This is a genomic window from Streptodolium elevatio (genome assembly GCF_053592165.1).
The window spans coordinates 1-53,300 of the sequence record NZ_JBSFVE010000037.1 but is presented as its reverse complement, the minus strand read 5'-3'; the positions used below and the strand labels follow the sequence as shown (position 1 = coordinate 53,300).

The 53,300-nt window shown below is 71.9% G+C and carries 45 protein-coding genes, 2 pseudogenes and 3 riboswitches; of the genes and pseudogenes, 22 read left to right on the top strand and 25 right to left on the bottom strand.

Going from position 1 to position 53,300, the window contains the following annotated elements; all coding sequences use genetic code 11:
• Positions 1–177: 177 nt before the first annotated feature.
• Complete coding sequence (locus tag ACWD12_RS38485; protein WP_450103523.1) at positions 178–1,380, bottom strand: NAD(P)/FAD-dependent oxidoreductase; 1,203 nt, start codon at positions 1,378–1,380, stop codon at positions 178–180.
• Between the two features lie 160 nt (positions 1,381–1,540).
• A riboswitch (TPP riboswitch) is annotated at positions 1,541–1,653 on the top strand.
• On the opposite strand from ACWD12_RS38485, the gene thiO reads away from it, so the two are divergent.
• From thiO to pknB, 4 genes are all read left to right on the top strand, one after another.
• Positions 1,650–2,906 (top strand): glycine oxidase ThiO, encoded by a 1,257-nt coding sequence (gene thiO, locus ACWD12_RS38480; protein ID WP_450103522.1) that lies wholly within the window; start codon positions 1,650–1,652, stop codon positions 2,904–2,906. Its footprint overlaps the riboswitch before it by 4 nt.
• Positions 2,903–3,121, top strand: coding sequence for a sulfur carrier protein ThiS (gene thiS / locus ACWD12_RS38475; RefSeq protein ID WP_358350718.1), 219 nt, complete (start codon positions 2,903–2,905; stop codon positions 3,119–3,121). Before thiO ends, thiS begins: the two co-directional genes overlap by 4 nt.
• Positions 3,122–3,134: 13 nt before the next feature.
• Positions 3,135–3,926: a thiazole synthase gene (locus tag ACWD12_RS38470; RefSeq protein ID WP_450103526.1), complete on the top strand. Its 792-nt coding sequence runs from the start codon at positions 3,135–3,137 to the stop codon at positions 3,924–3,926.
• A gap of 166 nt (positions 3,927–4,092) precedes the next feature.
• Complete coding sequence (pknB, locus tag ACWD12_RS38465; protein WP_450103525.1) at positions 4,093–6,129, top strand: Stk1 family PASTA domain-containing Ser/Thr kinase; 2,037 nt, start codon at positions 4,093–4,095, stop codon at positions 6,127–6,129.
• 92 nt (positions 6,130–6,221) lie between these two features.
• Here the strand turns inward: pknB and ACWD12_RS38460 are convergent, their stop codons facing one another.
• Complete coding sequence (locus tag ACWD12_RS38460; protein ID WP_450103521.1) at positions 6,222–6,917, bottom strand: sulfite oxidase-like oxidoreductase; 696 nt, start codon at positions 6,915–6,917, stop codon at positions 6,222–6,224.
• Between the two features lie 243 nt (positions 6,918–7,160).
• Between ACWD12_RS38460 and bfr the strand changes: the two genes are divergently transcribed.
• Positions 7,161–7,640, top strand: a complete 480-nt coding sequence (gene bfr / locus ACWD12_RS38455; protein ID WP_358350723.1) for a bacterioferritin — start codon at positions 7,161–7,163, stop codon at positions 7,638–7,640.
• Between the two features lie 219 nt (positions 7,641–7,859).
• A complete protein-coding gene (locus ACWD12_RS38450) occupies positions 7,860–8,225 on the top strand; it encodes a (2Fe-2S)-binding protein (protein WP_450103520.1) in 366 nt (121 codons plus the stop codon).
• A 67-nt stretch (positions 8,226–8,292) separates the two neighbouring features.
• Here ACWD12_RS38450 and ACWD12_RS38445 read toward each other — a convergent pair whose 3' ends face one another.
• Positions 8,293–9,312, bottom strand: coding sequence for a threonine aldolase family protein (locus ACWD12_RS38445; RefSeq protein WP_450103519.1), 1,020 nt, complete (start codon positions 9,310–9,312; stop codon positions 8,293–8,295).
• A gap of 115 nt (positions 9,313–9,427) precedes the next feature.
• Positions 9,428–10,762, bottom strand: coding sequence for a class II 3-deoxy-7-phosphoheptulonate synthase (locus ACWD12_RS38440; RefSeq protein WP_358350728.1), 1,335 nt, complete (start codon positions 10,760–10,762; stop codon positions 9,428–9,430).
• 459 nt (positions 10,763–11,221) lie between these two features.
• Between ACWD12_RS38440 and ACWD12_RS38435 the strand changes: the two genes are divergently transcribed.
• From ACWD12_RS38435 to ACWD12_RS38425, 3 genes are all read left to right on the top strand, one after another.
• Complete coding sequence (locus ACWD12_RS38435; protein ID WP_450103518.1) at positions 11,222–13,153, top strand: anthranilate synthase family protein; 1,932 nt, start codon at positions 11,222–11,224, stop codon at positions 13,151–13,153.
• A 254-nt stretch (positions 13,154–13,407) separates the two neighbouring features.
• Positions 13,408–14,145, top strand: a complete 738-nt coding sequence (locus ACWD12_RS38430) for a hypothetical protein (RefSeq protein WP_450103517.1) — start codon at positions 13,408–13,410, stop codon at positions 14,143–14,145.
• A 179-nt stretch (positions 14,146–14,324) separates the two neighbouring features.
• The gene (locus ACWD12_RS38425; protein WP_450103516.1) at positions 14,325–14,768 is read left to right on the top strand and encodes an SRPBCC family protein; all 444 of its coding nucleotides are present in this window, start codon (positions 14,325–14,327) and stop codon (positions 14,766–14,768) included.
• 207 nt (positions 14,769–14,975) lie between these two features.
• Here ACWD12_RS38425 and ACWD12_RS38420 read toward each other — a convergent pair whose 3' ends face one another.
• Positions 14,976–16,001, bottom strand: coding sequence for a 6-phosphofructokinase (locus tag ACWD12_RS38420; RefSeq protein ID WP_358350737.1), 1,026 nt, complete (start codon positions 15,999–16,001; stop codon positions 14,976–14,978).
• A gap of 389 nt (positions 16,002–16,390) precedes the next feature.
• Here ACWD12_RS38420 and ACWD12_RS38415 point away from each other — a divergent pair, with 389 nt between their 5' ends.
• Entirely contained in the window at positions 16,391–17,881 is a 1,491-nt protein-coding gene (locus tag ACWD12_RS38415; protein WP_450103515.1) for a hypothetical protein, read from the top strand.
• A 135-nt stretch (positions 17,882–18,016) separates the two neighbouring features.
• Positions 18,017–19,498, top strand: a complete 1,482-nt coding sequence (gene glpK / locus ACWD12_RS38410) for a glycerol kinase GlpK (RefSeq protein ID WP_450103514.1) — start codon at positions 18,017–18,019, stop codon at positions 19,496–19,498.
• A 10-nt stretch (positions 19,499–19,508) separates the two neighbouring features.
• Here glpK and ACWD12_RS38405 read toward each other — a convergent pair whose 3' ends face one another.
• From ACWD12_RS38405 to ACWD12_RS38395, 3 genes are all read right to left on the bottom strand, one after another.
• Positions 19,509–20,189, bottom strand: a complete 681-nt coding sequence (locus ACWD12_RS38405; RefSeq protein ID WP_450103513.1) for a response regulator — start codon at positions 20,187–20,189, stop codon at positions 19,509–19,511.
• 142 nt (positions 20,190–20,331) lie between these two features.
• Positions 20,332–21,495, bottom strand: coding sequence for a MacS family sensor histidine kinase (gene macS / locus ACWD12_RS38400; protein WP_450103512.1), 1,164 nt, complete (start codon positions 21,493–21,495; stop codon positions 20,332–20,334).
• Positions 21,496–21,604: 109 nt separating this feature from the next.
• Positions 21,605–22,429, bottom strand: a complete 825-nt coding sequence (locus ACWD12_RS38395) for a lysophospholipid acyltransferase family protein (protein WP_450103511.1) — start codon at positions 22,427–22,429, stop codon at positions 21,605–21,607.
• A 206-nt stretch (positions 22,430–22,635) separates the two neighbouring features.
• Here ACWD12_RS38395 and ACWD12_RS38390 point away from each other — a divergent pair, with 206 nt between their 5' ends.
• Together ACWD12_RS38390 and ACWD12_RS38385 are read left to right on the top strand one after the other, a co-directional pair.
• Positions 22,636–23,421, top strand: coding sequence for an alpha/beta hydrolase (locus ACWD12_RS38390; RefSeq protein ID WP_358350752.1), 786 nt, complete (start codon positions 22,636–22,638; stop codon positions 23,419–23,421).
• 2 nt (positions 23,422–23,423) lie between these two features.
• Positions 23,424–24,356, top strand: a complete 933-nt coding sequence (locus ACWD12_RS38385; RefSeq protein ID WP_450103510.1) for a hypothetical protein — start codon at positions 23,424–23,426, stop codon at positions 24,354–24,356.
• A 43-nt stretch (positions 24,357–24,399) separates the two neighbouring features.
• Here ACWD12_RS38385 and ACWD12_RS38380 read toward each other — a convergent pair whose 3' ends face one another.
• The 7 genes from ACWD12_RS38380 to ACWD12_RS38350 all read right to left on the bottom strand — a co-directional run bounded on the left by ACWD12_RS38380 (position 24,400) and on the right by ACWD12_RS38350 (position 30,895).
• On the bottom strand, positions 24,400–25,389 hold the full coding sequence (locus tag ACWD12_RS38380) for a 2-hydroxyacid dehydrogenase (protein ID WP_450103509.1): 990 nt from the start codon (positions 25,387–25,389) through the stop codon (positions 24,400–24,402).
• A 129-nt stretch (positions 25,390–25,518) separates the two neighbouring features.
• A complete protein-coding gene (locus tag ACWD12_RS38375; RefSeq protein ID WP_450103508.1) occupies positions 25,519–26,271 on the bottom strand; it encodes an endonuclease/exonuclease/phosphatase family protein in 753 nt (250 codons plus the stop codon).
• A gap of 136 nt (positions 26,272–26,407) precedes the next feature.
• Positions 26,408–27,346: an ROK family glucokinase gene (locus ACWD12_RS38370; RefSeq protein ID WP_450103507.1), complete on the bottom strand. Its 939-nt coding sequence runs from the start codon at positions 27,344–27,346 to the stop codon at positions 26,408–26,410.
• A 104-nt stretch (positions 27,347–27,450) separates the two neighbouring features.
• Positions 27,451–27,993: a DUF5304 family protein gene (locus ACWD12_RS38365; protein ID WP_450103506.1), complete on the bottom strand. Its 543-nt coding sequence runs from the start codon at positions 27,991–27,993 to the stop codon at positions 27,451–27,453.
• A 111-nt stretch (positions 27,994–28,104) separates the two neighbouring features.
• The gene (locus tag ACWD12_RS38360; protein WP_450103505.1) at positions 28,105–29,415 is read right to left on the bottom strand and encodes an ArsA family ATPase; all 1,311 of its coding nucleotides are present in this window, start codon (positions 29,413–29,415) and stop codon (positions 28,105–28,107) included.
• A gap of 63 nt (positions 29,416–29,478) precedes the next feature.
• Positions 29,479–29,940, bottom strand: a complete 462-nt coding sequence (locus tag ACWD12_RS38355) for an SRPBCC family protein (RefSeq protein ID WP_358350769.1) — start codon at positions 29,938–29,940, stop codon at positions 29,479–29,481.
• A gap of 187 nt (positions 29,941–30,127) precedes the next feature.
• Positions 30,128–30,895, bottom strand: coding sequence for a metallophosphoesterase family protein (locus tag ACWD12_RS38350; protein WP_358350772.1), 768 nt, complete (start codon positions 30,893–30,895; stop codon positions 30,128–30,130).
• Positions 30,896–31,094: 199 nt separating this feature from the next.
• Between ACWD12_RS38350 and ACWD12_RS38345 the strand changes: the two genes are divergently transcribed.
• Positions 31,095–32,924: an AMP-dependent synthetase/ligase gene (locus tag ACWD12_RS38345; RefSeq protein WP_450103504.1), complete on the top strand. Its 1,830-nt coding sequence runs from the start codon at positions 31,095–31,097 to the stop codon at positions 32,922–32,924.
• 94 nt (positions 32,925–33,018) lie between these two features.
• Here ACWD12_RS38345 and ACWD12_RS38340 read toward each other — a convergent pair whose 3' ends face one another.
• On the bottom strand, positions 33,019–34,167 hold the full coding sequence (locus ACWD12_RS38340) for a glycosyltransferase family 4 protein (RefSeq protein WP_450103503.1): 1,149 nt from the start codon (positions 34,165–34,167) through the stop codon (positions 33,019–33,021).
• 59 nt (positions 34,168–34,226) lie between these two features.
• Here ACWD12_RS38340 and ACWD12_RS38335 point away from each other — a divergent pair, with 59 nt between their 5' ends.
• Positions 34,227–35,510: a glycosyltransferase 87 family protein gene (locus ACWD12_RS38335; protein ID WP_450103502.1), complete on the top strand. Its 1,284-nt coding sequence runs from the start codon at positions 34,227–34,229 to the stop codon at positions 35,508–35,510.
• On the opposite strand, the pseudogene ACWD12_RS38330 reads toward ACWD12_RS38335, so the two are convergent.
• The 5 genes and pseudogenes from ACWD12_RS38330 to ACWD12_RS38310 all read right to left on the bottom strand — a co-directional run.
• Positions 35,491–36,468, bottom strand: a pseudogene (locus ACWD12_RS38330) (M48 family metallopeptidase); the annotation flags it as partial. The gene ACWD12_RS38335 and the pseudogene ACWD12_RS38330 overlap by 20 nt on opposite strands.
• Before the next feature lie 264 nt (positions 36,469–36,732).
• Complete coding sequence (locus ACWD12_RS38325; protein WP_450103501.1) at positions 36,733–38,124, bottom strand: hypothetical protein; 1,392 nt, start codon at positions 38,122–38,124, stop codon at positions 36,733–36,735.
• 134 nt (positions 38,125–38,258) lie between these two features.
• Positions 38,259–39,374 carry a C40 family peptidase gene (locus tag ACWD12_RS38320; RefSeq protein ID WP_358350785.1) on the bottom strand — a complete coding sequence of 372 codons (1,116 nt, stop codon included), beginning with the start codon at positions 39,372–39,374 and terminating at the stop codon, positions 38,259–38,261.
• Between the two features lie 10 nt (positions 39,375–39,384).
• Positions 39,385–39,539, bottom strand: a riboswitch (cyclic di-AMP (ydaO/yuaA leader).
• A 713-nt stretch (positions 39,540–40,252) separates the two neighbouring features.
• Complete coding sequence (locus ACWD12_RS38315; RefSeq protein ID WP_450103524.1) at positions 40,253–41,686, bottom strand: NYN domain-containing protein; 1,434 nt, start codon at positions 41,684–41,686, stop codon at positions 40,253–40,255.
• Between the two features lie 1,759 nt (positions 41,687–43,445).
• Positions 43,446–43,703: a hypothetical protein gene (locus ACWD12_RS38310; protein ID WP_358350788.1), complete on the bottom strand. Its 258-nt coding sequence runs from the start codon at positions 43,701–43,703 to the stop codon at positions 43,446–43,448.
• A 240-nt stretch (positions 43,704–43,943) separates the two neighbouring features.
• Here ACWD12_RS38310 and ACWD12_RS38305 point away from each other — a divergent pair, with 240 nt between their 5' ends.
• Genes ACWD12_RS38305 through ACWD12_RS38295 form a run of 3 tightly spaced genes read left to right on the top strand, consistent with a single transcriptional unit; the run spans position 43,944 to position 45,860 of the window.
• Positions 43,944–44,570: an exonuclease domain-containing protein gene (locus tag ACWD12_RS38305; protein WP_450103500.1), complete on the top strand. Its 627-nt coding sequence runs from the start codon at positions 43,944–43,946 to the stop codon at positions 44,568–44,570.
• A gap of 49 nt (positions 44,571–44,619) precedes the next feature.
• Positions 44,620–45,519 (top strand): rhomboid family intramembrane serine protease, encoded by a 900-nt coding sequence (locus ACWD12_RS38300; RefSeq protein WP_450103499.1) that lies wholly within the window; start codon positions 44,620–44,622, stop codon positions 45,517–45,519.
• A gap of 53 nt (positions 45,520–45,572) precedes the next feature.
• Entirely contained in the window at positions 45,573–45,860 is a 288-nt protein-coding gene (locus tag ACWD12_RS38295) for an Lrp/AsnC family transcriptional regulator (protein WP_358350797.1), read from the top strand.
• A gap of 73 nt (positions 45,861–45,933) precedes the next feature.
• Here ACWD12_RS38295 and ACWD12_RS38290 read toward each other — a convergent pair whose 3' ends face one another.
• From ACWD12_RS38290 to ACWD12_RS38275, 4 genes are all read right to left on the bottom strand, one after another.
• A complete protein-coding gene (locus ACWD12_RS38290; RefSeq protein WP_450103498.1) occupies positions 45,934–47,334 on the bottom strand; it encodes an aminotransferase class V-fold PLP-dependent enzyme in 1,401 nt (466 codons plus the stop codon).
• A 46-nt stretch (positions 47,335–47,380) separates the two neighbouring features.
• Positions 47,381–47,495, bottom strand: a riboswitch (SAM riboswitch).
• A 299-nt stretch (positions 47,496–47,794) separates the two neighbouring features.
• Positions 47,795–48,874 carry an anthranilate phosphoribosyltransferase gene (gene trpD, locus ACWD12_RS38285; RefSeq protein WP_450103497.1) on the bottom strand — a complete coding sequence of 360 codons (1,080 nt, stop codon included), beginning with the start codon at positions 48,872–48,874 and terminating at the stop codon, positions 47,795–47,797.
• A gap of 230 nt (positions 48,875–49,104) precedes the next feature.
• Positions 49,105–49,500: a hypothetical protein gene (locus tag ACWD12_RS38280; protein ID WP_450103496.1), complete on the bottom strand. Its 396-nt coding sequence runs from the start codon at positions 49,498–49,500 to the stop codon at positions 49,105–49,107.
• A gap of 217 nt (positions 49,501–49,717) precedes the next feature.
• Positions 49,718–50,125, bottom strand: coding sequence for a hypothetical protein (locus ACWD12_RS38275; RefSeq protein ID WP_450103495.1), 408 nt, complete (start codon positions 50,123–50,125; stop codon positions 49,718–49,720).
• A 235-nt stretch (positions 50,126–50,360) separates the two neighbouring features.
• On the opposite strand from ACWD12_RS38275, the gene ctaE reads away from it, so the two are divergent.
• The 4 genes and pseudogenes from ctaE to ACWD12_RS38255 form a co-directional block, all read left to right on the top strand.
• Entirely contained in the window at positions 50,361–50,978 is a 618-nt protein-coding gene (gene ctaE / locus ACWD12_RS38270) for an aa3-type cytochrome oxidase subunit III (protein WP_358350831.1), read from the top strand.
• A gap of 55 nt (positions 50,979–51,033) precedes the next feature.
• Entirely contained in the window at positions 51,034–51,840 is an 807-nt protein-coding gene (gene qcrC / locus ACWD12_RS38265) for a cytochrome bc1 complex diheme cytochrome c subunit (RefSeq protein ID WP_450103494.1), read from the top strand.
• A gap of 14 nt (positions 51,841–51,854) precedes the next feature.
• Positions 51,855–52,931, top strand: coding sequence for a cytochrome bc1 complex Rieske iron-sulfur subunit (qcrA, locus tag ACWD12_RS38260; RefSeq protein ID WP_358350812.1), 1,077 nt, complete (start codon positions 51,855–51,857; stop codon positions 52,929–52,931).
• Positions 52,931–53,300 (top strand): annotated as a pseudogene (locus ACWD12_RS38255) (ubiquinol-cytochrome c reductase cytochrome b subunit); the annotation flags it as partial. The gene qcrA and the pseudogene ACWD12_RS38255, both read left to right, overlap by 1 nt.

Sequence of the window (53,300 nt, the reverse complement as noted above, 5' to 3'; positions counted from 1 at the left end):
AACAGCCCGCGCAAGTACGTCAGGCCCTTCACCCGCTGATCCGCCCGCCGCAACGGCGCGAACACCTCCGCCGCGAACGACTCCAACCGCCCACGTAACAAAGACAGTTCCCCCGGCGTCATACCAACAGCAAACCGCCGGAAACAACCCTTGCCAAGGCCACATAACAAAGCACTACTAGCGCACGGCGTCCTTGAGGGCGACGCCGATGTCCGCGAACTTCGCCTTGTCCACCGCGGCTCCGTTCTGTACGAGCTTGCGGCCCTGGGCCAGGTCGCGCGGCCGGGCCACGCTCAGCAGCGCCACGAGCGCGTCGCCGGCGAACCAGCCCGCGGTCCATTTGCCGTCCTCGCCGGGCCCGCGCACCAACAGCTCGTCGCCGGCGGTGTGGTGGCCGACGTACTGCACCATGCGCCCGAACTGGTCGGACCAGAAGTACGGCACCGGGTCGTACGCGGCGTCGCCGCCCATCAGGTTCGCCGCCACCGTGCGCGGTGCCTGGAGGGCGTTGTCCCAGTGCTCGACGTGCATGCGCGTGCCGTAGCGCGGCGACTGGAACACCGTGCAGTCGCCCACCGCGTACACGCCCGTCGCCGAGGTGCGCAGGTGGTCGTCGACCACGACCGCGCCGCGCTCGTCGAGGTCCACCCCGGAGTCCGCGAGCCAGCCGGTCTCCGGGGTCACGCCGATGCCGACCACGATCACGTCGGCGGGCAGGCGCGTGCCGTCGGTCAGGTGCACCGCCCCCGGTTCGAGCCGGTCCACGCGCGCGTTGAGGAGCAGTTGCACGCCCGTTTCGCCGTACCACGGCACGAAACGCGCGCCGATCTCGTCGGGGAACGCGCCCGCGAGCGGTACGTGCAGCGCCTCGACGACCGTGGTGCGGCAGCCGAGCGCGGCCGCGGCGGTGGCGACCTCGGCGCCGATCCAGCCCGCGCCGACGATCACCACGTGTGTGTCGGGGACGAGCGCGGCGCGCAGCGAGCGGGCGTCGTCGATGGTGCGCAGCACGTGTACGCCGGGCACTTCGTCGGCACCGGGCAGGTTGACGACGCGCGATCCGGTCGCGATCACGAGCCGGTCGAACCCGATCGTCCCGGCGTCGGTGTCGACCTCGCCGCCCTCGGCCCCGTCGTGCAGCCGCAGTGCGGTGGCCGTGCGGCCGAGCAGGAGTTCGACGCCGAGGGCGTTCCAGTCGGCGTCGAACGAGGTGTCGTCGGTCTTCCCGGCGAGCACTTCCTTGGACAGCGGCGGCCGGTCGTACGGTTTGTGCTCCTCGGCGCCGAGCAGGGTGATCCGGCCGGTGTACCCCTGGTCGCGCAGCCCCACGACAGTCTGCAGGCCGGCCATGCCGGCACCCACGACAAGCACGTTCTCCATGGCCGGAACCTTAGGGGGCGACACGTGTCGTGCCACCGGCCAAGAGTTTGATTGAGGCAAGGATCACGCGGAAGGGGGTTCGCCTCCCCCGCACCGCGCCCGGGCCCCGCACCCGGCACCGGGGATCGCGCCGGGGTTCCCGCGGCGGCCGGAGGTAGGGTTGACATCTCACGGGAGCCCGGTGGGACCGGGCTGAGAGGGGAGCTGTCAGCTCCCGACCGTCCGAACCTGATCCGGGTCATGCCGGCGTAAGGGAGTGTTCAGCAACCATGGCTTTCCCAGGCCCCTCGGCCGACGCCGTCGTCATAGGCGGCGGTGTCATCGGCCTCTCCATCGCGTGGCGCGCGGCGCTGCGCGGCCTTTCCGTCACGGTCCTCGACCCCGCCCCCGGGCGCGGTGCGTCGCACGCCGCCGCCGGGATGCTCACGCCGGTCTCCGAGCTCCAGTACGGCGAGGAGTCCCTGCTCCGCCTCAACATGGCCTCCGCCGACCGCTACCCGGCGTTCGCCGCGGAACTGGCCGACGCCTCGGGCCTGCCGTCCGGGTACCGGGCGTGCGGCACCCTCGCGGTCGCGCTGGACGCCGACGACCGCGCGGTCCTGAAGGACCTGCACGCGTACCAGGAGCGCCTGGGCCTCGCGTCGACCTGGCTGACCAGCCGCGAGTGCCGCCGCCTCGAACCGATGTTGTCCCCGGCCGTCTCGGGCGGCCTGCACGTCGAGGCCGACCACCAGGTCGACAACCGGCGGCTGGTCGCCGCACTGCTCGCGGCCTGCGAGCGCGCCGGCGTCACGCTGGTCCGGGCGCGGGCCGCGGCGCTGCTCACCGACGCCGACCGGGCGACCGGCGTACGCCTGGACGACGGCACCGAACTCGCCGCCGGGCAGGTCGTGCTCGCCGCCGGGTGCTGGTCGAACGCGGTCGAGGGGCTGCCGCCCGGCACGCTGCCGCCGGTGCGCCCGGTGAAGGGCGAGATCCTGCGGCTGCGGGTTCCGGAAATCTTCGCTCCGTTCCTGTCGCGCAACGTCCGCGGCGTCGTCAAGGGCGGCAGCATGTACCTGGTGCCGCGCGAGGACGGCGAACTGGTGGTGGGCGCCACCGAACACGAACTGGGCTACGACACCGAGGTGACCGCGGGCGGCGTGTACGAACTGCTGCGCGACGCGCACGAACTCGTCCCCGGCATCACCGAACTCCCGCTCGTCGAGACCCATGCGGGCCTGCGCCCGGGGACCCCCGACAACGCCCCCGTCATCGGCGCCGCCGAACTGCCCGGCCTGGTCCTGGCAACGGGCCACTACCGCCACGGCGTGCTGCTGACCCCGGTCACCGCGGACGCGGTCGCCGAACTGCTGGCCGAGGGAACCGTCCCCGAGGTCGTACGCCCCTGGGGCCCGGGCCGCTTCACGGCAACGCCGCGGGACGCCGCGACCCGGCCGGGCACACCACCCGGTCCGGGCGACCCGCACCAGGACCGGGGCCAAGGACCGGACCAGGAGCCGCACAAGGAGGTGTCGTACGCATGACCGTCCAGCCGACCGAACCGGTCTCCGTGAACGGCGAGCCGCGCACGCTCGCCCCCGGAACGACGGTGGCCGCCCTCGTCGCCACCATGACGACCGCGGCCAAGGGCGTCGCGGTCGCGGTCAACGAGGACGTCGTGCCGCGCAGCGCGTGGCCCGTGACCGTGCTCGGCGCGGGCGACCGCGTCGAGGTGCTGACCGCAGTCCAGGGAGGATGACGACGTGGCCACGATCCCGAACGGGACCGACGACAAGCTCGAACTGGGCGGCGAGGTCTTCACGTCGCGGCTGATCACCGGCACCGGCGGCGCCCCGAGCCTGGACATTTTGGCAGCCGCGCTGGTGGCCTCCGGGACCGAGATGACCACCGTCGCGATGCGGCGCCTCAACCCCGCCACCTCCGGGTCGGTGCTCGACCTGCTGCGCCGGCTCGGCATCCGGACGCTGCCGAACACCGCCGGGTGCCACACGTCCGGCGAGGCCGTGCTGACCGCGCGCCTCGCCCGTGAGGCGCTGGAGACGAACTGGGTCAAGGTCGAGGTGGTCGCGGACGAGCGCACGCTGCTGCCGGACACCGTCGAACTCCTCGACGCCGCGGAGCGGCTGGTCGACGACGGCTTCACGGTCCTCGCGTACACGAACGACGACCCGGTGGTGGCGCGCCGCCTGGAGCAGGTCGGCTGCGCCGCGGTGATGCCGCTGGGCTCGCCGATCGGCTCGGGCCTGGGCATCCGCAACCCGCACAACATCCGGCTGATCACCGAGCAGGCCGGAGTCCCGGTGATCCTGGACGCGGGCCTCGGCACCGCGTCGGACGCCGCGCTCGCGATGGAGCTGGGGTGCGCGGCGGTCATGCTGGCGTCCGCGGTGACACGGGCCCAGGAGCCCGCGCTCATGGCGGCCGCGATGCGGCACGCGGTGGACGCGGGGCGCCTGGCGTACCGGGCCGGCCGCATCCCGCGGCGGCACTATGCGGAGGCGTCCTCACCCGCCGACGGACTCGCCGAGATCCCCGCCTTCTGAGGTCTTCCGGGCGATTGTCACGGAACCCCTGGAGAACCACGCGTAGCTTTCCCACCAGCGGGAACCAGGGGGAGAAGGTATATGACTGACAGGTCATCAGTTGCCGGAACCGACCGGTGGTGTGACCCGTCCCTGACAGGGTGACCGTAAAATCCCAACCGTGGACATGACTATGGACGACCCCCTCGTCGGGCGACTGCTCGACGGCCGTTACCGGGTGGAGTCCCGGATCGCGGCGGGCGGCATGGCCACCGTCTACCGGGCCCTGGACACCCGTCTGGACCGCACGGTCGCGGTCAAGGTGATGCACCCGGCGATGGCCGCGGACGCCTCCTTCACCGACCGCTTCATCCGTGAGGCCAAGTCGGCGGCACGGCTCTCGCACCCGAACGTCGTCGGCGTCTTCGACCAGGGGCACGACGGCGACGTGGTGTTCCTGGCGATGGAGTACGTCGAGGGCCGCACGCTGCGCGAACTGCTGCAGGACCTCGGCACCCTGACGCCGCGTGAGGCGTTCGGCGTGCTGGAGCCGACACTCGCCGCCCTCGGCGCCGCGCACCGCGCCGGCTTCGTGCACCGCGACGTGAAGCCGGAGAACGTCCTGATCTCGGACGACGGCGGCATCAAGGTCGCCGACTTCGGCCTCGCCCGGGCGACCGCCACGGCGGCCTCCGCGGCCACCGGCAAGGTGCTCGTCGGCACGGTGGCGTATCTGTCGCCCGAGCAGATCGAGCGCGGCGCGGCCTCGCCGATCTCGGACGTGTACGCGGCCGGGATCCTGCTGTACGAGATGCTGACCGGCCGTCAGCCCTACCAGGGCCGCTCCGCCGTCGAGATCATCTACAAGCACGTGCACGAGGATGTGCCGCCGCCGTCGCGCGTCGTGCCGGGGCTGTCCCCCGCGCTCGACCGCCTCGTCGCCCAGGCGACCACGCGCGACCCGGAGCAGCGGCCGGCCGACGCCGAGCAGCTGCTGTCGCTGGTGCGGCAGACCCGGCAGCACGAGATGTCGGACGCGGAGCTGGACTTCGGCGCGGCCGAGCGCGTACTGCCGCCGCCGGCCCCGGCGTACGAGGAGTTCCCGGAGTACGCCTCGGAGTATGCGGGCGCCTCCGCGTACCCGCCGCCCCCCTACGGCAGTTACCCCGAAGACGGCGCGAACCTCACCCGCCAGGTCGAAGTTCCGCTCGACCTCGGCCCGTTGGGGCTCGGCACCGAATCGATCCTGGACGAGCACCCGCACGGCGCGTACGCGCACCAGCACCTCGGCCCCGACGACCCGGACGACCCGTACCCCGGCAAGGGTGCGGCCCGCCGGCGCCGCGGCCCGTCGCGCGGCGTGCTCGCGTTCATCGCGGTCGTCGTGGCGGCCGCGGTGATCGGCGTGGTGGCGTGGCGGCTGGGCGCCAACAGCTCGGCGAAGGTCCCGGCCGTGCTGAACCTGGCGAAGGTCGACGCGGAGAAGCGGGTCAAGGACACCGGCCTGGAGGTGCGGATCACCGAGGCGTTCAGCGAGACGGTCCCGCGCGACCTGGTCATCGGGACCGACCCCATCCCGGGGCGCAACGTCGACAAGGGCACGGTCGTCACGCTCACGGTCTCGCTGGGGCCGGAGCGGCTCGCGGTGCCCGATCTCACCGGTCAGACGACCGACCAGGCCAAGCTGGCGCTGGAGGGGGCCGGCCTGGTGCTGGGCGACACGCGGCAGGAGGACAGCACGCTGGAGCCCGGCCAGATCGTCCGCACCGACCCGGCGACGGGCACCCTGCTGTCCCGCGACACGACGGTCGACATCGTGGTGAGCAAGGGCCGGCCGGTGGAGGTGCCGAGTCTGATCGGCCTGACCGAGGGCGCGGCGCGCGACGCGCTGGAGGACCGCAAGCTCAACCTCGTCGTCGACCCGACGCCGGTCTTCTCCAACGACGCCCCCGCGGGGATGGTCGCCGCGCAGTCGCCGACGGGCGGCACGCTCTACCCGGGGTCGACGGTGTTCGTGGCGATCTCGAAGGGCCCGGACCTGGTCGAGGTGCCGAAGGTCGACGGCAAGAGCGAGGGCGAGGCCAAGAGCATCCTCGAGGCCGCGGGCTTCAAGGTCGACGTGCAGAAGCTGTTCCCGATCGGACCGGGCAACGTGACCAGCATGAACCCGGGTGGCGGCAACATGGCGCCGCGCGGGTCGAAGGTGACCATCAACGTGTTCTGACCGGGGCTCCGTACGACGGGGGCCGGGGCTACCGGAGGTCCCGGCTACCGGAGGTCCCGGCTACCGGAGGTCCCGGCTACTGGAGGTCCCGGCTACTGGAGGTCCGGGCCCTCGCCCTCGCGCTCCTGGTACGAGTAGCGCTGCTCCTGCCATGGGTCGCCGATGTTGTGGTAGCCGCGCTCCTCCCAGAACCCGCGCTTGTCGGCGACCATGTACTCGATGCCGCGGACCCACTTGGGGCCCTTCCAGGCGTACAGGTGCGGCACGATCAGCCGGACCGGGAACCCGTGTTCCGCGGTGAGCGGCTCGCCGTCGTGGTGGGTCGCGAAGAGCGTGCGCTCGGTGGCGAAGTCCAGGATCCGCAGGTTGGAGCTGAAGCCGTACTCGGCCCACACCATCACGTGGGTGACTTCGGGGGCCGGCGGCGCTATCGCGAGGATGGTCTCGGCCGACACGCCGCCCCACTCGTTGTTCAGCATGCTGAACTTCGTGACGCAGTGGAAGTCGGCGACGACCGTGGTCCGCGGCAGCGCCGAGAACTCCTCGTGGTTCCACGCGTGCTTGTCGCCCGACGCGGTGGCGCCGAAGACCCGGAAGTCCCAGGTGTCGGGCTTGAAGCGCGGCACCGGACCGTAGTGCAGGACCGGCCAACCGCGCTGCAGACGCTGCCCCGGGGGCAGTCGGGGGTCGGGACCACCGGTGGCCGCCGCACCGGCAGACCCACCCGCCGTGGCGGCCCTGCCGCCCGCCGGATCGCTGCCCCCCTGCCCCGCTCCGGTATGACCCATGTCCTCTATGGTCCCAGACCCCCGGGGCAGGTCACGACCGCCCCCGGCGCCGCCCGAGGCCTCCGAATACCTCGTCGGGTATACGGCATTTACGGCAAATACCAATTAATAACCCTTGCTAGGCAAGGCTTCCCTTCGTGGAACTTAAGGCGCATGAGGTGACAGCATTCACATAACCGTGATCACGTACGTCCCTGGTACCTCACGGATCCCGCCGCCCACCGAGTCGGAAGGTGCATCGCGATGCACGGCGACCCCCAGATCCTCGAGCTCCTGAACGAACAGCTGACCGCCGAGCTCACGGCAATCAACCAGTACTTCCTGCACGCCAAGCTGCAGGAGCACTGGGGGTACACGAAGCTCGCACATTGGACTCGCCACGAGTCCATCGACGAGATGAAGCACGCGGAGAAGCTGACCGACCGCATTCTCTTCCTGGAGGGCCTGCCCAACTACCAGCGCCTCAACGCGCTGCGCATCGGGCAGACGCTGGAGGAGATGTTCCGCGCCGACCTCGCCGTCGAGATGGAGGCGATCGAGCGCCTGCGTGGCGGAATCCTGCTCATGCGCGAAAAGGGCGACGCGACGTCGGCCAACATCTTCGAGGACATCCTCGCGGACGAGGAAGGGCACGTCGACTACCTGGAGACCCAGCTCGACCTGCTGAAGAAGCTGGGCGAGCCGCTGTACGTCGCCCAGCTCATCGAGCAGCCGGACAGCTGACCCGGGCGCCCCGGGTCCGGAGCCAGGCTCGCCACCCGGTACTGCCGGGGCCCGCGGGGCCCGGCGATCGGCACGGGTGTCCGCCCGACTTCTTCGAGGGATGTCTTCCGGCCACGTGACGGAGACCTCTCTTCACTTCCCACCAGGGGTGAGGTTACCCTTACCTTAGTAACTTCACCCTTGGGGGGACGTTCCGTGTACGTGTGCATCTGCTTTGGCGTGACCGACACACAGGTCACCGCTCAGATAGACGGCGGCGCGCGCAGCATGCGCGAGATCGCCGCCTCGTGCCGCGCCGGAACCGACTGCGGTCGTTGCGTCAAGACGATCTCCGCGATGATCCCCCGCGACGACACCCGCGCATGCGACGGCTGCACGAAGCGCTGCGGCCGGATATGCCGAGCCGACCGCTCCTCCGCCGCCGAGCCGGTCACCGAAACGGCCGCCGTCTGCGGCGACCTGCTCGATCTGCACGGCGTCGTCGACCCGGCCGACCGCACCGCGGCGCCGCAGCCCTCGCCGGTCACGCTGGTCGCGGTACCCCTCGCCGTCGTGCGGACGGACGCCGGCTCCCAGGTCGCCTGACCGCACGCCGCCCGTCAGGTCCCGTCGGCCCTCACCCGGTGCGGCGCCCCCGCGCCGCACTCTTGCGTCACACCGCGGAAACCGCGACGACCTCGGCCGCCTTCGCACACGCCGACGCATCGACGTCCATGTGCGTGACCAAACGGATCAGGCGCGGCCCGAACGCCGATACCAGCACCCCGGACTCGCGGCAGCGCGCCGCCACCTCCGCTGCTTCCGGACGCGGCTCCGGCAGCAGCACCAGCACCACGTTCGTCTCCGGCGCCGCCACGTCGAGCCCGGCCTCGGTCAGGCGGTCGGCGACAAGTGCCGCGTGCGCGTGGTCCTCGGCCAGGCGGTCGATGTGCCGGTCGAGCGCGTACAGTCCGCCTGCCGCGAGGATCCCGGCCTGCCGCATCGCGCCGCCCATGCGGTGCCGCATGCGCCGCGCCTCGGGCATCCGGTCGCCCGGCAGCAGCACCACCGAACCGGCAGGCGCGCCAAGGCCCTTCGAGAGGCACACGGACAGCGTGTCGAAGAGTTCGCCGTACGCCGCCAACGGCGTCCCGGTCGCGACGTGCGCATGCCAGATCCGCGCCCCGTCGCAGTGCAGCGCCACGTCGGCCGCCGACGTCAACTCCCGGATCGCGGCGAGCTGTTCCAGCGGATAGACGGACCCGCCGCCGCGGTTGTGGGTCTGCTCGACGGCCACCGCACGCGTCCCGACCGTGTACGGGTCCCCGCGCCGCAGCAACCGTGCCACGTCCGCGGGCTCCAGAAGCCCGCGCGGGCTCAGCGCCGTCCGGGTCTGCACACCGCCGTGCCACGCCGCCGCGCCGTCCTCGTGGGCCACGATGTGCGCGTCCGCGTCGAGCACCAGTTCCTCGCCGGGGCCGACCGACATCCGCACCGCGATCTGGTTCGCCATGACGCCCGTGGGCGTGAAGAGGCCGACGTGCCGCCCGCCGAACAGTTCCGCGACGCGCTCCTCGAGGGCGCGTACGGTCGGGTCCTCGGCGTAGACGTCGTCACCGACCTCGGCGTCGGCCATCGCGGCCCGCATCGCGGGGGTGGGACGGGTGACGGTGTCGCTGCGGAGATCAATCACGGTTCCAGCCTGCCATCCGGACATGGCGAAGGGGCGTACACATTGCCGCGTACGCCCCTTCGCCGCCGATTCATCGCATCGCCGCCCGCTCGGGCGGCTCCGCGGACCTTGCGGATCAGTGCCCCCGGTACATCTCCGCGACCAGGAACGCGAGGTCGAGCGACTGGCTGCGGTTGAGCCGCGGGTCGCACGCCGTCTCGTAGCGCTGGTGCAGGTCGTCGACGAAGATCTCGTCGCCGCCGCCGACGCACTCGGTCACGTCGTCGCCGGTCAGCTCGACGTGGATGCCGCCCGGGTGGGTGCCCAGCGCGCGGTGCACCTCGAAGAAGCCCTTGACCTCGTCGAGGACGTCGTCGAAGCGACGGGTCTTGTGCCCGCTGGACGCCTCGAACGTGTTGCCGTGCATCGGGTCGCACACCCACGCGACCTGCGCACCGGACGCGGTGACCTTCTCCACCAGGGTCGGCAGCGCGTCGCGCACCTTGCCCGCACCCATGCGGATGATGAAGGTCAGGCGGCCGGCCTCGCGGTTCGGGTCGAGCTTGTCGATCAGCGCGAGCGCGTCCTCGGGGGTCGTGGTCGGGCCGAGCTTGACGCCGATCGGGTTGCGGATGCGGGACGCGAACTCGACGTGCGCGCCGTCCAGCTGACGGGTGCGCTCGCCGATCCAGACCATGTGTCCCGACACGTCGTACAGCTCGCCGGTCCGCGAGTCGACGCGGGTCAGCGCCGACTCGTAGTCCAGGATCAGCGCCTCGTGCGAGGCGAAGAACTCGACCGTGCGGAACTCCTCCGGGTCGACGCCGCACGCGTGCATGAAGCGCAGCGCGCCGTCGATCTCGGAGGCCAGGCGCTCGTAGCGCTCGCCCGAGGGCGAGAGGGCGACGAAGTCCTGGTTCCAGGCGTGCACCTGGCGCAGGTCCGCGTAGCCGCCCGTGGTGAACGCGCGGACCAGGTTGAGCGTCGCGGACGACGAGTGGTACATCCGCTTCAGGCGCTCGGGGTCCGGGATGCGCGCCTCGGGGGTGAACGCGAGGTCGTTGACCGCGTCGCCGCGGTACGTCGGCAGGGTGACGCCGTCGCGCGTCTCGATGCCCGAGGAGCGCGGCTTGGAGTACTGCCCGGCCATGCGGCCGACCTTGACGACCGGTACGGAGGCCGCGTACGTCAGCACCACGGCCATCTGCAGCAGCGTCTTGAGCTTGTTCTTGATCGCGTCGGCGGTGTTGCCTACGAAGGTCTCCGCGCAGTCGCCACCCTGGAGCAGGAACGCCTCGCCCCGGGCCACCGAGGCCAGGCGGCCCCGGAGCTGATCGCACTCGCCGGCGAAGACCAGCGGCGGATAGGACGCGAGGTCCGCGAGCACGTCGCGCAGGGCCTCGGAGTCCGGCCACTCGGGCTGCTGCGCCGCCGGGAGGGATCGCCAGGTGTCGATGTCGTTCGCTGTCACCCCCCAAGGTTAAACAATGCGGCAAGGCATTAAGAGCGGTGACCGAAGAACGAGACGAGGGTCTCCTGCCCGGGAGATCGCGCCTCCGGTTCCGGCCAGTTCGCGCGGCCGTCGCCGAGACGTTCTGGGGGACATTCGGAGCACGGTCGGGCGGCGATCGGAGGGGGACGGTCGGCGAGGGGCGGCGCGGCCGGCGCCGCGGAGTGGGGAACCGACCGGTCCCGGACCGTCGCGCCGCTGTCGTCCGGCGGCCGGCACCGGCTAGAGTGGCCCGCATGATCGCGCGTTCCTGCACTGCGTACTCCTGGTGGTGGCCCCGCTCCGCGGCGGCCCCGCTTCTTCGCGATCTCTAGACCTCTCCAGGACTCCTGATCCCGACGGCCGCCCGATGGGCGGCCGTTTCGCGTCGGGGTCGAGGACGCGGGACCGGGGCCCGTCGGACGGTACGTCCCGACCCGAATGGGACACCCCGTGACGACCGCGCTGACCACGGCCGAACTGCTCGCTCCCCTCTTCTCCGCCGCCCCGCCGCCCTTCGCGCTGATCCGCCGCGAGGGCGCCGACCACCTCGACCTGCTCTTCGGCGAGGTCGTCGAGGTGCCGACGCTCGACGCGGTGCCGCTGCCGGACCTGGACGGGCCCGGTTCCGGAGCCGGCTCCGGAACCGGCGAGGGCGCCCGGCACGACGTGTTGGCCCTGATCCCGTTCCGGCAGATCCGCGAGCGCGGGTTCGAGGCGTTCGACGACGGCACGCCGCTGCTGTGCCTGCGCGTCGCCTCGCAGGCGTCGCTGCCCTTCGCCGAGGTGCTCGCCGCGCTGCCGGACACGGCCGTCACCCTGGCCGGCGGCGGCTTCGACGTCGACGACGAGACGTACGCCGGGATCGTCGAGCGCGTGATCGCCGACGAGATCGGGCGCGGCGAGGGCGCGAACTTCGTCGTCCGCAGGGACTACCGGGACCGGCTCGTCGACTACGCGCCGGCCACCGCGGGGACGCTGCTGCGGCGGCTGCTGACCCGCGAGAGCGGGGCGTACTGGACCTATCTGATCCACACCGGCGACCTGACGCTCGTCGGCGCGAGCCCCGAGCGGCATGTGAGCGCGATCGGCGGCGAGGTGGTGATGAACCCGATCAGCGGGACGTACCGCTATCCGGCGGGCGGGCCGGACCGTGCGGGGCTGCTGCGGTTCCTGCGCGACGGCAAGGAGGTCGACGAGCTGTTCATGGTCGTCGACGAGGAGTTGAAGATGATGAGCGAGGTGTGCGACCTGGGCGGGCGGGTGCTCGGGCCGTACCTCAAGGAGATGGGGCACCTCGCGCACACCGAGTACGTGCTGCGCGGCGAGAGTTCGCTCGACGTGCGGGCGATCCTGCGCGGCACCATGTTCGCCCCGACCGTGACGGGGTCCCCGCTGGAGAACGCCTGCCGCGTCATCCGACGCCACGAGCCGACCGGGCGCGGCTACTACTCGGGTGTCCTGGCGCTGATCGGCCGGGACACGGATAACCGACGGACCCTCGACGCACCGATCCTGATCCGCACCGCCTACATCGAGCCGGACGGCGCACTGCGCGTCCCGGCGGGCGCGACGCTGGTCCGGCACTCCGACCCCGCGAGCGAGGTCGCCGAGACCCACGCCAAGGCGGCCGGGGTGCTGGCCGCGCTCGGCGTCGTGCCGGCCTCGGCCCGGTCCGGCGGCGACTCCCCCGTGCGGCTCGCCGACGACCCGGAGGTGGGTGCCGTACTCGGCGCGCGTAATGCCGGCCTGGCCCCGTTCTGGATGACCGCGCGCGACGACCAAGCCCTGCGTGCACCGGAGTTGGCGGGGCGTCAGGTCCTGGTCGTGGACGGCGAGGACACCTTCACCGCGATGCTTGCCCACCTGCTGCGCACGCTCGGGCTGCGCGTCACGGTCACGCCGTACGACGAGGTCTCCGCGCGCCGGGTCACCGAGGCCGAACTGCTGCTCGTCGGGCCCGGGCCCGGTGACCCCAGGCATGTCCTGGACCGCAAGATCCGCACAATGGGCGCCGCGGTACGCCGGCGCCTGGACTCCGGCGGACCCATGCTCGGCGTCTGCCTCGGGCACCAGCTGATCGCCGCCGAGCTGGGCCTGCGGCTGGCCCGCAAGGACACTCCGTACCAGGGCAAGCAGGTCGACATCGACTTCTTCGGCCGCCCCGAGAAGGTCGGCTTCTACAACACCTTCACCGCCCTGACCCCCGAACGCCCGCTGTACGGCCTGGAGTTCAGCACCGACGAGGACGGCGGCCAGGTCCACGCCCTGCGCGCCAAGGGCAGCCGCCTGGCGGGTCTCCAGTTCCACCCGGAGTCCGTCCTCACCAGGAACGGCCTCGACATCGTGCGGGAGACCCTCGCGGCGCTCTGACCGCGAGCACGTGCGCCGAGCCCCGCGCCAGGTGCGGCCGGCCCGGGATCTGGCGCGGAACGCGATGTGCAGACCGCGCGGTTCGGCTAGATCGGGGATCTCCGGGTGCGGAAGCATCGCGCCTGTCGTGGGGTACGCGGCGGCAGGCCGTCCCGCCGGACCGCACGACCGTCGGGCACCGGCACCATGCCCGCGGTGGGGCGGCGACACTGGGGGCCGGTGTGAGACGTCGTGGCGACGGGACCCTGAGCGGGGTGGCGATCCCGCTCGTGGTGGTGGCGGTGGTCTGCCTATTGGTGACGTCGTGGGCCTGGGTCTTCGACGGCGGTGACGGCAGAGCCTCGTCGACCGCCCCGGTCTCCGCGGAGTCGGCCGTCCCGGCGGGACCGCCCGGCGCGGAGTCGACCGTGTCGGCCGCATCGGCACCGTCCGCCCCGCCGGCCGCGGCGCTGCCGACGAGGAGCGACGCGCCCGCCGACCCGTCCGCCTCCAGCTCCCCCGCCCCGCCCACGGACACCGCACCGCCGTCATCCGCCGCCCCTGCCCCGGGGCCCGGCTCGCCGGCCCAGCCGGCAGGCTCGGCCCCGGCGCCCGGCGGCGCGGGCACTCCGGCGGTGCCGCAGGCAGGCACCCCATCCGCGGCCACACCCCCCGCCGCGTCGTCTCCGGCGAGCACGTCCGCGGGTACGCAGCCGCGCGACATCCTGGTCATCGTCGACCGGTACGCGACCTCCGGCTACATCGACATCGTGAACCCCACCGACCGCCCGCTCGCCTCGTGGAAGCTCACCGTCACCGTCACCGGCTCCGCGTTCCTGGTCTGGCGTACGCACGGCAACGACGGCTTCGTCGCCAACCACACGAGCACCACCGCCACGGCCACCTCCGACCGGCCCCTGCTCGCCCACGAGGAACTGACGGTCTACTTCGAGCTCAAGGACCCCGTCAAAAGCTCCGCGTGCAATCTGAGCGGCGTCCCCTGCCAGTTCTGATCCGGACTGCGACAAGAGTCCGCCGCACCTCGACGAGACCAACAGCCATGATTCGGACGGCCCGCTGGGCATGCTCAGTCCATGGCCCGCCCGTGGCGATCGCGTTGCCGCGGAATCGGGCCCGGGACAAGTGACGTGCACACCCGTCTCGACCGCCTGACACCGTTGGAGGCTCGGCGATGCGCTTTGAGACCCGGATCGATGTGGCCGCGACGCCCGAGGAGGTATGGGCGCAACTCGCCGACGTGGCGGCCTGGCCGGAGTTCATCCCCACGATGAGCACCGTGACGCTTCTGGAGGACGGCCCGATCGGCGTCGGCAGCACCGCGCGGATCAAGCAGCCCGGTATGCCGGCTTTCGTGTGGCGCGTGACCGAGTGGACCCCCGGCACGTCGTTCACCTGGCAGACCGTCAGCCCGGGCGTCACGACGGTCGCGACGCACTCGATCCACCCTGAAGACGGCGATGGTGACGGTACGTCAGTTGTGCTCGGGGTCGTCCAGACGGGTTGGCTGGCGCCGCTGATCGCCTTGACCACCGGCTCACGCACGCGCCGGTACGTCACCACCGAGGCGGCGAGCCTCAAGGAACGCTGCGAAAAGGGCCGCCCGGGCACGGCGTGACCGCCGACCGGCGCGTTCGGGTGCGGCCCGCGTACAGGGGAACTCCGCGCGCGGCCTCGCTTGGCGCCGCCCGGCCGTCGCACACCGCGCACACGCCAGGGCCCGGAGGGTCCACCCAGTCGGAACGCCGAGTGGACTCCTCGGTGACCAGCGTCAGGGCAGTCAAGTGGGCCGCTGATGCCCGGTGTTCGCAGGCGCGGCGGAGACTCAGCCGAACAGCGTCTTCGCCTCGTCGTACAACGACTCCGGCACGGTCTTCAGCTCGCGCGTCGCGTCCTGGAGCGGCACCGTGACGACGTCCGTCCCGCGCAGGGCGACCATCTTGCCCCAGTCGCCGTCGTGCACCGCGTCGATCGCGTGGAAGCCGAACCGCGTGGCGAGCCAGCGGTCGAACGCCGTCGGCGTACCGCCGCGCTGCACGTGGCCGAGCACCGTGGTGCGCGCCTCGTGTCCGGTGCGCCGCTCGATCTCCGCCGCGAGCCAGTCGCCGATGCCGGACAGCTTCACATGCCCGAACGCGTCCAGCGTCTGGTCCTTGGTGACCATCTGGCCCTCCTGCGGGATCGCGCCTTCCGCGACCACGACGATGGGGGCGTAGTTGGTCCGGAAGCGGCTCTCGACCCAGGCGCACACCTGCTCGATGTCGAACTGCTGCTCCGGGATCAGGATGACGTTCGCCCCGCCGGCCATGCCGGAGTGGATCGCGATCCAGCCCGCGTGGCGGCCCATAACCTCCACGATCAGGACGCGGCGGTGCGACTCGGCGGTGGTGTGCAGGCGGTCGATCGCCTCGGTCGCGATGTTGACCGCGGTGTCGAAGCCGAACGTGTAGTCGGTCGCGCCGAGGTCGTTGTCGATCGTCTTGGGTACGCCGACGACCTGCACGCCGTGCTCGTGCAGGCGGGTCGCGACGCCGAGGGTGTCCTCGCCGCCGATCGCCACCAGCGCGTCGACCTCGAGCTTGGCGAGGTTCTCGCGGATGCGCTCCACACCGCCGTCGATCTTCATCGGGTTGGTCCGCGACGACCCGAGGATGGTGCCGCCGCGCGGCAGGATCCCGCGTACCGCCGGGACGTCGAGGGTCTGGGTGTCGGCTTCGAGGGGCCCTCGCCACCCGTCGCGGAACCCGACGAAGTCGTACCCGTACTCCGTGACGCCCTTGCGGACCACGGCCCGGATCACCGCGTTGAGGCCGGGGCAGTCGCCCCCACCGGTCAGGACTCCGACGCGCATCGAGCTTCCCCTTCGCCTGCCGTGGACGGGATCAGTACGTATGGATCTTTGTCCGGTACGCCCACCCGCCACGCTACCGCGTGGCGCGCACCACACCGGGTGTCCGCGCAACCCGTTCGGGCGACCCCGAAAGAGTGGTCGGCAAGCGGCGAACGGCCGGCGACCTCAGCCGGTTCCCGTTGCGCGCAACGGCCTGCGCCTGCGCGCATCGGATATCCCGCAGCGCACCTGCCGCGATTATCTGGCCAGATCACGCCGGTGTCTCGTCCTGCGCCCCGACCGCTGGGACCGTGGCACTTTGCCCGCCCTTCCGATCCGGTACCGCGGGCGCACAGCAGGAACTCCCGTCCGCCGGAAGGACGAAGATGCCACCAGGTACAAGACTGCCCTTGCGGGGGCGAAAGCTCGGGGTCGCGGCAATATCGGGCCTCCTTGTGCTCGGCTCGACCGGGATCGCCGACGCCGCGCCCGCCACGCTCGGCTCCGGCGCTTCGGCGGACCTGCCCCGGGCCGCCGCGGAGACCAACGCGGACAGCGCCCTCACCATCGGGGCGGGGAAGCCGAAGACCAAGAAGGGCAAGGTCTACGCGACGCTGACGTACAAGTTCAGCAACAAGGGGCCGACCGCGACGGCCACCGGCGACCTCAAGACCTCCGCGCTGGAAGGCGTCGCCTTCGACAAGGTCCCGAAGGGCTGCAGCAAGGAATCGAACTCGGCGATCTGCCCCCTCAAGCCGGTGAAGAAGGGCGCCACGAAGAAGTTGGAGTTCACGGTGGTGCTCACCGGCACACACCACAAGGTCGACGCCATCGCCCTCGGTGGCCAGGACCCCGATATCCGGAACAACACGGTCGCTTTCGCATGGGACACCCCGAAGCCGGCGCCCAAGCCGAAGCCCAGCTCGAAGCCGTCGGGTTCGTCCTCCTCGAAGCCGTCCAAGCCCGCCAAGTGCCCCGCCACCAGGATCGAGTGGTCCTCGGACGGCGGACGCACGTGGAAGCGCTCAGGGCTCCTCAACGGGTTCCACCCGAAGCTGAACGTACGGCTGGCGGACAAGGTCGAGGACAGGTGCAAGTACACGGTGTCGTACGCCTCGTACAGCGCCGAGGGCCCGACCTGGAAGACCTCCGGCAAGCAGGGCTACCTCGGCAAGCACACGGTGACCCTCACCGGGAAGAAGCCGACCGCAGTCCTGGACATCTCCAAGTTCCTGCCGCGCTGCTACGGACAGGTCGACCTCTACGGCAGCGGGGAGAAGTTCGACGGCAAACGACTGCCGCACTACCCGGACAAGAAGTACCCGACCCGGATGATCGCCGGATGGAACGGCGGCAAGGCGTGCACGACACCGCCTTCGTCGAGCCCTCCCCCGTCCAGCCAGTCGGCGTCGCCATCGCCATCCAAGTCGCCCTCCAAGTCGCCGTCCCCGTCCGCGAGTACGCCGACACAGCCGTCGACGCGGCCGCCGAGCACCACTCCCGGCACCACGGCTCCGGTGACCACGCCGCCACCCACCTCGACCACCCCGACACCCACGCCCACACCCACCGAGACCCCGACCACGACGCCGCCTCCGCCCGTGGACACGCCGGAACCGCCTGACAACCAGGCCCCGGTGCCGGACACGCCGGAGAACCCGCCGAGCGCGGACGACCAACGGGACGTCACCGAGCCCCCGTACGTCGAGGGCAACCTCCCGCGCACCGGCGCCAGCCGCGTCCCGTACATGATCGCGTTCGCGGTGTTCTCCCTCCTGCTGGGCATCCTGGCGGTCGCCTGGTCGCGCTGGGGACCGCGCGGCGCGTTCTCCTCCCAGCCGCGCCCCGCTCCGGCGGGCGGTCCATGGGGGCACTCGCGACGCGACCCCCGGGGCCACTGAGCGGACACCCGCGCAGAACCGGCCGAAGTGAAACGGCCGAAGTGAACCGCACGGCGCGGCCGCCCCTTTCCCGGGGGCGGCCGCGCCTGCTTCGTATGGACACGCACCGGCGACGAGCCCATATCGTTTCGTCGCATGAGTGTGCTTGCGATCGATGCCGGTACGACCGGAGTCACCGCCCTGCTGGTGGCTCGCGACGGGAGCGTCCTGGCGCGCGGCTACCAGGAGTTCCAGCAGCACTTCCCGGAGCCGGGACGCGTGGAGCACCAGCCGGAGGAGATCTGGCAGGCCGCGCTCCAGGCGTGCCGGGAGGCCCTGGACCGCGCGGAGCACGCCGACGACGCGCCGACCGCGGTCGGCATCACCAACCAGCGCGAGACCGCGGTCCTGTGGAACCGCCGCACGCTCTCGTCACCGCGCCGCGCGATCGTGTGGCAGGACCGCCGCTCCGCGGACATCTGCACGCGCCTGGCCGACGACGGACACGAGCCGCGCATCGCGGAGTTGACCGGCCTCCGCCTCGACCCGTACTTCACCGCGACCAAGCTCGCCTGGCTCGCCGAGCACGACAAAAGCGTGTGGCGCGAGGTCGGTGCCGGACGCGTCGCGCTCGGCACCGTCGACTCCTACCTGGTCGCGCGCCTCACCGCGGGCCGCAGCCACGTCACCGACGCCTCCAACGCCTCGCGCACCCTCCTGTTCGACATCGTGCGCGGCGAGTGGTCGGCGGAGCTGTGCGACCTGTTCGGCGTACCGATGGACGCGCTGCCGCAGGTGGTCGCGTCGTACGGCACGGTCGCCCGCACCGACCCCGACGTGTTCCTCGGCCTCGACCTGCCCGTCGCCGGCATCGCGGGCGACCAGCAGGCGGCGTTGTTCGGCCAGGCGTGCCACGCTCCCGGCGACGTGAAGTGCACGTACGGAACCGGCTCGTTCGTGCTCATCAACACCGGTGCGGAGCCCGTGCGTTCGTCGGCCGGGCTGCTGACGACCGTGGCGTGGGGCGCTCCCGACGGGACGTTCACGTACGCGCTCGAGGGCTCGATCTTCGTCACCGGCGCCGCCGTCCAGTGGCTGCGCGACGGCCTCGGCATCATCGGCGCCGCCGCCGAGACCGAGCCGATCGCACGCACGGTGCCGGACTCCGGCGGCGTCGTGTTCGTCCCGGCCCTCACCGGCCTCGGCGCCCCCGACTGGGACCCCACGGCGCGCGGCACGATCCTCGGCATCACCCGCGGCACCACACGCGCGCACCTGGTGCGCGCGACCCTGGAGGCGATCGCGTACGAGGTGCGGGACGTCGTCGACGTCATGACCTCCGACGCCTCGCTGGGCCTGCCCGCCCTCAAGGTCGACGGCGGGGCCTCCGAGAACAACCTGCTGTGCGCCATGCAGGCGAACCAGCTCGGCGTCTCGGTCGAACGCCCCAAGGTCAGCGAAACCACGGCCCTGGGCGCGGCGTTCCTCGCCGGGCTGGGCACCGGCGTGTGGTCGGGCACCGCGGAAATCGCCGCCACCTGGCAGCTGGACGCCCGCTTCACCCCCGGCCGCCGTGACGACGAGGCCTACGCCCGCTGGCGCAAGGCCGTCGAACGCGCCAAGGGCTGGGCGGACTGAACCGGCCGCGTCAGTCGTCCAGGCCGCGTTCGATGGCGTAGCGGACCAGTTCGACGCGGTTGTGCAGCTGCAGTTTGTTGAGGGTGTTCTGCACGTGGTTCTGCACGGTGCGGTGTGACAGCACGAGCCGTTCGGCGATCTGCTTGTAGGACAGGCCCTTCGCGACCAGCCGGAGCACCTCGGTCTCGCGGTCGGTCAGGCGCGGTGCGGCCGGTTCGCGGGAGCCTGCCGCGGCCGGGCTGGTGGCGATGCGGCGGAACTCGCCCAGCACGAGGCCCGCGAGGCCCGGGGTGAAGACCGCGTCGCCCTTGGCGGTGCGTTCGACGGCCTCCAGCAGTTCGGCGGCGCTGGCGGACTTCACCAGGTAGCCGGTCGCACCGGCCTTGACGGCTTCGAGGACGTCCTCCTGCTCGCCGCTCGCGGACAGCACGAGGATGCGCACGGTCGGGTCGTTCTTGACCAGTTCGCGCGCCACCTCGACACCGCTGAGCTTGGGCAGGTTGAGGTCCAGCACCACGACGTTGGGCGCGGTCGCCCGCGCGCGCCGGATGGCCTCGGGGCCGTCGCCCGCCGTCGCGACGACGTCGTAGCCGGCCGCGGCGAGATCCCGCGCCACGGAGTCACGCCACATCGGGTGGTCGTCGACGACGAGCACACGGATGGGGGCGCTCGCCGGAGCCCTCTCGGTCATCGCTGCCCACCTCGCCTGCCACTCGTCCGACGCACCGGCACGGCGCCGCACGGGACGCCGAGTCAGAACCTACCGGAGGGACCGGACGAGGGTCGGCGCACCGCTGCCCGCCGTACCGCGGGCGTGACGGTGCCGCGAGGGGTCAGCCGCGGCCGTTGAGGGCCGGGGTCTGGCGTGGCAGGCGCAGTTCGACCTCGGTGCCCTGCCCCGGGATCGACGTGAGGAGCGCGGTGCCGCCGACGTCGCGGAGCCGTCCCTCGATGGACTGGGACACTCCCAACCGCCCTGCCGCGCGGGCCTCTTCGAGGCGTCCGGGCTCGATGCCGGGGCCATCGTCGCGCACGCTCACGATGATCTCGTCGGGCTCGTCCTCCAGCAGGATCCACGCGCGGGCGCCCTCGCCCGCGTGCCGCCAGACGTTGTCGAGCGCCGCCGAGGCCGCGGCGACGAGTTCGCGGGCCACGGGCGTGGGGAGCAGCACCGGGGTGCCGGGGGACGCGACGCTGACCCGGGCGCCGGCGAGCCGGCCCAGGAGCGCGCGTACGTCCTGCCGCGCCGGATCCTCGCCGATCCCCGAACCGGGCAGGTCGGCGGCCTCCAGGTCGACAGGTGCGTCCGACACCAACTGCCGGAGCGCGACCTCCTGTTCCCCCGCGAGCTCCCCGAGTTCGGCCGCCTCGCCGCCGATTTCCGCACCGCGGCGCTGCACGAGTGCGAGCACTTGCAGGACGCTGTCGTGGATGTCGCGTGCGAGGCGCTCGCGTTCGCGGGTGGCCGCCTCCAGTTGGAGGGCCCGGGCGAGGGCGCGTTCGCTGGACCGGGCCAACTCGACCACGTAGCCGATCGCGGTGGCGGCCAGCATCATCAGGACGATGTTGTGCAGGTTGCTCTGCGCGATCTCGCCGCGCTCCACGATGTTGGCCGTGCCGGTGACCAGGGCGGCGATGGCGCCGGTGAGCCACCCTCCCTTGATCGCCCAGGCCAGGACCGGGGCCGAGGACCACACCGTGGGGAGCGTGAGGCTGCCCTCGGCGACGCGCGCGGGGTCGTCGAGCCAGCGGGTCGCGAGCACGCTGAGCACCGCGAGGGCGAGGTCGACGCTGAGCACGGGCCAGCCGCGCAGTTCGGGCCTCTCGAAGGCGTACATGGTGAGGAGCGTCCACACCGTGAGCACGCCCATGACCGCCCAGCCGCCGAACGGGTAGCGGTACTCGTCGGCCGCACTCATGTACTGCATGATCGCGTAGCCGAGCGCGAGCAGCCGGAAGACCGCGAGCGCGCGCCACAGCGGTTGTTCGACGGACATCCGTTCCTCCCGGTACGGGCCCCGCGAACTCACGCGCTGCCCCGCGACGATGGTAGAGCCGGGCGGGCCGCCGGGACATGGCCGTCGGAGTGGGGTCGGGCGCGCCGCTCTACGCGGGCTTCTCAGGCTTCTCCGGGCGCTCCGGGCTCTCCGGGTTGTCGGCCGTCTCGGCCGCGGCCGTGTCCGCAGCAGCCTTGTCGGCTTCCGCCTTCTCGGCGGCCTTGGCCGCCTTCTCCGCGGCCGCGACCTGCTTGCGCGCCTCGACGATGGCCTTCTTTGCATCGGCCGCGTAGAGGTCGACGTACTCCTGCCCGGACAGCTCCATCAGCGCGTACATGATCTCGTCGGTGATCGAGCGCAGGATGAAGCGGTCGTCCTCCATGCCCTCGTACCGCGAGAAGTCGAGGGGTTCGCCGATCTTGATGCCCACCCGCATGATCTTGGGGATCACCTTGCCCGGCGGCTGGATCTTCTCGGTGTCGATCATGACGACCGGGACCACCGGCGCCCCCGACTCCAGCGCCATGCGCGCGATGCCGGTCTTGCCGCGGTAGAGCCGCCCGTCCGGGGAGCGCGTGCCCTCGGGGTAGATGCCGAGGAGCTGGTCGTGGCCCAGCACCTTGAGGCCCGCCTGGAGCGCCGCCTCACTCGCGCTGCCGCCCGTGCGGTCCACCGGGAGCTGCCCCGCCCCCCGGAAGAACGCCGCGGTCAGCCGCCCCTTTATGCCGCGCCCGGTGAAGTAGTCCATCTTCGCCAGGAAGGTGACGCGCCGCGTGACCATCGCGGGCAGGAAGAAGGAGTCCGAGAAGGACAGGTGGTTGCTCGCCAGGATCGCCGGCCCGCGCTCCGGAATGTTCTCGCGCCCGACGACCTCGGGGCGGAAGAACAGCCGCAGGAGCGGGGCGATGACGAGCTTCATCAGCCGGTAGAACAACCCTGACCTCCTCGTGAACCGACTCGAACCTTAAGGCATGGCCAGACGCGGGTCGCCTGGGCGGGCGTACGCGGCTGTACGGCGTGTGCGCGCCCATGGGAGCATTCCCTTGGGCTTCCCCTGGTTACCGAGCCCCGAGGAGCCTCCGGTGAGCCCGCGCAGGCCCGCGAGCACGTGATTCGCGAGGAAGTGAGAGGAGCCGCCCGGTGTCGATCCTGCCTGGTGCCGAGCCTTACCACCACGACGGAGGCCCCGTCGGCTTCCTGCTGAGCCACGGCTTCACGGGCACCCCGCAGTCGATGCGCCCCTGGGCCGAGCACCTGGCCGCGGGCGGTCTGACCGTGTCGCTGCCGCTGCTCCCGGGTCACGGTACGCGGTGGCAGGACATGCAGCTCACCACTTGGCAGGACTGGTACGCGGAGCTCGAGCGCGCCTTCGACGTGCTGCGCGGCCGCTGCGAGTTCGTGTTCGTGGGCGGGCTGTCCATGGGCGGCACCCTCGCCCTGCGCCTCGCCGAGCAGCGCGGCGACCAGGTGGCCGGCCTCGTGCTGGTCAACCCTTCGGTGCACGCGGACGACCCGCGGCTCAAGGCCCTGCCGGTCCTGAAGCGCCTCGTACGCTCGCTGCCGGGCATCGGCTCGGACATCCGCAAGGAAGGCGCGTCGGAGCTGGCGTACTCGCGCATGCCGCTCAAGCCGCTGCACTCGCTCGCGCGCCTGTGGCCGCTCGTGCAGAGCGACCTTCCGCAGGTCACGCAGCCCGTGCTGCTGTTCCGCTCGCCGCAGGACCATGTGGTCAATCCGGCGAACTCCGAGACGGTGCTCGCCCGGATATCGTCTACTGACGTGACCGCGGAACTGCTGCCCGACAGCTACCACGTGGCCACGCTGGACAACGATGCCGAGTATCTCTTCACGCAAAGCCTGGAATTCGTCCGCCGTCTCACCGCGTTTGACGGGCAAGACGACGGCAAGGACGACGCGAAGGACTGAGAGTGCCAGGACGTGGCAACGGGCTCGACGCGGAGTCGTACAAGCCCCTCACCGACCTCGACCCCGAGTTCGCCGACGACATGCTCATCGTGCTGCGCGCCGAGGGAGTCGCGGCTTATGTGACCCCGCTCGACGAGGAACCGGACCTGCTGCGCCTGTGGGTGGACGCGGCGGCCACCTCGCGGGCCAGGGCCCTGCTGCGCCGCGAGCGCGAGGCAGCCGAGGAACGGGCCGAGGAAGGCACCGGGGCCGGGTCGGCCGAGGACACCGCGGACGACACCGGCGGCGCGGCTCCCGCGCAGGATGCCAAGGCCCCCGGGGACGGCCCCGCCGACGTGCCCGTGGAAGGTGCCGCCGATGCGGCCGAGGGCACCCGGACCGCGGCTCCCGACGCACCGTCGGGCACGTCCGCCGCCACGTCGGCCGGCACCGCGGCGCCGGACGAGGACGAGCTGTGGGCGCAGATCGTCGCGGGCTTCGACACCGAGGTGGCCGATCCAGTGCCGCGCTGGCCGGTCGCGGAGGACGTCGACAACAGCGGCGGCGCGGCGGGCGGGCGCAAGGGCGGCGTCACGCGTCCCGGCGACGGCTCGTTCCGCGTCGGCGTGGTGACGCCGGGTCCGCGCGACTGGTCGCCGTCCGACGAACGCCCGGAGGACGCCGAACCGGACGAGCTCGACGAGGACCCCGACGAGCACTTCGTGCCGCCGCCGCCTCCGCCGCTGCCGAAGACCGACCTGGCGACGAAGACCGCGTGGACCGCCCTGCTCGGCGGGCCGCTGTTCCTGCTGGCCGTGGTGCTGCTCGGCCGCCCGATCGGCGAGTGGACGACGTTCCTGGCGATCGCGGTGTGCGGCGGCGGCTTCGTCGCGCTGGTGTCGCGCCTGCGGCAGGACCACGACGAGGACGACCCCGACGACGGCGCGGTCGTCTGACCCCGCGCCGTTCGGCGAGGCCCGCTCGGGGGGCTCCCGGTGCTCACCGTGTGAGCGTGTTCTCCGTGGTGCGCCCGGCGAGGAAGTCGTCGACGTTGCGCAGCGTGGTGCCGAGGATCGCGTCGATCGCCTCCTCGGTGAAGAACGCCTGGTGCGACGTCACCAGGACGTTCGGGTACGTCATCAGGCGGGCGAGCACATCGTCGGTGACCCTGCGGTTGGACAGGTCGCGGTAGAAGAAGTGCTCCTCTTCCTCGTACACGTCGAGCGCGACGCCGCCCACCATGCCGCGGCGCAGCGCGGCGACCAGGGCGAACGTGTCGACGAGCCCGCCGCGGCTGGTGTTCACGAGGAGGGCGTCCTCGCGCATGGCGTCGAGTGCGGCCGCGTCGATGAGGTGGTGGGTGTCCGGTGTGAGCGGCACGTGCAGGCTGACCAGGTCGGAGCGGGAGAGCAGGTCCGGGAGCTCGGCGTACTCCATGCCCAGTTCCCGGCACGCGGGGTTCTCCACGAGGTCCCAGCCGACCAGCGGGCAACCGTGCCCGTGGGCGATGCGGGCGAACGCCTCGCCGATCCGGCCGGTGCCGACGACTCCGACCGTGCGCCCGTGCATGTCCCGGCCCAGCAGGCCGTCGAGGCGGAAGTCGAAGTCGCGCGTACGCACGACCGCGCGCGGAAGGTGCCGGTTCACCGCCTGCACAAGGGCCCACGCGAACTCCGCGACCGCGTAGGGCGAGTAGTGCGAAACGCGCATCACGGTGATGCCGTGGCGCGACGCCGCGTCGAGGTCGATGTTGTTGAACCCGGTGGAGCGCTGCGTCAGCAGCCGCGTGCCGCCGGCCGCGAGGCGCCGCAGCACCTCGGCGTCGGCCTTGGCGTTGACGTTGGTCGAGACGATCTCGTGCCCGTTCGCGAGGACGGCGGTGTCCTCGTCGAGGTTGACGTCGAGGCAGCGCAGTTCGTACCGGCCGTCGAATGCCTTGCGCAGAAGCGGGCGCTCGTAGCTTTCGACGCCGTACGCCAGGATCTCCATGCGATGCCTCACCGGTTCCGTGCGGCTGTGCGGGGCAGCTGCGGGCAGCTATGTGACAAATGTGGACAACTACGACACTACGCACCAAGGGCCCGAACCTGCCGAACGCCCGCCGAGACGCGCGCCGTGTCAGCCGATCGGAACGCGCAGCGTGGCGAGCACCGGGCGGTGGTCGGTCGCCGCCTCGTACTCGGCGTCGGTGAAGTCCTCGGGTACACCGCAGCGCACGAACTCCACGCCCTCCGAGGCGAACACGCCGTCGATGCGCCGCCAAGGCCTGCGGTGCGGCGAGGTGAACTCGCGGCCCCAGGGCGCGATCGCGTACCCGTCCTGGAGCTCGGCCGCGAGGTGGTCCCACCCGGGATGGCCCGGGAACTCGTTCATGTCCCCGGCCAGGATGCGGTACTTCTCGCCGAGGTCCGCCAGATGGGTCAGGACCAGGTCGGCCTGCCATCGGCGTTCCTCGGCGTCCAGACTCAGATGCGTGCTGCCCACCGCGAACCGCGCGCCGGCGATCGCCAGCCGGGCGAGCGCGATACCCCGCTGATGGAATCCGGGCGTACGCGGCAGCAGGACGTTCCGCGCCTCCAGCACCTCGATGCCCGGCGCGACCAACACCATCGGCCCGGTGGCCGCCGCTCCGCCCGCTGCGACCGCGAACCCGCACGACCTCGCGAGCCACTCGGCCTGCACGCCGGGCAGCAGAAAGCGCGGCGCCTCCTGGACGAGCGCGATGTCCGCCTCGAAATGCCGGATGATCCGCACCAGCAGCCGCCGGTCGTCCCGCAGCGACCGCACGTTGTACGAGAGCACCCGCAGTTCGACGACGCCGGACGCCCCCGCTCCGGTCCCGTCCACGGCGTCAAGATCGGCAAGCCCCATCAGGCCATGGTGCCCCGGCCCCCGGTGATCCGCGCGCCGAGCCTGCGTAGGCCGAGCCTGCACTGACGAGACCGGCCTCGGCCGAGCGGGCGAAGTGCCACGACCGGACGCGGTGGAACCGCGCCGACCGGCGGCGTCAGAGGCGGGCCAGGTCGGCCGCGCCGACGAGTCCGGCTTCGGGGCCGAGGGTGGCGACCACGACCTCCGCGGCGGGGCGGTGGCCGCGGGTGAGGACGCGGTGGTACGCGCTCAGCGTGGGTTCCAGCAGCAGTTCGCCGGCCTCGGAGACACCGCCGCCCAGCACGAACGCGCCCGGGTCGAGGATCGCCGCGAGATCGGCCATGCCCTGGCCCAGCCACTCGCCGATGTCGCGGAAGGCCGCGAGGGCGATCGGGTCGTCGAGGCGCGCGGCCTGGGTGACGTGCGGGCCGCGGATGCCGTCGGGGGTGCCGTCCCCGAAGGCGAGCAGCTTCTCGGCGGCCCGCGGTTCGCCCGCCGCGCGCTCGCGGGCGAAGCGGGTGAGGGCGTTGCCGCTCGCGTACTGCTCCCAGCAGCCGTAGTTGCCGCAGCCGCACAGCAGGCCGTCGGGGACGACGCGCATGTGGCCGGGCTCGCCGGCGATGCCGTGGCGGCCCCGGACCAGGCGGCCTCCCTGCACGATCGCGCCTCCGATGCCGGTGCCGATCGTCAGGCAGACGACGTCGTCGTGGCCCGCTCCCGCACCGAACCGGACCTCCGCCCAGGCGGCGGCGTTGGCGTCGTTCTCCACCACGACCGGCAGGCCCACGAGGTTCTGGATGCGGTCGCGCAGCGGTTCGTCCACCCACGCGGAGACGTTCGCGGAGAACATGACGGTGGCCCGGTCCGCGGCGATGAACCCGGCGGCGCCGAGGCCGACGGCGTCGACCTCGCGGCCCCGCACGAGGTGGCGTACCGCGTCGCCGATCGCCTCCGCGACCGCCGCGGGATCGGTCGGGGTCGGCACCTTCACGCGGTCCAGGACCACGCCCGCGGCGTCGACGACGCCTGCCAGGATCTTGGTGCCGCCGATGTCGACGCCGATCGTCAGTCCCATGTCGTCTGTCGTCCTCGGTGTTTCGGGGGCGGATGGTGCGGTGCGGCGGGTGCTGCCGGCGGTACGGGCCCGCGCGTGCCGGATGCCGGATGCCGGGTACCGGGTCAGTCGCCTTGGGGCGGCTCTTGGCCCCGGCGGTCGTCCGGGAGGCGGTCGTCGAGCCGCCTGCCGTGGGAACCGTCGGCAGGGTTCTCGTCGAAGTCCGCATCGAGTTCGATGTCGATGTCGACGCGCTGGGCGGGGGCCGCGCGGGACGCCCAGCGGCGCTCCTTGTCGGCCACGAACGACCGATACGCGGCGAGCAGTTCGGCGCCCGCCGCGCCCAGATGCGCGGCGGCCTCGGGGTGTCGGCGAATCAGCGGCTCGACCACCTTCTCGCGGACCTCTTCGCGTACGCCGCCCAGCTGCGCGGCAACCGCCTCGGCGAGCCGCCGGGCCTCCTCGGCGAGGCGGTCCGCGGACTCCGGCCGCGGGCGACCGCCGTCGTAGCCGCCGCCGGGGCCATCGGCCCGGCCGTCGTCCCGGCTGGCGTCGCCGCCGTCATCCTGCCGGTCGTCGGGCCCGTCGCCGGCCCGGCCCGAGCGGGCGCCCGGGACGGGGTCCGCGACACCGGCCCACGGGTCGTCGGATCCGTCCGTGCTCTTCATCGAAGGCTCCACCCGCCGCATTCTCCCGTGTGCCCGGCTGCCGGGGCGAACTCCCAGGCTGTTCCGCGTGCCCTGCCCTGTGCCGCGTCATCCGCCACGCCGTCTGCCGCGTCATCGCCGCATCCACACTGCCGGATCCGGAACGAACCGGACCCGCAGCACACCACCCCGCAGCCCGGCTCCTTCAATAGTGCATCGCCGCAGTGCGGAGGGCAGGGGCAGCATGCGGCGGTGCGCACCGACCGTCACGATGAGTTCGTCGCCGCGCCGCAGCAGGTCCAGTTCTCCGCGCTCCGCGCCGGGCAGCGGGACGACCAGCACGAGGCGGTCACCGTCGGCCTCGATGTCGAACCTGCCGTCGGCCCCCGGCGCGGCCGAGTCGGCGGGCGCATCGGCTCGGCCGGGTGCCGCTTCCGCGGCGTCGCCGGGCCGCCGGTCGGGGAGACGCGGCAAGGTCTCGGCGAACCCGGCGAGCGCGTCGGCACCGATCGGCTCGCCCTCGCCGCCGGCCACCGCGGCAATCTCGGCGCCGGGAAACAACCCGCGCAGCGCCGCGGTCCGGTCGCGGGCCAGGGCTCCGCCTTCGGCAAGGCCGTTGACCACGACGTCGCCGACGGTGCGGCCGTACAGCGCGAGGGCGGACGCGGCCCGGCGGTCGGCCGCCGCCGCGACCGTCCCCGGCCGGGTGACGAAGCGTACGGTCGTCTCCGGCCCGTCCAGCACCGCCCGGATCGCATCCAGTTCCGCGATGACCCGGCGGGCCGTCGCGTACAGCCACTCGTCGGGCATCGGCACCCCGGCGGCGACCGCGAGAATCGGCGCCAGACCGCGGGCGGCCTGGCGCTCGACGGGCAGCAGACGGTCGAGGTAGCGGGACAGGGTCTCGGGGAGCGCGAGGGCGAGCACGGCCTGTTCGGCGGGCGGCAGGTCGACCACGACGAGGTCGAATGCGGCCGATCCGTCGTCACCCACAGGCTCGTCGCCGGCGGCAGGTTCGTCCTCGGGCCCGTCGCCCGCGGCCGATCCGTAAGCCGCGCCGCGCCGCTCCCCGGGCACGCGCACGTACCTGGCCAGCACCCGCAGCGTGAGCGCGTCCACCGCGCCCGGCACCGCGGTGATCTCCTCGGGGTCCAGCGGATCCACCCCGAACAACGCGAGTATGCCGCCCAGTTGCTCCTGGACCGCCAGGAACTCGCGCTCGAACTCCTCGCGCACCGCGACGCGCGCCGCGTACAGCCCCGGCTCGACCTCGACCGGATCGGGCCCGAGCGCCAGGCCGAGCACGATGTCCGCGTCCGCGGTGCCGTCCGCCGCGAGGAAGAGGGTGCGACGCCCGGTGCGTGCCGCGGCCACCGCGGTAGCCGCGGCGACCGTCGTACGCCCGGCTCCGCCCAGGCCGGTCACCAGCAGGACCCGGGTCACCGTGCGCCCCCCGCGGGCCGACCGCCGCCGGACCCGCTCGCGGGCCTGCGAACCGCCAATCTCTCAGCCGCTCTTCGAGACGCTGTCCGGACGCTGCTCGACGCGCTTCTTGAGCCCCGAGAGCGCGCGGTCGATGATGACCTTCTCGGCCTTGCGCTTGATCATGCCGAGCATCGGGATCTTGACGTCGACGCGCAGCTCGTAGGTGACCTCGGTGCCCGACGCCAGCGGCTGGAGCGCGTAGGTCCCGTCGAGCGACTTGAGCATCTGGCTGCTGACGAGCGTCCAGCGCACCTCGCGGTCGCCGTCCCACGTGTAGGCGAGGACGTGCTCGTCCTTGATCGCCGCGGCGTCCAGCACGAACCGCACGCGGGTGCCCCGGCCGATCTGCTCGTCCTTCTCCAGGACCTCGGCCTCCTTGACCTCGCCGGTCCAGTCCGGGTACTCGGAGAAACCGGCGATCACCGCCATGACCTCGGCCGGCGTGGCGTCGATCGTGATGCTCGATCTGGTCCGTTCCGCCATCGTCAGCAGCCCTCCGGGAAGCCTTCACCCCTGCGCGCCGCCCGGGCGGGGACGCTGCGGTTCCGTCGAAGGCTATCGCGCCGGGCGGGGCCTGTGGCGGTGGCCACCGGACAGCGGGCGGCGCGCCCCATTGTCGGGCGGGAACAGTCTCGGGCCCGGACGGTTGCCGTCGCGTCGGCGGCGGGGCTCACCAGCTCAGCACGTACGGCCGTCCGGTCGCCTGGAAGTGCCCGACGTTGACGCACTCGGTCCGCCCGATGCGCATGCGTCGGGCCAGCGGCTGGTGCACGTGCCCGAACAGCGCGTACGCGGGCTGCGTCGCCCGAATGGCCTCCAACACGGCCTCGCTTCCGCGCTCGAAGCGGCGGGCGACCACGTCGTACGTCAGTTCGGGGACGGCAGGCGGGATGTGGCAGCACAGCACGTCGACCTTCCCGAGTGCCGCCACCTTCGCGGCGTACTCCTCGTCGGAGATCTCGTACGGCGTATGCATCGGCGTCTTGAGGCCGCCTCCGACGAACCCGAACGTACGTCCGCCTATCTCGACCGTCGCGCCGTCCAGCACGGTGACCCCGTCCCGCGTGTAGTCCTTCCACAGCGCCGGGATGTCGACGTTGCCGTAGGTCAGGTAGGTGGGGTCGGGGAAAGCCGCGAACAGGGCGGCGTACTGCCGTCGCACGGCCTTCTCGATCGCCTCCTGGGGCGGCTCGGCGAGCGACGCCCACAGGGAGCGCGAGAAGTCGCGGGCCTCGTCGAACCGCCGCGCGGTCCGCAGGGCCACCAGTTGCACGGCATTGTCGAGGCCGAACAACTCGGGGAAGATCCCCTGCGTGAGGTCGTGGTAGTCGATGAACAGGATCAGGTCGCCCAGGCACACGAGCGCGTCGGCGCCGTCACCCGCCCGGGCGAGGGCCTGTGCCTCGCCGTGTACGTCGCTCACCACGTGGACCCGCATTCCCGCAGCGTACCGGCGCCGCCACAGATGGGGCCGAGTCGCATACCCTCGGGGGTAGGACAGGCGAAACGAAACAGCAGCCGGGCCGCCGCGCCCGGGGGTGACGAGAGGCACAGGATTGTCACGACCCCTGTCACTCGGACCTTACTTGCCAGTAACGTCTGCCCGACCACCGGCAACCGCCATCAAGGAGCAGTCCGTGCGCGAGTTCAGCGTCCCGGCCGTGGCCGAAGTGCCCGTCAAAGGCAACCTGACCGACATCATCAGGACGAACGCCGCCGAGGCACCGGACACTGCCGTCCTGTCCCGCAAGACCGGCGGGCGCTGGACCGACGTGACGTCCCGGCAGTTCAAAGCCGAGGTCTACACCGCCGCGAAGGGCCTGATCGCGTCCGGCGTCAACCCCGGCGACCGCGTCGGCCTCATGTCGCGCACCCGCTACGAGTGGTGCCTGATGGACTTCGCCATCTGGTCGGCGGGCGCGGTCACCGTGCCCATCTACGAGACGTCGTCCGCCGAGCAGGTCGAGTGGATCCTGTCCGACTCCGGTGCGACGGCATGCATCGTGGAGACGGCCGCGCACGAGCAGATGATCGGCGAGATCCGCGGCGGCCTGCCCGACCTGGCCCACGTGTGGCGCATGGACGAGGGCGACACCCCCGCGGTCGAGGCCGCACTCGCCGCGGCGGGCGCGGAACTGGACGACTCCGCGGTCGACGAACGCTGCGCGGGCCTGACCGGCGACTCGACCGCGACCCTCATCTACACCTCCGGCACGACCGGCCGCCCCAAGGGCTGCGTGCTCACGCACCGCAACTTCTTCGGCGCCTCGACCAACCTGATCGAGCAGCTCCACGAGCTGTTCGAGGTCGAGGACCCGTCCTGCCTGCTCTTCCTGCCGCTCGCCCACGTGCTCGGGCGCGAGCTGCACGTGATCTGCATGCAGGCGCGCGTACGCACCGGGCACTGCCCGGACATCCGTCAGCTCACCACCGAGCTCGCCGAGTTCAAGCCGACCTTCGTGCTGGCCGTGCCGCGCGTGTTCGAAAAGGTCTACAACACCGCCACCGCCAAGGCCGAGGCGGACGGCAAGGGCAAGATCTTCCGCAAGGCCGTCGACACCGCGATCGCCTACAGCGAGGCACTCGACGCCAAGGGCCCCGGCTTCGGACTGCGCGTCAAGCACGCCATGTTCGACAAGCTGGTGTACGCCAAGCTCCGTGCCGCCCTCGGCGGCCGCTGCAAGTTCTCCGTCTCCGGCGGCGCCCCGCTCGGCACCCGGCTCGGCCACTTCTACCGCGGCATCGGCCTGACCATCCTGGAGGGCTACGGCCTCACCGAGTCGACCGCGGCCACCACGCTGAACCCGCCGAACGCGGTCCGGGTCGGCACCGTCGGCCGCCCGATCCCCGACTCGGCGGTGCGCATCGCCGAGGACGGCGAGATCCTCCTCAAGGGCGTCAACATCTTCCAGGGCTACTGGCACAACGACGCCGCCACCGAGGACGCCTTCGAGGACGGCTGGTTCCGCACCGGCGACCTGGGTGAACTGAGCGACGAGGGCTACCTGTCGGTCACCGGCCGCAAGAAGGAGATCCTGGTGACCGCGGGCGGCAAGAACGTCGCCCCGGCCGTCATAGAGGACCGGATCCGGGCGCACCCGCTGATCAGCGAGTGCATGGTGGTCGGCGACGCCCGGCCGTTCGTGGCCGCGCTCGTGACGATCGACCCGGAGACCTTCCCGCGCTGGAAGGAGACGCACGGCAAGCCGGCCGACGCGACCGTGGCCGAGCTGGTCGACGACGCCGACCTGATCGCCGCGGTGCAGGAGGCGATCGACGACGGCAACAAGGCCGTCTCGCGCGCCGAGGGCGTCAAGAAGTTCCGCATCCTCACCATCAACTTCACCGAGGAGAGCGGCCACCTGACCCCGTCGATGAAGCTCAAGCGCGGCATGGTGATGAAGGACTTCGCCGCCGACGTGGAGAACATCTACGCCCCCGCGCAGGCCAAGGCCGCCACCACCTGACCCCGCCGAACGGACGCCGAACGGAAGCCGACGCCCGCGGGAGGCGCGGCGGGCGCCCGCTGACGGCACAGCTCCCGAGGGGGCTGTCGGGCTGCTATTCGTAGCCCAGCAGCCCCCTCAGCCGTCCCGCGAGCAGGTCCCAGCGCCACGCCTCCTCGACCCACTGCCGGCCGCGCTCCCCCATCGCCTTGGCCCGTACCGGATCCAGTAGCAGTTCGGCCACCCGCGACGCCGTCTGGCCGGTCGACCGGCCGTCGACGACGTAGCCCGTCTCGCCGTCGACGACCGCGTCGGGCGCGCCGCCGGAGTTGCCCGCGACGACCGGGCGGCTGACCGCCGACGCCTCCAGGTAGACGATGCCCAGGCCCTCCACGTCGAGCCCGCGGCGCCGGGTGCGGCACGGCATCGCGAACACGTCGCCCGCCTCGTGATGGGCGGGCAGCTCGGCCCACGGCACCGGCCCGGTGAACGTCACGGACGCGCGTACGCCCACCTCGTCGACCAGCTTCTCCAGGTCGCCGCGGTACGGGCCGCCGCCGACCACCAGAAGCGCGGCGTCCGGCACCCGGCGCAGAATCTCCGGCATGGCCCGGATCAACGTGTCCTGGCCCTTCCGCTTGACCAGGCGCGACACACACACCACGACAGGGCGGTCCGTGAGGCCGTGGCGGGCGCGCACTTCGGCGCCACCCACGCCCGGCCGGAAGACGGTCTCGTCCACGCCGGGCGGCAACTGCACCATGCGCGCGGCCGCTTCGGGGCTGAGCTGCGGCGCGATCTTCGAGCGCGTGTACTCGCCCAGGTAGGTGACGGTGTCCACGCTGTCACCGATTCGGCGCAGCAGCCGCCTGGAGACCGGCAGTTGTGCCCAGCCCGCCTCGTGGCCGTGTGTCGTGGCGACGAGCCGCGACACGCCCGCCTCGCGCAGCCCGACGCCCATCAGGCCGAGCGGCGCGGCGGCCCCGAACCACACCGCGTCGCACTTCTCGGCGCGCGCAATGTCCTTCGCCCGGCGGGAGACCCACGGATTGGGGATCATCATCTTGGTGGCGTCGCGGACCACGGGGAACGGCTGTTCGCGGTCGAACGCGCGTACCTCGGTGTTGTCCTTCCAGGACGACGTGTAGACGACGACGCTGTCCGGCGGCAGCCGCAATGCCATCGAATGGACGAACGATTGGATGCCGCCCGGCCGCGGCGGGAAGTCGTTGGTGACGATCAGGGTCTTGCGCACGCTTGTCATCGGGTCGAGATGATTTCAGACGGTACGGTGACGCGCACGCCCCGACCGCGAGGGAGAGCATGAGCCGGGAAGCCCGCTGGAGCGCCACCGCCGCCTGGGTCCTGACGCGGACGTGGCTGCTGCTGGTCACGCTGAACGTGCTCTACAACCCGTACCCGATCGTCACCAGCGACGTGTCGGACATCTACGCGCCCTGGGCCGAGACGCTGCGCTCGGGCACGTTCCCGGTGGACGACGTGATGTGGCAGTACCCGCCCGGTGCCGCCGGGGTCCTGCTGCTGCCGATGCTGCTGGTCCCGCTGTCGTACTCGCACGCCTTCTTCGTGCTGATGGTGGTCGCGGACGGCGTCGCGTTCGCCTGCCTGCTGCGCGGGCGTTCGGTGCTGGGCCCGGCGATGTGGGTGGCCGCGGTGCCGATGCTGGGGCCGATGATCCTGTCGCGGTACGACCTGTTCGTCACCGCGCTCGCCGTCGTGGCGCTCATGACCGCCGCGCGCAGCCCGAAGACGAGCGGACTGCTCACCGGTGTGGCGACGGCGGTCAAGGTGTGGCCGGTGCTGCTGCTGATCGGCGCGCCGCGCGGGCGGCGGTCCGTCGAGGTGCTGCTGTGGACGGTGATCGGCGCGGGGGCGGTGGCGCTCGGCTTCGCCGCCGCGTTGCCGGGGGCGTTCGACTTCCTGACCGCGCAGCGGGACCGGGGCATCGAGATCGAGTCGGTGTTCGCCACGCCGTTCCACCTGGCCCGAGCGCACGGCTGGTCGGGAGAGGTGAAGTTCAACTACGGCTCGATCGAATTCCTCGGCCCGCACGTCGACCTGGTGGGGCGCATCAGCCTCGCGGCCAGTGCGCTCGCGATGGTGTGGCTGCTCGTCTGGCGCATGCGGGCCCGGCGGTGGACGCCGGCGACGCCCTTCGACGCGGCGCTCACCGCCGTGCTGCTCTTCGTGGTCACCAGCCGCGTGCTGAGCCCGCAGTACATGGTGTGGCTGATCGGGCTCGCGGCCGTCTGCCTCACCCGCCGCGACACCACGCAGCGCCCGGCCGCGGCCCTGATCCTGGTCGCCGTGCCGCTGACGACGTGGGAGTTCCCGGTGTGGTTCGGCTGGCTGATGGCCGGCGAGCCGGAGGCGGTCGCGGTCCTGCTGGCCCGCAACGCCCTGCTGGTGGCGGCCGCGGCCGTGTCGGCCGTACGCCTGTGGCAGGCCGCTCGGCCGCCCTTCAAGGCCGAGGACTGGCCGGCTCCGGAACCCCGTGCAACTTCGCCCAGTCCCGAGCCAGCGCGATCCGCTCCGCAGTCGATGGATGCGACCCGAACAGCACATGGAGCACCGGGTTCGGGGTGAGGTTGGAGCGGTTCGCGAGGGCGAGCCGCCGCTGCATCGCCACGAACGCGTCCGGGTCGCGCGTCAGATCGAGCGCGTGGACGTCGGCGCGGGCTTCCAGACGGCGGCTGATCAGCATCTGCGCGGGGCCGGACACCGTGGTCACGACCGCGACGACCGCAAGCAGCAGCGCGAGGGCGCGCGGGTCGCCCGCGCCGTCCGCACCCGCCCGGTTCAGCAGCGGCCGCCAGGTCGTCAGCAGGCCGATCACGCAGACCCCGGCCGCCATCCCCGCGGCACCGATCAGCGTGCCGTGCAGGACGTCGTTGCGCTTGGCGTGGCCGAGTTCGTGGGCGGTGATCAGCTCGATCTCGCGCGGCGACGCGCGGCGCAGGGTGGTGTCGTAGACCACGATGCGGCGCGTCGCACCGAAGCCGGAGACGTAGGCGTTGAGTGCGGTGGTACGCCGGGACGCGTCGGCGACGAGCACGTCCTCGACGGGCACGCCGTCCTTCTCCGCCAGTTCCAGCAGCGACGTGCGCAGCGGGCCTTCCGGCATCGAATGGAACTTGTTGAAGGCCGGCTCCACCAACAGCGGGTAGAGGAAGGAGATCGCGACGACGAGGAGCGCACCCGCCCCGGCGGCGATCGGCCAGGCGGCGCGCGGCCAGTGGCGTACCAGCGCGAACAGCGCCAGCGCGACGCCGAGCGCCGGCCCCGCGGACATCGCGAAGCCCTTGGCGGCGTCGAGCCACCAGCCGGACCAGGTCTGCACGGACAGGCCGTACCTGCGGCGCACCACCTCCAGGCGCGCGTCGAACGGCAGTGCCACCGCGCGGCCGATCAGCAGCAGCACCAGCCCGCCGAGCAGGATCTGCCACACCCAGCCGCCGCCGAGCGGACGGGCGACCGCGGCGATCAGCCGCGCGCCGAGCGTGGTCAGGCCGAGCAGCAGGGCGACCACCAGGCTCAGCGCCATGGACAGGTACGCGGGCGGCCGGGCGTGGTCCGCGAGTTCCCGCCCCCGGGCGATCTCCGCGGCGGTGAAGTCGCGGGCCGCGTCGGGGGCCGTCGCGCCGCCGGGGATGTCGGGCAGCGGCCGCCACGGCGTGGTGAGCGCGACCGCAACCAGCAGCACGGCGGCGGTCACCACGAGGCAGACCACCAGCACCTTCTGACCGGACATCGGCCGGCTTCCCTCCCCGTCTGTTCCCCACCGCACGGCCGCGCCGCGGCCGGGCCGCTACTTGACCTGCGCCTGCACGTACGCCGCCCACTGCGTCGTGAAGTCCGCCGGCGAGATCCGGAGGACCGACACGAACGCGCTCGTGAGGCGGCTCTTCTGGTCCGGCTGTCCCACACCGGGCGGCGGCGCCTCGCCGACCGCGCGGTAGAACTCGACCAGTTTCTCCTGTCCCCAGCGCTCGGCGATCATCCGGCAGGCAAGCCAGCCCATCTCGTACGCCTGCGGCAGCGCCTCCTGCGTGGTCTCGAACTGCTCGTCCGCGGGCAGCGTGCGGGGCACCCGCCCCTCGCGGACGTCACGGCGGAGCTCGGGGGCGGCACTGCGGATGGTCTGGCCGGAGTTGAGGTACCCCACGTAGTCCGCGAAGCCCTCGGACAGCCACGTGGGGGTCCAGTTGCGGGTGAACGCCCGGCTCGCGACGTGGGTGATCTCGTGGGTCATGACGACGCGCCGCTCGACCGCGCCGAGTTCGCGGAACGCGTCCGGGTTGACGATGACCCGGTCGGCGGCGGCCGCGTCGACGTCGGCGCCGCGCTCGCCGGTGGTCACCGCGGCGATGCGCGCGTACTGCTGCGGCTCGGCACCGAGCAGGCGGGCCATTTGCTCCTGGTTGGCCGGGACGATCACGACGGCCTTCCCGGCCCACACGCCGCCCCACACCTTGTGGACGTCGGGCACCGCGGTGTCCATGTCCTTCTGGTACGACCGCAGGTCTGTCCCGTCGCCGACCCCGAGCACGATGCCCGAGTCCCCGCGCAGCACCGTGACCGGTCCCAGGTCCCACACCTGCACCGCGCCGCGCATGCCGCTGTCGGTGCCGTCGGTGTCGGCGGCGATCAACCAGGCACCGTCGCGGAGCACAAAGGTCAGGTACTGCGGGCTGCGCACGGGCGCGCTGTCGAAGCCCTCGATGCGGTACGTCAGGTCGACCTGCGCGGCGAACACCGTGGCGCCCGCGAAAGTCGCGAGGCGCTGCTCCGGAAGGGTGAACGCGTCGGCGGCGACCAGTTCGTAGTCCCACGACGCGAAGGGAATCTGCGCCGCGTTGTCGAACGCCGCGGCCTGCGCGTCGTGGAAGGCCTTCGCCGCCGGGTCGATCGTCGCGAGGTACGCGGCGCGGTCGTGGGTCCGCACCGCCGTCGCCCGGCGCTCCAGCAGCCGGGCGATCGCCTCGTTGCGCGGATCGGTGTGCTTCTCCTGGCCGGCGGGCAGGTCGGCGGCCTGTACCGGCGGAGAGGGGCTCGCGCCGGGAGCGGACCCGCGGCTCGAACCGTCCGAGCCCAGGCCGATGACTCCCAGGGCGATTCCGGTGGATATCGCGGCGCAGATTGCCGCGAATACCAGGAGCCACCGCGGGATCCGTCGCGCCCTAGGGCCCCGGTCGTCCACGGACTGATCGTACGAGACCGCGAACGGGGCCACCCGCCGAGTTCCGCGCACCGGGAACCTCCCGGCGTGGGGACCGGGAGGTTCGGCCTCCGGTGGCGCGGTGCGGCATCAGGGGCGGTGAGTCGGCGGACGCGTCAGGAGGGACGGACGACCTTGACGACCTTCATCGAGTGCAGCGGCGCGTAGCGCACGTTGGTGCCGGGCTTGGGGGCGTGGATGATCTGCCCGCCGCCCGCGTAGATCCCGACGTGCGACATGCCGCTGTAGTAGATGACCAGGTCGCCGGGCTGGATCTGGTCGACCGGGACGCTGCGGCCGGCGCCGGCCTGCGCCTGCGAGGTACGCGGCAGCGAGACGCCCGCCTGCTTCCACGCCCAGCCGGTGAGGCCGGAGCAGTCGAAGGAGTTGGGGCCTGTCGCGCCGTACACGTACGGCTTGCCGACCTTCGACGCGGCGGCCGCGACGGCGGCACCGGCCCGCCCGCTGACCGGGACGGTGACCTTGGGGGTCTCGGTCTCCGGCTTGGTGGTGGTCGGCGAAGGCTTGGTGGTGGTCGGCGCGGTGGACGACGGGGTACGCGCCTCGTCGCGCGACGCGCGGTCGTCCGCCTCGATCGTGTCGCCGTGGCCTTCCTCGGCGAGGATCGCGGCGCGCTCGGCCTCGGTCAGCGTGTTCAGCAGGGCCTGGGCCTGCTGGAGCTTCTTCTCGACCTCGGCCTTCTTGGCCGAGAGGTTCTTGCGGGTGTCCTCGAGCTCGCCGAGCTTCGCGGAGGCCTCGGTGCGCTCCTGGTCGAGCGTGCGCTTCTTGGCCTGGATCTGCTCGATCGAGGCGGCCTGCTGCGCGGTGATCTGATCGAGCGCGGCCGCCTTGCTCAGGTACTCGTCGGGCTTCTCCGACAGCATGAGCTGGAGCGTGGGGTCGACGCCGGCGTTGCGGTATTGCGCACTGGCGATCACCCCCATGGTGCTCTGCAGCGAGATGAGGTCGGACTGCTCCTGGGCGATCCGCTCCTGGATCTGCGAGACCTGGCCCTGCAGCAGCTCGGTCTTCTCCTGGAAGCCGTTGAGCTCCTCGGTCGCGACCTCGGCCTGATGGGTCAGCTCGTTGATCTGGGCCTTGACCTGGTCCTTGGAAGGGGCCGGGTCGGCCTGGGACATGCCGGGCGAGAGCGCCACCGCGGTGGCTGCAGCGGCGGTGAGCACGCCGACGCGCGCCTTGCTCGGTTTCTTCGGCCGTCGGTGGGACGCCACGTAGGCGAACTCCTTCTTCCTACGCCCGCCTACCGGGTGAGCTGACGGGTTCGGGCCGGAAGAGACGCCCTACGACACAGACTTCGTGTCGATTCACCCCACGGGGAATGGTTCCCCGGCTCCGGCTCGGCCTCGCGGCCTCGTCGGACTCGGCGGGAGTCCCCGCCGCCGCCCTGGCTGGACGATCGACATTGCGGGCACTCAGCCCGAGACATTAGTGACCCGGGCTTGATCCGTTCAAATCAATCGCCGAAGTTTTACAAGAGATCTCGTGATTAATGCTTCCGGGTCCACCGAGCGTGATCAGAGAGCGACCATCTGTTCATACTTTCGTGGCGGTTTACGGCGTTGTGCGGGCGGCTCGGCGGCCGCTTGGCGCGGCTCCCGAGGAGTCGGCTTCGACGGATCTTCGCGCAGGTCAGGGACGTACCGGAGGGGGCGGGACAGGCCCGCCTCAGCGAGCAGGGCTATGCGGTCGACGGTTTCCGGCGAGAGGTCGAGACACCCGGTAATTCCCGAATTCCGCCCTACGGGCGAATCACCCGTATCGGTGTCGTTACGGCGCATTGTGGGATATCCCACATCCACCACGGCGTGTCGGCACACCGGAACCGACTCGTTGGATTTCGACGCATCGGGCGAAAAGTCCGATTTATCGTCGAGAATTTGAGGGACCACACAATCAGCACACGCCGGACCTCGGGCACGGCACGTACGGCAGCAGACCCGCATGGTCGTCCACCTCTTCCGTTGCGTTCCGATGGAGCTGCGATGGAGCGGTTGCTCCTGGAACACACGGTAGGGACGGGCACTGACACAACGTCACATGTCAACCACGGCGGTCGAGATGGGACGCATCGCACGGGGCGGCGCGGCGGTCAGCCGCGGGCGAGCCGGCGCAGCAGCATCGTCGACGGCACCGGGCGCGCCCCCGCCCGCCTTACACCGTCGGCGACTTCGCGGTCCGACGAGACCACGATCACGGGACGGCCCGGCGGTTCGGCGCGCACCAGGCGGCGGATGAGCTCGTCCGCGGTCTCCCCCGCCTTGCTGAAGCGCACCCGCACCCCGCGGGGCGGGGCGAGCAGCACGGGGGCGTCCAATTGCGCGCCGTCGAACACACAGGTGACCTCGGCGCCGCTCTGCGCGGCGATGACGGCAAGTCCCCCGAGTAGGCGTACGCGCTGCTCCGAAAGGGCGAGCGACGGGTAGCCCGTCTTGGTGACGTTGTAGCCGTCGATCACCAGGTGCGCCTGCGGCAGGCTCAGCAACTGGTCCAGGAGCGCGGGGTCGTCGCCTTCGAGCGCGCGCTTGGCGATGTCCTTGGGGCTCGCCCCCTCGGGCGCCACGGCGTCGACGGTGTCCGCGGGGCGGATGCCGACCGGCGGCAGGGCCAGTTCGCGGCGCAGCCCCTGGGCGGCTTCGAGGACCGTGTCGAGGAGCAGGCGTACGCGCGTGTCCTCCATGCTGCGGCCCTCGCGCGCGGCCCGGCGGCTGGCTTCGAGGGCGGACTCCACCTCGGAGACCCTGCTGCGCAGGCGGCGCGTCTCCTTGTCCGCGGCGGCGATCGCCGTCTGCGCCTCGGCGCGTACGGTCGCCAACTCCGCCTGGGCGCGCTTCGCCTCCTTCTCGGCGTGCTTCGCGCCGCCCTGGAGGCCGCGGACCTGGCGGCGCAACTGCTCGGCCTCCTTGCGGGCCTCCTCCAGGTCGGCCCGCAACTTCTCCTGCTCGGTACGGGCGGCGGCACGCAGCGCGCCAAGCTCCGACTCCAGCCGGTCCACCACGGCGGCGGCCTCGGCGCCCGCACGGTCCTGGGCCGCGCGCTCGGCGGCCTGCCCCGCGGTGTCGAGCAGCGCGACCCACCCGGGCGGCCGCAGGAGGTACGCGGCGGCGGCGACGTCCAGCGGATCGGCCGCGGCGGGCGGGCGCCCCGCGTCCAAAGCCGCCGCGAGGTCCGGGAGTCCGCGGCGCAGGCGCTCCGCTATCCGCTGCCGGAACACCGGGTCGTTCTCCAGCACCCCGGCCAGCGGCGTGGCCGCCAGCTTGGCCCGTCGCGACGGGGTGAACCGGGCGAACTGCCGCAGCGGGACCGGAATCTCGTCGGACGTCATGGCGCCGAGGCCGTCCGCCGCGAGGGCGATCACCCGCTGGCGCACACCGTCGGGCAGCGGCCCGCGGGGCGCGGCGTCGTGGTCGGTGGGGTCGTCGTGAGCGCCGTCCTGACCGTCGGCGTGGGCGTCCGCGCCGGATTCCGGCGCCGACTCGGCCTCGAACGCAGCGCCGGTGTCGGACTCGGATCCCGCCTCGGCCACGCCGTCCGCGTCCGCGTCGGCAGGGCCGTCGTCATCCGACGAGGCCGCGGTGTCGCCCTCGTCCCGCACCGGGGCGGCGCGTCCGCCGGCATTCTCCCCGCCGCCAACGCCGTCCGCGCCGACCCCGGGCAACTGCGCTGCGCGGGTGTCCGCCGTGTCGGCGCCGTTCGCCGGGGCATGGCGCCTGCCGCCGGACAGTGCCGCCCGCAGCAGGGAATCGTCGCCGTACGCGGAACCGCCGCTCCGCGAGTCGTCCGCCGGCGGCTGGGCACCCGCGCCGCCGCTCCGGGCAGCGTGTGCCGCGCCGGGCGACGCCTCGCCGCCGACCGCGGGACCCGCGTAGCCGTTGCCGCCCGAGGCATGCGTGTCGGCCGAACGGTCGCGGCCCGAAGTCGTCTCACCGGGCATGCGGCTGCGGCCCGCGTCGGCCGCCGCGCCGGCGCCCGCCCCCGCCGCGCCTTCAGCACGCCCGTTCCCGTCGCTCGGCGACGCGTCACCGTGGCGCGAGGGAACGGCGAAAGCGCTCCACGTGCGCTCGGATCCGGCTCCCCGCGTGCCCTGACGGCCGGGGAACGGGTGGTCGTGCAGGGCACCGACGTGACCGGCGACGACCAGTTCGTCGCCACCGTCGGCCACGACCGGGCCGGCGAGCCGGTCCGCTCCCGCGAGTTGGTCGGCGCGCTCACCGCTCAGCGGCCTCGGAATCTCGACCGTCGCCGCGGGCGCCACCGCGGCCTGAGGGCGTTCCAGGCCGTCACTCGAAGGGGTGGCGGCAGCATGGTCCGCGGAAGCGGGGGTGCTCCCCGCCGGGCCGAGGAGAAGGTTCGCACTCGGCGGGACGGGCCCGTCCGCGTGCTCCCACGTCGGCTTCGCGGAACTCGGGTTCCCGGGACGCTCCTCGACAGCCCGCACCCAGGAGTCGGAGGACTCGGGCGCGGAGGACTCGGGCGCGGACGTGCCGGAGCCGCGGGCAGCGTGGCCCGGCTCCGCGCGTGTGTCCGACTCGCCCACAGGTCCTCCGGTTCCGTATCGGCCCGGTCTCCCCGCCCCAGGCTGCTCGATTGTGCTCCTGATCATGGCCTGCCCACCCGGACAGCCGGACACGCCTCCCCGCGCCGATGCCGAACCGATGCACAATCCGCGCGTGACGGTGTCCCGGTACTGGCCCGGCCCGCAAGCGTGCCGTGCGCCGGACAAGCCCCGCCACCCCAAACTGCCACATCCGGAGATGACACCGGCGCCGACGCGCAGTCAAGCGGCCCAGTCCGACATGCCAACCCGGAGGTTGCACCCGGCGGGCGGCGGTCCGGACCGCGACCGGGTCCGGGGCCGGGGCTGCGCCGTGCCCGCTCGGCCTGCCACGGGGCGCAAGCCGTCGGGCCTGCGGTGTCACGTACGGCCGACCGGCTCCGGCGCGGTGCCGGACGGGCAGTCGTGCCGCGTACACCCGTACGGCGGCACGCGCCTGCGCCGACGTTCGCACCAGCTGTGGAACGTCGGGGTGCCACCGGCGTGTCGGCAGAGTGCCGACGATGGAGCAGTCGAGTGCCGCGAAGCGGTGGGGTGCCTGTTCGCCTGGGCCCGCCGCGCCGCCCGCGACGACCTCATCTCCGGGACGACGGCTCGGGGTTCGGCGGTGTCACCGCGTGCGGTCAGCGCGCGGCGTCAGGGTGTGGATGCCGGCGCTCCGGCATCGCCGCGGCGTCTCGGCGGCAGCGCGGCGCCGCGCTGATGCCGAGTCGCTGTCGCCGCGCCCGGGTCAGCCCTCCGGCGTCTCGCCGTCCTCCGCGCCCGGGCGGGCCACGAGCTGGACCGAGTCGGTCGCGTTGCACCAGCGGCAGCGGACGGACTCGATGGTGTCCTCGAGGATCTCGCGCTCGTCGACACGCGGTTCGCCGGCGAGGTCGAGGTGGACGAACTCGACCGCCCGAGTCGTCCGGGTCACGTCGAACCGCGTCAGGTTGCCGCACAGCGAGCAGCGCCAACGGGTCGTCTCGCCGGGGGCCGGGACCGACATGCGTGTTCCTCTCTCAGGCTGTTCAGGGACCCGCACCACGCGCCCGGAGCCCGTGCGGCGTACGGCCGTTCGGGAGGGGCGCCTGTGCCGGTGTCAGGGCGGATCCGTACCGTCCGTGGCATGAGCAGCCAGGTACCCGGCCCGTCAGCGCCACTCTCCGTGCCACACACCGGGGCATGCGATGCGGCACCGCCGTGGTCCGGCGTGCCCGCGCGGGACAGTACCGAACCGGCGAGCGCGGTGCGAAACGCGTCCGGCCGCTGGGACCGCGGCACGCCGCTGGACCGGCAGGTTTTCGTGGTCGTCGACCTCGAGACGACCGGCCTCGACGCGGAGCGCGACCGCATCACCGAGATCGCCGCGGTGCGCCTGCGCGGCGGCGACGTGCTCGGCGAGTTCGCGACGCTGGTGGCGCCGGGCGTGCCCGTCCCGGCGTTCATCACCGGGTTGACCGGGATATCGGACGCGATGCTCGCGGACGCCCCGCCGCTGCGCGCGGTCCTGCCGGCCTTCCACGACTTCGCCCGGGACGCGGTGCTGGTCGCCCACAACGCGCCGTTCGACATCGGGTTCCTGCGCGCGGCGTGTGCGGCGTGCGGCGAGTCGTGGCCGCATCTGGTCGTGGTCGACACGCTGGAACTCGCCCGCGCCCTGGTTTCCCGGGGGGAGGTGGCCAACTACAAACTGGGCACGCTCGCGGGGCTGTTCGATTCCCCCGCGCCTTCGACCCACCGGGCCACCGCGGACGCCCGGGCGACCGCGCACATCCTGCGGGCGCTCATCGCACGCCTGCGGCGCGCCGGAGTGCACGACCTGTCCGGTCTGCTTCGGTGCACCGGCCATCCGAGTGAACCTCAGGCGGTTTGAACCCCCAGCCTGCCAGGCCGAGAAGCGGACATCACGTGACGATAGGGACATGCTGCTCCCCGTTCACGACGCCAACCCGGTGCGCCGCACCCCCGTGGTCACCTATGCGTTGATCGTCCTCAACGTGGTGATCTTCCTCGTGAGCCCGCTCTCCGGGTTCGGGAGCGGCGACGTGGATCCCGAGGCACGCGTGTGCGCCGAGAACGGCTACTACTACGAGTACGGGGCCATTCCCAAGGAACTCGTGGGCGGCGGCGGGATCGTCGACCCGCCCGACATCGTGGCCACCGAGCGCGGCCCGGTGCGCTGCGCGACCGCCCCCGATCCCGACAAGATCCCCGAGCTGTCCGTGCTGTTCGCGATGTTCATGCACGGCGGCTGGGTGCACCTCATCGGCAACATGCTCTACCTGTACGTCTTCGGCAACAACGTCGAGGACCGCATGGGCCGGGGCCACTTCACGCTGTTCTACCTGGCCGCCGGGTACCTGGCGACGTACGGCTTCGCGCTGCTCAACCCCGGATCGGCGCAGCCCCTGGTGGGTGCGTCGGGGGCGATCGCGGCGGTGCTCGGCGCGTACCTCTACCTGTATCCGAAGGCACGCGTCACCAGCCTCGTGCCGTTGCTGCTGTTCCTGCCGCTGCGCTTTCCCGCGTGGGCGGTGCTGGGCTTCTACTTCGTGCTGCAGTGGCTGTACTTCCAGGGCCTCGGCGTCAACGGCGATGCCGATGTCGCCTATTCGGCCCATCTGGTGGGCTTCGCGGCGGGGTTCGTGTACGCGTGGGCGCTCTACCACCGCCGACGCGCCCCGCGTACGCCTGTCGACGCCCCCGCGCCCGGCGCGTCCGGTGCGTCCGAACCGCTTGTGCACGCCTTCCCCGCCGCACCGGTCATCCCGCCCCCGCCGACCTACCCGCCGCCGGGAACGCCGTCGGGGCCGAACGGATGACCGGGGCCGGATAGGCTCGTACCCCCCGCACCGACCGAGGAGAGGCCGCCGCTGTGATCACCGCGATCGTGCACGTCAAGGCAGCCGTCGACCGCATCCCCGAGATCGCCGAGGCGATCACCGCGATCGACGCGGTGAGCGAGGTGTACTCGGTGACGGGCGAGTTCGACCTGGTCGCCATGGTCCGGGTCCGCGAGCACGACGAGTTGGCGGACGTGATCCCCGGGCGCCTCAACAAGGTGCCGGGTGTCCTGCACACCGCGACGCACATCGCGTTCCGGACCTACTCGAAGCACGACCTCGAGGCCGCCTTCGCGATCGGGCTCGACGACGGCTTCTAGCCGTGCTGCCCGGCTGAGGCGGTCGGGTCGGCGCTCAGGTCGGCACACTCGGACCGGCGCTCGGACCGGCTGATCAGATGACCGCCGGGCCGCGCGGGTCCGACTCGGGCACGCAGCGTCCGCCGTCGGTGCGGTACGTCCACTTGGCCCCGCGCCGCACCAACTCCCGTGCGGCGTCCACGAAGCGGTCCACGTGCTCGTCCGGCGTACCGGCCCCGAAGCTGACCCGGATCGCGTTGAGGTTCTGCTCCCCCGACGGCGCGTCGGGCGCACCGCACTCGGTCGGCGCGTCGGCGCGCCCCCCGAGCAGGCGACGTACGAGCGGGTGCGCGCAGAACAGGCCGTCGCGCACGCCGATGCCGTACTCCGCCGACAGCGCCGCCGCGAACCGCGAGCTGTTCCAGCCCTCGACGACGAACGAGAGCACCGAGACCCGGGCGGAGTCGGGGCCGAAGAGGTCCAGCGTGCGCACCTCGGGGATCTCCGCGAGTCCCGCCCGCAGCCGGGCGAGCAGCGCTTCCTCGCGGGCCGCGAGCGTGTCGAGGCCGGCTTCGGCCAGCGCCCGGCACGCGGAGGCGATGGCGTAGGCGCCGATCACGTTGGGCGAACCGGCCTCGTGCCGGGCCGGGCCGGAGTTCCACTCGACGGCGTCCGCGGTGACCGAGCGGCTGGCGCCGCCGCCCGCGAGGTAGGGCTCGGCGTCCGCGAGCCAGTCGCCGCGCCCGGCGAGCACGCCCGCGCCGAACGGTGCGTACAGCTTGTGCCCGGAGAAGGCGACCCAGTCCACGCCGAGCCCGGCGAGCGAGACGGGATGGTGCGGCGCGAGTTGCGCGGCGTCCAGCACGATGCGCGCGCCGTGCCGGTGGGCGACCTCGGCCAGTTCACGAACCGGGAAGAGCTCCCCGGTGACGTTGGACGCGCCGGTCACGCACACCAGACGCGGCCCGTCGCATTCGTCGGCGGCGAGCGCGGCGTCGAGGGTCGCGACCGCTTCGGCGTGGCTCGACGGGGCGTCCAGATGGGTGACGTCGGCCGTGCGCCGCCACGGCAGCAGCGCCGCGTGGTGCTCGGTCTCGAACACGAACACCCGGGTGCCGGACGGCAGTACGGATGCCAGCAGGTTCAGCGAGTCGGTCGTGCCGCGGGTGAACAGGACCACGTCGTCGGCCCGGGCGCCGACGTACTCGGCGACCGTCGCGCGGCTGCGCTCGTAGAGGTCGGTCGACAGCTGCGACAGGTAGCCGGCGCCGCGGTGCACGCTGCCGTAGTAGGGCAGGTAGGCGCTGACGTCGTCCCACACGCGCTGAAGGCAGGGGGCGCTCGCGGCGTAGTCAAGTGCGGCGTACTCCGCTTGGCCGCCTGTCACCAGCGGCACCCGCACGTCGCGGCCCACGACCGGGAGCGGGGGACAGGCCGAAGCCGCGATCGCATCGGACGAAAGCGGCGAAACAGGGGCGAATGCGACGGCAGTCATGGCTGACCCTCCAGGGCTGGGGACCCCGGATGCCGTGGCTCGTGGAGGTCCGCGCTTGCCGGAGCACCCTTGTGTCCGGCCTGGTCATCACCCGGGGCACCCCACCGCGGAGGAGGGTTGCCGGACAGCAAGCCGGGGCCAAAACGCTGTCACTCGTGACCTGGAAGGAATTATTACCGCAGGATCGCCGGTCTCTCAACACGGATATTCGCCGTCTTGGCATACGAGACGACCATCGGTCGAACATGAGACGCCGGGTGTCCCGTAGGTGGGACAGGACGCCGACACCTGGAACGTCACCCGGACGGCACCGGAACGCCAGACGGGCACGCGGCAGTTGCCGCGCGCCCGTCCGAGTCATCGCGCAGACCGTCCGATCCGGCCGAGCCGGCGGCGTCCGAGGCTTCTTGCGACTCCCCGACCGGCCTCGGTCGTCGGCCAAGTCGGCCGGTCAGCCGGGTCAGCCGAACGAGCGGGTCGCCTCCACCCACCGGTCGAGTACCGCCTGCGCCTTGCCGGAGTCGATCGCGTCCGCCGCCCGCTCGATGCCCGACGCGAGCTGTTCGCTCAGCGGACCGTGCCCCGGGCCGAGCGCCGCGAGCGCCGCCGCCGAGTTGAGCAGCACCGCGTCCCGCACCGGCCCGCGCTCCCCCGCCAGCAGCCGGCGCGCGACGTCCGCGTTGAACGCCGCGTCGCCGCCGCGCAGCGCTTCGATCGGCTCCAGCTTGACGCCGAAGTCGCGCGGATCGACGGCGTCTTCGTGCACCTCGCCGTCGCGCACGACCCACACCTTGGAGGTGGTCGTGATGGTCAGCTCGTCGAGACCGTCGTCGCCCCGGAACACCAGCGCCGAAGTCCCGCGCCGGGCCAACACACCCGCCATCAGAGGCGCCATGCGCGCGTCCGCGACACCGATGGCGGTGTACGGGGCGCGCGCCGGATTCGTCAGCGGGCCAAGGATGTTGAAGGTCGTCTGCACACCCAGCTCACGCCGCGCCTGGGCGGCGTGCCGCAGCGCCGGGTGGAAGCGCTGCGCGAAGCACAGCGTCACCCCGGCCTCGACCGCCGTCCGCGCCACCTGCTCCGGGGTCAGGTCCAGCGACACCCCGAGGGCCTCCAGGACGTCGGCCGCACCGCTCTGCGACGACGCCGAGCGGTTGCCGTGCTTGACGACCGTCGCCCCCGTCCCCGCGACCACGATCGCCGACATCGTGGAGATGTTGACGGTACGGGCGCGGTCGCCACCGGTGCCGACGACGTCGACGATGGGGCCGGGCACCTCGATGGTCACCGCGTGCGCGTACATGGAGTCGACCAGGCCCGTAACCTCGTCGACGGTCTCGCCCTTGGCACGCAGCGCGACCACGAAGGCGGCGATCTGCACGGGCGTGGCGTCGCCGGTCATGATCTGGTCCATCGCCCAGGCGGTGGTGCCCGCGTCCAGGTCCTCGCCGCGCATCAGGGCGGTCAGGACGTCCGGCCAGGAACGGGCCTGCCCGGGGTTGGTGCTGTTCACCGCTACCGAGGCCGAGGCGCCCATGGTCCGCTCCCGCTGAGGTGTCCGATCAGGTCGGACTCAGCGTAGCCGCGGGCGGCAAGGGAATTCCGTCGTGTCCGCATGACGACATCCGGCCACCGGACCGCCGGTCGGAACCGACCGCCGCAGGCGGTTCACGGCGAAAGTCGTACGACTCCGAAAGCCGCCCATGCAGGAGGACACCCCCGCAACGCCCGCGGGGCCGGTGCCGGCGAGACCGCGGTCGGACGCGGTCAGACCGCGGTACGCGCGGCAGCGCGCTTGCGCAGCTGCTCGGCCGCCGAAGCCGCCAGCGTCACCGGGTCGAGCGGGTGCGACACCACCGCGTCGGCTCGGCACCACGTGGCCAGCCACGCATCCTGCGGACGGCCGACCAGGACGAGCACGGGCGGGCAACGGTAGATCTCGTCCTTGAGCTGGCGGCAAATGCCCATGCCGCCGGCCGGGGTCGCCTCGCCGTCCAGGATCACCAGGTCGACGCCGCCCTTGTCCATCTTGGCGATGACGGCCGGTTCGGTGGCGCACTCGAAGTACTCCACCCGGGGTGCGTCCGCGGCGGGCCGGCGTCCGAGCGCGAGCATGACCTTCTGACGGGTGTTGCGGTCATCGCTGTATACAAGGACGGTCATGGTGTCGCCGCTGTGCGCCATTGCCACCTGCCCTGGTCTCAAGAGGGCCGATCACCCGGGTGTGATCCGCGTTACAACACCGCGGATGCTACTCCTCTTGATTCACCGGCTCCAAGCTCTTGATCAATCCGATAGGTGATCCCCCGGCCGATCCGCGCCCGGATCCGCACCGCGATCCGGGTGGCGACCCGAACGCGAACCAGTCGGGCCGGCCGGCTCACGGACGCCCCAGCAGGATCCAGCCCTCCGCGTCGCCGCCCAGCCGCTGCGCCAGACCCGCCATGCGGGTGCGCTCCCGCGCGAGTTCGAGCGCCGTCACGTGTTGCGGACGGTCGGCGTACGTGGCCCCGTCCGGCCCCGCCGTCACGACCCACCCGTCCGGCGCGAGGATCCGCGCCGTCGCGGCGACCGCCGCGGCGTCCGGCAGTCGCAGGACATGACGCAGCATCAGTTGCCGCCCCTCGACGATCACCCCGGCCTCGGCGAGATCGGCGAGCACCGCGGAATCGGCGCGCGCCGGGTCGAAGCTCTCCCCGACGACGACAAGGGTGCCGTCGTCGACGAGCGGCGGCTCCGGCTCCTCGCGCCTGCGCCGGAACAGCCTTCCGATACCTGCCTTGACCATGTCGCGAACGCTACCCGTATCGCCCGGTGTCGCTCGTTCGGCTTACTCGGCACGCCCGACCGAGAGATTCACCCTCGCCCTGATAGCGCGTCAGAATCGGCCCCGTTCAGCTCCCGCACAGCTCCTTACTAGGCGCGATTGGCCGAATGGCGGCCCTCCGGGAACACCGCCCCGGGTTAGACACGTTCACCGAAGGATGCCCCCCGAAGCGCGGCCCGATCCGGCGACCGCAATAATGGCGGCCGTGGCGACAGCAACAGCAGTAGAAACCGGGCACGCACATGGGGCGGTCGACCGTCCCAACTTGGTCAGCATCGGCACGATCGTCTGGTTGGCGTCGGAGCTGATGTTCTTCGCGGCCCTCTTCGCGATGTACTTCACGATCCGGTCGGTCCAGGGACCCGAGATCTGGGAACAGGGCACGGAGATGCTCAACATCCCGTTCTCGTCGGTGAACACCACGATCCTGGTGCTCTCCTCGCTGACCTGCCAGCTCGGCGTATTCGCCGCGGAACGCGGTGACGTCAAGAAGCTGCGCATGTGGTTCGTGATCACATTCGTGATGGGCGCGATCTTCATCGGCGGGCAGGTGATGGAGTACACCGAGCTGGTCAAGGAGAACCTGACGCTCTCCTCGTCGGCCTACGGCTCGGTCTTCTACCTGACCACGGGCTTCCACGGCATGCACGTGACGGGCGGTCTGATCGCCTTCCTGTTTGTCCTCGGCCGCACGTACGCGGCCAAGCGGTTCACCCACGAGCAGGCCACCAGCGCGATCGTCGTCTCGTACTACTGGCACTTCGTCGACGTGGTGTGGATCGGGCTTTTCGCCACGATCTACCTCATCAAGTAGAGACGCCGCACCCGGTCCCACTCGACAAAAACGACGAAACCAACCGAGGTTTTTGGTGAAGAAGCTCTCCGCACGACGGCGCCATCCCCTGGCGGCGCTTGTCGTCCTACTCTTCGCGCTCGCGGCGACCGGGGGGCTGTACGCCGCTTTCGCGCCCGCCAAGAAGGCCCAGGCCGAGGATGCGCCGACCGCACTGGCCAAGATCGAAGAGGGCAAGAAGCTCTACCTGAGCGGCTGTTCGAGCTGCCACGGCCTCAACGGCCAGGGCACGAGCGACGGCCCGTCCCTCGTCGGCGTGGGTCCGGCCGCGGTCGACTTCCAGGTCATGACCGGCCGCATGCCCCTGCAGCAGCAGGGTCCGCAGGCGCCGCGCAAGCCGGTCGTCTACACCCAGGCGCAGGCCGACCTGCTCGGCCTGTTCATCGGGTCGCTCGGTGCGGGTCCGGCGGTGCCGCGCGAGGATGAGTACGCCCTCGACGGCGACATCCAGGAGGGCGGTGAGCTCTTCCGTACGAACTGCTCGCAGTGCCACAACTTCTCCGGTGAGGGCGGCGCGCTCCCCGAGGGCCGCTTCGCCCCCTCGCTGAAGGACGTCGACCCGAAGCACATCTACGAGGCCATGCTGACCGGCCCGCAGAACATGCCGTCGTTCCCCGACACGATCATGCCGCCGGAGCAGAAGAAGGCCATCGTCACCTACATCACCGGTGTGACGAAGGACGAGCCCAACCCGGGTGGCCTCGGTCTGGGCCGCCTCGGCCCGGTCTCCGAGGGCCTGTTCGTGTGGATCTTCGGGCTCGGCTTCCTGATCGCCGCCGCCATCTGGATCGCCGCTCGTACCCCCAAGGCCAGGACCAAGTGAGTAGCCACGAGGACATGTCAGAAGAGAAGCTGCCGGCGGCGCACGCCCCGGTCGGGGCTCTCGACCCGTTCGCCGACCCGGGTCTCCCGGAACACGAGCCGCGCCGCACCGACATCGACGAGAAGGCCGCCAAGCGGGCCGAACGCCAGGTGTCGCTGCTGTTCGTGATCTCGATGCTGGCGACGGTCGGCTTCATCGCCTCGTACGTCACCATCGACAAAGACAAGATCGTCGACATCTTCTTCTTCGGGAAGATCGGCGCGCTGAACATGGCGCTGGGCTGCACGCTCGGTGTCGCGCTGTTCTGCATCGGCGCGGGCGCGGTCCACTGGGCGCGCACGCTGATGACCGACGAGGAGATCGTCCAGGAGCGCCACGAGCTGGTCTCCGACCCGGACGTCCGCGAAGCGGCCATCCGGGAGTTCCAGCAGGGCGCCGCGGACTCCGGCATCGGCCGCCGTCCGCTGATCCGCCGCACGATGATCGGCGCCATGGCGCTCGTCCCGCTGTCCGGCGTCGTGCTGCTGCGCGACCTGGGCCCGCTGCCCGGCACCAAGCTCCGCGAGACCTTCTGGGGCGAGAACAAGCGGCACGGCCTCAACGGCGGCAACACGCTGATCATCAACGAGAACACGCACGAGCCGCTGCGTCCCGAGCACATCATCAAGGGCTCGCTGACCATGGGTAAGCCGAAGGGTCTCGACCAGGAGATCGAGATCGACGGCCGGACCGTGATCAACGAGGAATACCTGACGGAGATGGGCAAGGCGGCGATCCTGCTGGTGCGCCTGGAGCCGGACGAGATCAAGTCCAAGAAGCAGCTGGACTGGTCGCACGAGGGCATCGTGGCGTACTCGAAGATCTGCACCCACGTGGGCTGCCCGATCGGCCTGTACGAGCAGCAGACGCACCACCTGCTCTGCCCGTGCCACCAGTCGACGTTCGACCTGGCGGACGACGGCGCCGTCGTCTTCGGCCCGGCCGCCCGCTCGCTGCCGCAGCTGCAGATCAGGGTCAACGAAGAGGGCTTCCTCGAGGCCGTCGGCGACTTCCACGAGCCGGTCGGCCCGAGTTTCTGGGAGCGTGGCTGATGGCATCGACGACGCACGGCAACAAGGCGGCCGCGGGTCCGGTCCCGGACAACGCCGCCACCAAGACCGCGGACTACTTCGACGAGCGCCTGGGCATCTACGGCGCCGCCAAGAAGAACCTGCGCAAGGTCTTCCCGGACCACTGGTCCTTCATGCTGGGTGAGATCGCGCTCTACAGCTTCATCATCATCCTGCTGACCGGTGTCTGGCTGACGCTGTTCTTCAAGCCCAGCATGACCGAGGTCGTCTACGACGGCTCGTACGTCCCGCTGCAGGGCATCCACATGTCCGAGGCGTATGCGTCGACGCTGGACATCAGCTTCGACATCCGCGGTGGTCTGGCGATAAGGCAGATCCACCACTGGGCGG

Coding starts and splice junctions, on each gene's coding strand:
- pknB (WP_450103525.1), top strand. CDS start 4,093: ATGACTATGGACGACCCCCTCGTCGGGCGACTGCTCGACGGCCGTTAC.
- thiO (WP_450103522.1), top strand. CDS start 1,650: ATGGCTTTCCCAGGCCCCTCGGCCGACGCCGTCGTCATAGGCGGCGGT.
- ACWD12_RS38290 (WP_450103498.1), bottom strand. CDS start 47,334: ATGACTGCCGTCGCATTCGCCCCTGTTTCGCCGCTTTCGTCCGATGCG.
- trpD (WP_450103497.1), bottom strand. CDS start 48,874: ATGGGCGCCTCGGCCTCGGTAGCGGTGAACAGCACCAACCCCGGGCAG.
- ACWD12_RS38375 (WP_450103508.1), bottom strand. CDS start 26,271: ATGGGGCTTGCCGATCTTGACGCCGTGGACGGGACCGGAGCGGGGGCG.
- bfr (WP_358350723.1), top strand. CDS start 7,161: ATGCACGGCGACCCCCAGATCCTCGAGCTCCTGAACGAACAGCTGACC.
- thiS (WP_358350718.1), top strand. CDS start 2,903: ATGACCGTCCAGCCGACCGAACCGGTCTCCGTGAACGGCGAGCCGCGC.
- ACWD12_RS38310 (WP_358350788.1), bottom strand. CDS start 43,703: ATGTCGGTCCCGGCCCCCGGCGAGACGACCCGTTGGCGCTGCTCGCTG.
- ACWD12_RS38425 (WP_450103516.1), top strand. CDS start 14,325: ATGCGCTTTGAGACCCGGATCGATGTGGCCGCGACGCCCGAGGAGGTA.
- ACWD12_RS38420 (WP_358350737.1), bottom strand. CDS start 16,001: ATGCGCGTCGGAGTCCTGACCGGTGGGGGCGACTGCCCCGGCCTCAAC.
- ACWD12_RS38370 (WP_450103507.1), bottom strand. CDS start 27,346: ATGGGACTGACGATCGGCGTCGACATCGGCGGCACCAAGATCCTGGCA.
- ACWD12_RS38350 (WP_358350772.1), bottom strand. CDS start 30,895: ATGCGGGTCCACGTGGTGAGCGACGTACACGGCGAGGCACAGGCCCTC.
- ACWD12_RS38460 (WP_450103521.1), bottom strand. CDS start 6,917: ATGGGTCATACCGGAGCGGGGCAGGGGGGCAGCGATCCGGCGGGCGGC.
- ACWD12_RS38380 (WP_450103509.1), bottom strand. CDS start 25,389: ATGGAGATCCTGGCGTACGGCGTCGAAAGCTACGAGCGCCCGCTTCTG.
- ACWD12_RS38405 (WP_450103513.1), bottom strand. CDS start 20,189: ATGACCGAGAGGGCTCCGGCGAGCGCCCCCATCCGTGTGCTCGTCGTC.
- ACWD12_RS38340 (WP_450103503.1), bottom strand. CDS start 34,167: ATGACAAGCGTGCGCAAGACCCTGATCGTCACCAACGACTTCCCGCCG.
- ACWD12_RS38355 (WP_358350769.1), bottom strand. CDS start 29,940: ATGGCGGAACGGACCAGATCGAGCATCACGATCGACGCCACGCCGGCC.
- ACWD12_RS38300 (WP_450103499.1), top strand. CDS start 44,620: ATGCTGCTCCCCGTTCACGACGCCAACCCGGTGCGCCGCACCCCCGTG.
- ctaE (WP_358350831.1), top strand. CDS start 50,361: ATGGCGGCCGTGGCGACAGCAACAGCAGTAGAAACCGGGCACGCACAT.
- ACWD12_RS38335 (WP_450103502.1), top strand. CDS start 34,227: ATGAGCCGGGAAGCCCGCTGGAGCGCCACCGCCGCCTGGGTCCTGACG.
- ACWD12_RS38365 (WP_450103506.1), bottom strand. CDS start 27,993: ATGAAGAGCACGGACGGATCCGACGACCCGTGGGCCGGTGTCGCGGAC.
- ACWD12_RS38280 (WP_450103496.1), bottom strand. CDS start 49,500: ATGACCGTCCTTGTATACAGCGATGACCGCAACACCCGTCAGAAGGTC.
- macS (WP_450103512.1), bottom strand. CDS start 21,495: ATGTCCGTCGAACAACCGCTGTGGCGCGCGCTCGCGGTCTTCCGGCTG.
- ACWD12_RS38485 (WP_450103523.1), bottom strand. CDS start 1,380: ATGGAGAACGTGCTTGTCGTGGGTGCCGGCATGGCCGGCCTGCAGACT.
- ACWD12_RS38275 (WP_450103495.1), bottom strand. CDS start 50,125: ATGGTCAAGGCAGGTATCGGAAGGCTGTTCCGGCGCAGGCGCGAGGAG.
- ACWD12_RS38435 (WP_450103518.1), top strand. CDS start 11,222: ATGGGACACCCCGTGACGACCGCGCTGACCACGGCCGAACTGCTCGCT.
- glpK (WP_450103514.1), top strand. CDS start 18,017: ATGAGTGTGCTTGCGATCGATGCCGGTACGACCGGAGTCACCGCCCTG.
- qcrA (WP_358350812.1), top strand. CDS start 51,855: ATGTCAGAAGAGAAGCTGCCGGCGGCGCACGCCCCGGTCGGGGCTCTC.